This is a genomic window from Specibacter sp. AOP5-B1-6 (assembly GCF_052376555.1).
Classification (GTDB): Bacteria; Actinomycetota; Actinomycetes; order Actinomycetales; family Micrococcaceae; genus Specibacter.
This window is the reverse complement of record NZ_JBQSVT010000003.1, coordinates 115,343-158,610: the sequence shown is the minus strand read 5'-3', so window position 1 is coordinate 158,610 and position 43,268 is coordinate 115,343. Positions and strand designations below refer to the sequence as shown.

The 43,268-nt window shown below is 63.6% G+C and carries 42 protein-coding genes (1 of these 42 cut by a window edge); 14 read left to right on the top strand and 28 right to left on the bottom strand.

Annotated features, from left to right (window positions below):
• Both ACT3TS_RS02750 and trmB read right to left on the bottom strand, forming a co-directional pair.
• On the bottom strand, positions 1-3,127 hold a 3,127-nt coding region (locus tag ACT3TS_RS02750; protein WP_444529953.1), incomplete at its 3' end, for a nitrate reductase subunit alpha.
• 157 nt (positions 3,128-3,284) lie between these two features.
• Complete coding sequence (gene trmB / locus ACT3TS_RS02745; protein WP_444529952.1) at positions 3,285-4,229, bottom strand: tRNA (guanosine(46)-N7)-methyltransferase TrmB; 945 nt, start codon at positions 4,227-4,229, stop codon at positions 3,285-3,287.
• Between the two features lie 462 nt (positions 4,230-4,691).
• Between trmB and ACT3TS_RS02740 the strand changes: the two genes are divergently transcribed.
• Positions 4,692-6,404 (top strand): DEAD/DEAH box helicase, encoded by a 1,713-nt coding sequence (locus ACT3TS_RS02740; RefSeq protein WP_444529951.1) that lies wholly within the window; start codon positions 4,692-4,694, stop codon positions 6,402-6,404.
• Positions 6,405-6,717: 313 nt separating this feature from the next.
• Here the strand turns inward: ACT3TS_RS02740 and ACT3TS_RS02735 are convergent, their stop codons facing one another.
• From ACT3TS_RS02735 to ACT3TS_RS02725, 3 genes are read right to left on the bottom strand one after another with little or no spacing between them, the layout of a single operon-like run.
• The gene (locus ACT3TS_RS02735) at positions 6,718-7,548 is read right to left on the bottom strand and encodes a PhzF family phenazine biosynthesis protein (RefSeq protein ID WP_444529957.1); all 831 of its coding nucleotides are present in this window, start codon (positions 7,546-7,548) and stop codon (positions 6,718-6,720) included.
• A 12-nt stretch (positions 7,549-7,560) separates the two neighbouring features.
• Positions 7,561-8,151, bottom strand: coding sequence for a HutD/Ves family protein (locus tag ACT3TS_RS02730; RefSeq protein ID WP_444529950.1), 591 nt, complete (start codon positions 8,149-8,151; stop codon positions 7,561-7,563).
• Positions 8,151-8,384 (bottom strand): hypothetical protein, encoded by a 234-nt coding sequence (locus ACT3TS_RS02725; protein ID WP_444529949.1) that lies wholly within the window; start codon positions 8,382-8,384, stop codon positions 8,151-8,153. Before ACT3TS_RS02725 ends, ACT3TS_RS02730 begins: the two co-directional genes overlap by 1 nt.
• A gap of 118 nt (positions 8,385-8,502) precedes the next feature.
• Here ACT3TS_RS02725 and ACT3TS_RS02720 point away from each other — a divergent pair, with 118 nt between their 5' ends.
• Entirely contained in the window at positions 8,503-8,991 is a 489-nt protein-coding gene (locus ACT3TS_RS02720) for a hypothetical protein (protein ID WP_444529948.1), read from the top strand.
• Between the two features lie 48 nt (positions 8,992-9,039).
• Here the strand turns inward: ACT3TS_RS02720 and ACT3TS_RS02715 are convergent, their stop codons facing one another.
• Complete coding sequence (locus ACT3TS_RS02715; RefSeq protein ID WP_444529947.1) at positions 9,040-9,441, bottom strand: YccF domain-containing protein; 402 nt, start codon at positions 9,439-9,441, stop codon at positions 9,040-9,042.
• 165 nt (positions 9,442-9,606) lie between these two features.
• Between ACT3TS_RS02715 and ACT3TS_RS02710 the strand changes: the two genes are divergently transcribed.
• Both ACT3TS_RS02710 and ACT3TS_RS02705 read left to right on the top strand, forming a co-directional pair.
• On the top strand, positions 9,607-10,182 hold the full coding sequence (locus tag ACT3TS_RS02710) for a hypothetical protein (protein WP_444529946.1): 576 nt from the start codon (positions 9,607-9,609) through the stop codon (positions 10,180-10,182).
• A gap of 9 nt (positions 10,183-10,191) precedes the next feature.
• Positions 10,192-10,677: a hypothetical protein gene (locus ACT3TS_RS02705; protein WP_444529945.1), complete on the top strand. Its 486-nt coding sequence runs from the start codon at positions 10,192-10,194 to the stop codon at positions 10,675-10,677.
• Positions 10,678-10,723: 46 nt separating this feature from the next.
• On the opposite strand, the gene ACT3TS_RS02700 is transcribed toward ACT3TS_RS02705, so the two are convergent.
• Genes ACT3TS_RS02700 through ACT3TS_RS02685 form a run of 4 tightly spaced genes read right to left on the bottom strand, consistent with a single transcriptional unit; the run spans position 10,724 to position 14,666 of the window.
• The gene (locus ACT3TS_RS02700) at positions 10,724-12,367 is read right to left on the bottom strand and encodes a sialidase family protein (protein WP_444529944.1); all 1,644 of its coding nucleotides are present in this window, start codon (positions 12,365-12,367) and stop codon (positions 10,724-10,726) included.
• A gap of 36 nt (positions 12,368-12,403) precedes the next feature.
• A complete protein-coding gene (locus ACT3TS_RS02695) occupies positions 12,404-12,799 on the bottom strand; it encodes a hypothetical protein (protein ID WP_444529943.1) in 396 nt (131 codons plus the stop codon).
• A 23-nt stretch (positions 12,800-12,822) separates the two neighbouring features.
• Positions 12,823-13,449 carry a response regulator transcription factor gene (locus ACT3TS_RS02690; RefSeq protein ID WP_444529942.1) on the bottom strand — a complete coding sequence of 209 codons (627 nt, stop codon included), beginning with the start codon at positions 13,447-13,449 and terminating at the stop codon, positions 12,823-12,825.
• Positions 13,446-14,666 carry a sensor histidine kinase gene (locus tag ACT3TS_RS02685; protein WP_444529941.1) on the bottom strand — a complete coding sequence of 407 codons (1,221 nt, stop codon included), beginning with the start codon at positions 14,664-14,666 and terminating at the stop codon, positions 13,446-13,448. Before ACT3TS_RS02685 ends, ACT3TS_RS02690 begins: the two co-directional genes overlap by 4 nt.
• 144 nt (positions 14,667-14,810) lie before the next feature.
• On the opposite strand from ACT3TS_RS02685, the gene ACT3TS_RS02680 reads away from it, so the two are divergent.
• Positions 14,811-15,284 carry a hypothetical protein gene (locus ACT3TS_RS02680; protein ID WP_444529940.1) on the top strand — a complete coding sequence of 158 codons (474 nt, stop codon included), beginning with the start codon at positions 14,811-14,813 and terminating at the stop codon, positions 15,282-15,284.
• Here ACT3TS_RS02680 and ACT3TS_RS02675 read toward each other — a convergent pair.
• The 5 genes from ACT3TS_RS02675 to ACT3TS_RS02655 form a co-directional block, all read right to left on the bottom strand.
• Positions 15,281-15,940 carry a pentapeptide repeat-containing protein gene (locus ACT3TS_RS02675; RefSeq protein ID WP_444529939.1) on the bottom strand — a complete coding sequence of 220 codons (660 nt, stop codon included), beginning with the start codon at positions 15,938-15,940 and terminating at the stop codon, positions 15,281-15,283. The genes ACT3TS_RS02680 and ACT3TS_RS02675 overlap by 4 nt on opposite strands.
• Before the next feature lie 88 nt (positions 15,941-16,028).
• On the bottom strand, positions 16,029-16,325 hold the full coding sequence (locus ACT3TS_RS02670; RefSeq protein WP_444529938.1) for a hypothetical protein: 297 nt from the start codon (positions 16,323-16,325) through the stop codon (positions 16,029-16,031).
• A 4-nt stretch (positions 16,326-16,329) separates the two neighbouring features.
• Positions 16,330-16,788 carry an ASCH domain-containing protein gene (locus ACT3TS_RS02665; RefSeq protein ID WP_444529937.1) on the bottom strand — a complete coding sequence of 153 codons (459 nt, stop codon included), beginning with the start codon at positions 16,786-16,788 and terminating at the stop codon, positions 16,330-16,332.
• 136 nt (positions 16,789-16,924) lie between these two features.
• Complete coding sequence (locus ACT3TS_RS02660) at positions 16,925-17,923, bottom strand: NADPH:quinone reductase (RefSeq protein WP_444529936.1); 999 nt, start codon at positions 17,921-17,923, stop codon at positions 16,925-16,927.
• A 38-nt stretch (positions 17,924-17,961) separates the two neighbouring features.
• The gene (locus tag ACT3TS_RS02655; RefSeq protein ID WP_444529935.1) at positions 17,962-18,450 is read right to left on the bottom strand and encodes a pyridoxamine 5'-phosphate oxidase family protein; all 489 of its coding nucleotides are present in this window, start codon (positions 18,448-18,450) and stop codon (positions 17,962-17,964) included.
• Positions 18,451-19,018: 568 nt separating this feature from the next.
• Between ACT3TS_RS02655 and ACT3TS_RS02650 the strand changes: the two genes are divergently transcribed.
• From ACT3TS_RS02650 to ACT3TS_RS02640, 3 genes are all read left to right on the top strand, one after another.
• The gene (locus tag ACT3TS_RS02650; RefSeq protein ID WP_444529934.1) at positions 19,019-19,558 is read left to right on the top strand and encodes a hypothetical protein; all 540 of its coding nucleotides are present in this window, start codon (positions 19,019-19,021) and stop codon (positions 19,556-19,558) included.
• A gap of 42 nt (positions 19,559-19,600) precedes the next feature.
• A complete protein-coding gene (locus ACT3TS_RS02645; RefSeq protein WP_444529933.1) occupies positions 19,601-20,143 on the top strand; it encodes a hypothetical protein in 543 nt (180 codons plus the stop codon).
• Between the two features lie 514 nt (positions 20,144-20,657).
• The gene (locus ACT3TS_RS02640) at positions 20,658-21,686 is read left to right on the top strand and encodes a S66 family peptidase (protein WP_444529932.1); all 1,029 of its coding nucleotides are present in this window, start codon (positions 20,658-20,660) and stop codon (positions 21,684-21,686) included.
• A gap of 34 nt (positions 21,687-21,720) precedes the next feature.
• Here the strand turns inward: ACT3TS_RS02640 and ACT3TS_RS02635 are convergent, their stop codons facing one another.
• Positions 21,721-22,593 (bottom strand): DUF4031 domain-containing protein, encoded by an 873-nt coding sequence (locus ACT3TS_RS02635; protein WP_444529931.1) that lies wholly within the window; start codon positions 22,591-22,593, stop codon positions 21,721-21,723.
• 127 nt (positions 22,594-22,720) lie between these two features.
• Here ACT3TS_RS02635 and ACT3TS_RS02630 point away from each other — a divergent pair, with 127 nt between their 5' ends.
• On the top strand, positions 22,721-23,410 hold the full coding sequence (locus tag ACT3TS_RS02630; protein WP_444529930.1) for a ubiquinone/menaquinone biosynthesis methyltransferase: 690 nt from the start codon (positions 22,721-22,723) through the stop codon (positions 23,408-23,410).
• Between the two features lie 37 nt (positions 23,411-23,447).
• On the opposite strand, the gene ACT3TS_RS02625 is transcribed toward ACT3TS_RS02630, so the two are convergent.
• The 3 genes from ACT3TS_RS02625 to ACT3TS_RS02615 all read right to left on the bottom strand — a co-directional run bounded on the left by ACT3TS_RS02625 (position 23,448) and on the right by ACT3TS_RS02615 (position 24,940).
• Positions 23,448-23,651 carry a helix-turn-helix transcriptional regulator gene (locus ACT3TS_RS02625; protein WP_444529929.1) on the bottom strand — a complete coding sequence of 68 codons (204 nt, stop codon included), beginning with the start codon at positions 23,649-23,651 and terminating at the stop codon, positions 23,448-23,450.
• The gene (locus ACT3TS_RS02620; RefSeq protein ID WP_444529928.1) at positions 23,648-24,058 is read right to left on the bottom strand and encodes a hypothetical protein; all 411 of its coding nucleotides are present in this window, start codon (positions 24,056-24,058) and stop codon (positions 23,648-23,650) included. The genes ACT3TS_RS02625 and ACT3TS_RS02620 overlap by 4 nt, the downstream gene beginning before the upstream one ends.
• Before the next feature lie 102 nt (positions 24,059-24,160).
• Entirely contained in the window at positions 24,161-24,940 is a 780-nt protein-coding gene (locus ACT3TS_RS02615) for a MerR family transcriptional regulator (protein ID WP_444529927.1), read from the bottom strand.
• 253 nt (positions 24,941-25,193) lie between these two features.
• Between ACT3TS_RS02615 and ACT3TS_RS02610 the strand changes: the two genes are divergently transcribed.
• Together ACT3TS_RS02610 and clpB are read left to right on the top strand one after the other, a co-directional pair.
• A complete protein-coding gene (locus ACT3TS_RS02610; RefSeq protein ID WP_444529926.1) occupies positions 25,194-26,255 on the top strand; it encodes a 2,3-butanediol dehydrogenase in 1,062 nt (353 codons plus the stop codon).
• Between the two features lie 201 nt (positions 26,256-26,456).
• Entirely contained in the window at positions 26,457-29,072 is a 2,616-nt protein-coding gene (clpB, locus tag ACT3TS_RS02605) for an ATP-dependent chaperone ClpB (protein WP_444529925.1), read from the top strand.
• Positions 29,073-29,166: 94 nt separating this feature from the next.
• On the opposite strand, the gene ACT3TS_RS02600 is transcribed toward clpB, so the two are convergent.
• Positions 29,167-31,389 (bottom strand): hypothetical protein, encoded by a 2,223-nt coding sequence (locus ACT3TS_RS02600; protein ID WP_444529924.1) that lies wholly within the window; start codon positions 31,387-31,389, stop codon positions 29,167-29,169.
• Between the two features lie 325 nt (positions 31,390-31,714).
• Between ACT3TS_RS02600 and ACT3TS_RS02595 the strand changes: the two genes are divergently transcribed.
• A complete protein-coding gene (locus ACT3TS_RS02595) occupies positions 31,715-31,945 on the top strand; it encodes a DUF3073 domain-containing protein (protein ID WP_444529923.1) in 231 nt (76 codons plus the stop codon).
• Between the two features lie 212 nt (positions 31,946-32,157).
• Here the strand turns inward: ACT3TS_RS02595 and purM are convergent, their stop codons facing one another.
• The 7 genes from purM to ACT3TS_RS02560 all read right to left on the bottom strand — a co-directional run bounded on the left by purM (position 32,158) and on the right by ACT3TS_RS02560 (position 39,620).
• The gene (gene purM / locus ACT3TS_RS02590) at positions 32,158-33,306 is read right to left on the bottom strand and encodes a phosphoribosylformylglycinamidine cyclo-ligase (RefSeq protein WP_444529922.1); all 1,149 of its coding nucleotides are present in this window, start codon (positions 33,304-33,306) and stop codon (positions 32,158-32,160) included.
• A gap of 24 nt (positions 33,307-33,330) precedes the next feature.
• A complete protein-coding gene (purF, locus tag ACT3TS_RS02585) occupies positions 33,331-34,896 on the bottom strand; it encodes an amidophosphoribosyltransferase (protein WP_444529921.1) in 1,566 nt (521 codons plus the stop codon).
• A gap of 78 nt (positions 34,897-34,974) precedes the next feature.
• A complete protein-coding gene (locus ACT3TS_RS02580; protein ID WP_444529920.1) occupies positions 34,975-35,298 on the bottom strand; it encodes a hypothetical protein in 324 nt (107 codons plus the stop codon).
• Positions 35,299-35,363: 65 nt separating this feature from the next.
• Positions 35,364-35,717: a sterol carrier family protein gene (locus ACT3TS_RS02575; protein WP_444529919.1), complete on the bottom strand. Its 354-nt coding sequence runs from the start codon at positions 35,715-35,717 to the stop codon at positions 35,364-35,366.
• A 55-nt stretch (positions 35,718-35,772) separates the two neighbouring features.
• Positions 35,773-36,777 (bottom strand): asparaginase, encoded by a 1,005-nt coding sequence (locus tag ACT3TS_RS02570; protein WP_444529918.1) that lies wholly within the window; start codon positions 36,775-36,777, stop codon positions 35,773-35,775.
• Positions 36,778-36,811: 34 nt separating this feature from the next.
• Positions 36,812-37,339, bottom strand: a complete 528-nt coding sequence (locus ACT3TS_RS02565) for a hypothetical protein (protein WP_444529917.1) — start codon at positions 37,337-37,339, stop codon at positions 36,812-36,814.
• Between the two features lie 124 nt (positions 37,340-37,463).
• Entirely contained in the window at positions 37,464-39,620 is a 2,157-nt protein-coding gene (locus tag ACT3TS_RS02560; protein ID WP_444529916.1) for a trypsin-like serine protease, read from the bottom strand.
• A 336-nt stretch (positions 39,621-39,956) separates the two neighbouring features.
• Here ACT3TS_RS02560 and purD point away from each other — a divergent pair, with 336 nt between their 5' ends.
• Together purD and ACT3TS_RS02550 are read left to right on the top strand one after the other, a co-directional pair.
• Positions 39,957-41,249 carry a phosphoribosylamine--glycine ligase gene (gene purD / locus ACT3TS_RS02555; RefSeq protein WP_444529915.1) on the top strand — a complete coding sequence of 431 codons (1,293 nt, stop codon included), beginning with the start codon at positions 39,957-39,959 and terminating at the stop codon, positions 41,247-41,249.
• 15 nt (positions 41,250-41,264) lie between these two features.
• Positions 41,265-42,221 (top strand): phosphoribosylaminoimidazolesuccinocarboxamide synthase, encoded by a 957-nt coding sequence (locus ACT3TS_RS02550; RefSeq protein ID WP_444529914.1) that lies wholly within the window; start codon positions 41,265-41,267, stop codon positions 42,219-42,221.
• Positions 42,222-42,249: 28 nt separating this feature from the next.
• On the opposite strand, the gene ACT3TS_RS02545 is transcribed toward ACT3TS_RS02550, so the two are convergent.
• Positions 42,250-43,268: the 3' portion of a helix-turn-helix domain-containing protein gene (locus tag ACT3TS_RS02545; RefSeq protein WP_444529913.1), read on the bottom strand. It continues 223 nt past the right edge of the window; only the last 1,019 of its 1,242 coding nucleotides appear in the window; its start codon lies beyond the right edge, outside the window — the gene reads right to left on this strand; the stop codon is at positions 42,250-42,252.

Here is a 43,268-nt window from a genome sequence, read left to right as displayed (position 1 = left end):
TCAGCGTGTGGAAGGGCTTGAGCCGCTCGATGTTCTGTGTGAACGGGGCGTAGCGCCGCCCGCCCGTCTCCGAGCCCGACCATTCCGGCGAGCTGATGACGGGAACCGGCCCGGCCTGGGTCATGGCGAAGGAGATGTGCTTTTCTTCGCTGCCCTCGGCCAGGTCCACCAGCCTCATGCCGGTCTTGCGTTCCATTTCCTTGAAGCCGTGCACGGCCAGCTGGCCGTTGGTGGTGCCCGAGAACGTCAGGATGGCCTCCGCCAGCTTTGCGTCCGTGTCGATGGCGGGCCGGCCGTGGGCGGCGCCGCCCATCATGACGCCGTTGACCTTGCCCAGATGCTCCAGTGCCTTGTCCAGTTTGTAGGTGATGTCCTTGACGGTGAAGCCGAGTTTCTCCGCCAGAGGTCCGACGGCGGTGAGCTTGTTGGCGATGGCCGTGTAGTCCCGCTCCACAACGGTGAAGTTCGGCATGTTTTGGCCGGGGACGCCGTCGATTCCCTCCTTGCGCCAGTCGCGGACCACACCGCCGGGCTGGGCGATTTGGCCCACGGTGTCGTGAATGAGCGGGACGCTGACAAGGTCCTTGCGCGTGCCCAGGTGTTTCACCGACTGGCGGGAGAGTTCCTGCGCGAGCAGGTGGAACAGCTCAAAGTCGGTCTTGGTCTCCCACGGCGGGTCGATGGCGGGGGTGAAGGCGTGCACAAAGGGGTGCATGTCGGTGGAGGAGAGATCGTGCTTCTCGTACCAGGTGGCCGCCGGAAATACGACGTCGGAGAGCAGGGTGGTGCTTGTCATGCGGAAGTCGGCGGACATCAGGAAGTCCAGTTTCCCTTCCGGGCCTTCCTCATGCCATTTCAAATCCCGTGGCTTCAGCGATTCGTGGCTGTCCCGGCCCATCACGTTGTTGTGGGTGCCGAGGAGGTTCCGCAGGAAGTACTCATTGCCCTTCGCGGAGGAACCAAACAAGTTGGAACGCCACAAAATCAAGGTGCGTGGCCAGTTTTCCGGGGCGTCGATGTCCTCGATGGCCGGATTGATGCTCCTGTTCATGAGCGAGCGTGCCACCCACGTCTTCTCATCGGGCGCCTCGCCGGCGGCCACCGCGGCGATGGCCTTGTCGGCCAGATCGAGGGGGTTGGAATCGAACTGCGGGTAGAACGGCATCCAGCCGAGACGGACAGACTGGGCCAGGGCATCGGCGGTGTGCATCCCGTCAAGGTTGCCCGTGGACAGCGGCGACTTCAGCGCATCCGCCGAATAGCCGTCCTGCCGCCACTGGTCGGTGTGCATGTACCAGTAGCCGGTGCCGATCATGGTGCGCGGCGGGCGCGACCAGTCAAGGCCGTTGGCCAGCGACACCCAGCCGGTGATGGGGCGGCACTTTTCCTGCCCCACATAGTGTGCCCAGCCGCCGCCGTTGCGGCCCATGCAGCCGGTCAGCATGACAAGGGCCAGAATGGCCCGGTACGTGGTGTCGCCGTGGAACCACTGGCAGATGCCGGCGCCCATGATGATCATGGAACGGCCCTTGGACTGCTCCGCGTTGCGGGCAAATTCGCGGGCCACCCGGATGCAGGCCACGGCCGGGACCGAGGTGATCTCTTCCTGCCAGGCCGGGGTGTAGGGGATGGAAACGTCGTTGTAGTCCTTGGCCCAGTCGCCCGGCAGCCCGTCGCGGCCCACGCCGTACTGGGCCAGCATCAGGTCGTACACGGTGGTGACAAGGTGGCCGTCAACGATTTTTGCGGGCACGCCGCGGCGCATGATGGTGCCTGCGCCCTCGGGGTCTTCAAAACAGGGCAGCAGGATTTCCACCGACTCGCCGGTGACTTCGTCCAGGCTCAGCGCCGGGTCGATCCCTTCGAGGTCGAGGTTCCATTTGCCCTCGCCCGTCTTGGAATACCTGTGCCCCATGGTGCCGTTGGGGACGATGGCCCGGCCGGTGACCTTATCAAGGAGCATGGTCTTGAATGCGGCATCTTCCTGGGTCTCCTGGCCGGGGACGAACGCGGCGGTGAGGAATTTCCCGGGACAGTACGTGCCGTCGTCGTTCTTCTCGAGGCGGACCAGGAAGGGGAGATCGGTGAACTGGCGGACGTAGCCCTGGAAGAACGGCACCTTCCGGTCGACAAAGAATTCCTTCAGCGTCACGTGGCCCATGCCCATGGCGAGTGCGGCGTCGGTGCCGGCCTGGGCGGGGAGCCATTCGTCGGCGAACTTCGTGTTGTCTGCGTAGTCCGGGCTGACGGCGATGACCTTCGTGCCGCGGTACCGGACCTCCGTCATCCAGTGGGCGTCGGGGGTGCGGGTGACGGGGACGTTGGAGCCCCACATCATGAGGTAGGTGGCGTCCCACCAGTCGCCGGATTCGGGGACGTCCGTCTGGTCGCCAAAAACTTGCGGGCTGGCGACGGGAAGGTCGGCGTACCAGTCATAGAAGGAGGTCATGACGCCGCCAATGAGCTGCACAAAGCGGGTTCCGATGGCGTGGCTGACCATGGACATCGCCGGGATCGGGGAGAAGCCCGAACAGCGGTCGGGGCCGTAGCTCTTGATGGTGTTCACGTGCGCGGCGGCGGCAATTTCCAGTGCTTCGGCCCAGGACGTGCGGACCAGGCCGCCCTTGCCGCGGGCGTTTTGGTACCTCTTGCGTTTCTCGGGGTCGCCGGCCACTTCGGCGAACGCCAGGACAGGGTCCTTCAGGCGCTGTTTCGCTTCGCGGTACATTTCCACGAGCACGCCGCGGGCGTAGGGAAACCTGACCCGGGTGGGGGAGTAGGTGTACCAGGAGAAGGCCGCGCCGCGGGGGCATCCGCGGGGTTCGTATTCGGGGCTGTCCGGACCCACGCTGGGGTAGTCGGTTTGCTGGGACTCCCACGTGATGATGCCGTCCTTGACGTACACCTTCCACGAACACGAGCCCGTGCAGTTGACCCCGTGGGTGGAGCGGACCACCTTGTCGTGGCTCCACCTGTCGCGGTAAAAGATGTCACCGGCCCGGCCGCCCTCCCGGAACACGGCGCGGGAGTCTGCGCTCTCATCCCACTTGGTGAAGAAGCGGCCCAACTTTAACATCGCGTCCGACGCCGGACCATCAAGCCCGGCGACAAAGCTTTCAGCTGTCATGGCCTCACCCTAGGTGGCGCTTCGGCTGAATTCTAGAGCGTGGGCATTAGTCAACACATAGTTGATCTATTTCTTGCCCAAACCATGCGAGTTTGATGTTGGTGGCAGCTTTCCGGAACTGACTCCGCGGTGACTTCGCAGTTGTGTGGGGCGGGGATTAGTTGCGGCGGAAGGCCAGATCGAAGATGAGGCGCCCTGCCTTGTGCGCCTTGTTCTCAAAACTGGTCAGAATGCGCCCGTCAAAGCGGGGCGCCCAGCCACCAATCTCGTCCGGCTCGTCGCTTTGTTCGCAGTCCACGCCGCTGAGCCGCGCTTGGCTGAGCGGGCTTTCGGAACCGGTGCGCTCGCCGTCGTGCACGTTGGTGAAGTCCGCCGCCGCGCTGCCAACTTCGAGCATTTGCTCGGCGTAGGCGGACCAGTCGGTGGCCAGACGCCAGGTGCCGCCGGGGGCGAGCACGCGGGCAACGAGCGGGGCGAAGTTGTCGTTCACCATGCGCCGCTTGTTGTGCTTGGTCTTGTGCCAGGGATCGGGGAAGAATACCCAGACTTCGCTCACCGAACCGGCCGACAGCATCGACCTGAGGACCTCGGGTGCGTTCGCCTGGACCACACGGACGTTGCTGATCTTGTTGGCGACGAGCTTTTGGATGGTCTGGGCCAGGCCGGGTGTGTAGACCTCCACGGCCAGGAAGTCCTTGTCCGGGTTTTCCAGGGCGGCGTGGATGACGGCGTCGCCCAGGCCGGAGCCGATTTCGACGACGAGCGGGGCTGTGCGGCCGAACTCCTCCACGGCGTCAAAGACGTACTCCGGGTGGACGGACGTGTCGGCGATGTGGCGGGGAATGTCCACGGCCAGGTAGGCGGAGTGTTCGTCCCAGGCCTTTTGGCGCTTGCCCTGCAGGCGGGTGCCGCGGCGCACAAATGACACTGTCTGCCTGCGGTATGTGCCCTCGGCGGCCTGGGTGCCCGGCGTGACGGGGCGGGCGGTGCCGTCGTCCGTGCGGGGTGCACGCTGCGCGTCTTGTGCGGCAACGTCTGCAAGTTCGGATGCGTCGGCGGGCGCGGCGGGGGATTCGGGGCTTGAAGCTGGGGTTTCACTCATCGGGGTTAAGGATACCGGGCTTCTTGCGGCTCCCGGGAACCGTCCCGGGGCGCTCCATCGGCCCGGAGCCGGCCCGGCGGCCGGGACCTCTCACGCAAGAGCGTCCAAGCCGCGAACCAGCTGTTGCCCAACAGCTGGTTCGCGGCTTAGGCGCTGGCACGTGGCTTGGGCGGGTGCCGACACGCGGCTTGGGCGCTGAAACGTGGTCTGGGCGGGTGCGGCGACCACGGCGGAAGGTGAGATGCGGCACTAAGGTGAGTGTCCGGCGTCGTACCGCTGCTAGAATGGGAATACTTAATGCGCATCTAGCGCATTCTGCGTCGATGAACGCATGCAACTTGTCCCGCACGGTTTTGCTTCAAAGCAACTCGCGGTTGACACGCTCTGGCATTGAATCGGCGAACCCGCGGTCAAAACTGCTCGCGGGACGTTGAACCGCCTTACGAAAGATTCCCTCTTTACATGACGACTTTTGCTGCCCTTGGTGCGCCCAAGGAAATTGTTGCTTCACTCTCTGCCCAGGGCATTGACGAAGCATTCCCCATTCAGGTCAAGACCCTTCCCGACACACTCGCAGGACGCGACGTGTTGGGCCGCGGCCGCACCGGCTCCGGCAAGACCATTGCCTTCGCCATCCCCCTCGTGGCCCGTCTGGCCGAGCGCGAAGCCCCGTACTTCCGCAAGCCCGGCCGCCCCATGGGCCTGGTGCTGGCACCGACCCGTGAGCTGGCCACCCAGCTGAACAACACCATCGAGCCGCTCGCCAAGTCCATGGGCTTGAACACCACAGTCATTTACGGCGGCGTGTCACAGGCCCGCCAGGAAAAGGCCCTGCGCGCCGGCGTTGACATTGTCATTGCCTGCCCGGGCCGCCTCGAAGACCTCATGAAGCAGCGCATTGTGTCGCTGGAAAACGTTGAGATCACCGTGCTTGACGAGGCCGACCACATGGCCGACCTCGGCTTCCTGCCTGTCGTCAAGCGCCTGCTGGACACCACCCCCACGCAGGGCCAGCGCATGTTGTTCTCCGCAACGCTGGACAATGGCGTGGACAAGATTGTCCAGCGCTACCTCTCCAACCAGCTCACCCACTCGGTGGACGAGGCCAAGGCCGCCGTTTCCACCATGGAGCACCACGTGCTTGTCGTTGGTGACCAGACGGTGAAGAAGCAGGTCATTGTTGAGCTGGCATCCGGTGAAGGCCGCCGCATCCTGTTCATGCGCACCAAGCACCACGCCCGCAAACTGGCCAAGACCTTGACCGACGCCGGCATCCCCGCCGTCGACCTGCACGGCAACCTTTCGCAGAACGCCCGCGACCGGAACCTGGCCGAGTTCTCCACCGGTGGCGTGCGCGTCCTGGTCGCCACCGATGTTGCCGCCCGCGGCGTGCACGTTGATGACATCGAACTGGTCATCCACGTTGACCCGCCCACAGAGCACAAGGCATACCTGCACCGTTCAGGCCGTACCGCCCGTGCAGGGTCAGACGGCGTGGTTGTCACCTTGACGCTCCCGGAGCAGCAGAGCGACGTCAAGAAGCTCATGCGCGCAGCAGGCGTCGACGTGAACTTTGAGCGCGTCACCACCAGCTCACCGGTCATCGCCTCGTTGGTGGGCGATGTGGCCGACAAGATCGACCCGCGCACCCGCGCCGCGCTGCTCGCAGCCAAGCAGCCGGCCCAGGGCGGCGGCACCTCCAACGGTGCCAACGCCCAGCGCAAGCGTTCCGTCCGTTCCGGCGCAGCCCCCACAGCCGGTGGCCGTGGCGGCCGCGGCGGACGTGGCCGCGTTGCCTCCGAAGGCGGCTCGCGTGAAGGCTCGCGTGAAGGCTCGGCGGGCAACCGTCCAGAGCGTCGCGACGGCCAGGGTGCACGCCAGGGCGGCTCCGGCCGTCCGGCACGTTCAGGCGAGGGCCGTCCGGCCCGTTCAGGCGAGGGCCGTCCGGCCCGCGACAACGACGTGGCCCGCGGCAAGCGCGCCCCCCACGCCGGTGGTTCACGCGAAGGTGCCCGCGAGGGTGCCGGCGCGCGCAGCAGCTCCAACGTTGCCTGGTCCTCGAACACCGGCGGCACCTCCGGCGGCAGCTACAACGCCAATGGCGGCGGCTCGACCCGCTCCGGCGGACCCCGCCGCGCGTCGGCACCGGCCTCCAACCAACGCCGGGGCCGCTAGTCCCCAGCTCCTCCCAACCTCCAGCCGCCGGCGCGTCTGAAGGTTGGGCCCCTCGGAGCTGTGGGCCCACCCACTCGCTCCCCGCAGGGTGCCGCTGACGCGTACCCCTATGGGGCCCCTGGCGAGCGTGGGCCCATTTCCTGAACTGAGCTGACCCGCAACAAACGGCCACAATGTGCCGTTGCTGCGGGTCATTTCCGTTTAACCCCGGCAAGCACGACGGCGGGGAGTCGGCTGGGTTTTTTCGTCCGCCGCGATGCGCGGAGACCCGGGCAGTGCAAGATGCGTACGGTAGCGGGGCAACGGGACCGGGCTAAAGCAGGACGTGTCCCTCGACGCAGAGAGTGACGTGACCGCCAACCCAGATCGCTTCACCTTCAACGCTGATGTGCACGCGGCCCTCCCTGCCCAGGACGGTTCCCTGGGAGGCCACATATTCCGGCGGTGCGATGCCTGTGTCGGCCATCCAACGGGCAAGGCCGGCGTTGAGGCTGCCGGTCACGGGGTCCTCCCACACTGCATCCCCGCCAAAGAACGCACGCACCTCGAAGTCGGTTCCGGCCTCAGGTCTGCAGGGGCCCACCACGCCAATTTCAAGGTCACCCAAATTTCCGGGATCCGGGCGCAGCGCTAAAACTTGTTCCGCCGACTCCAGCCGGACGCCGATCCACCTGGGCCCGTTGACCAGCCAGGAAGCGTCCAGGAGATGGTCCCGGTGAATTTCCAAAACATGGGCGATGCGCTGCAGGTCCGCTTCGGCGACCGGCTCGTAACGGGTCAGGGGCGGTGCCTCAAACGCCAAGTGGCCGTCGGCAAAGCGGACCGAAACAAGCCCGGCCCCGCATTCCTGCATGATCACGCCTTCCGGCCCGACCGTCCCGCCGGCTTCCAGCCAGGCCTTGGCCGATCCCAGCGTGGGATGGCCGGCAAAGGGCAGTTCTTCGCTCGCGGTGAAGATCCTGACCCGGTAGTCAGCCTCGGGGTTGGTGGGGGCCAGCAGAAACGTTGTTTCAGCAAGATTGGTCCAGTTGGCGAACTGCTGCATTTCTGCGCCGCTCAAATCGTCGGCGCCGTGGACCACGGCCAGCGCATTGCCGCGGTAGGCGGTTTCGGCGAAGACGTCGACTTCGCTGTACCGGTGCATTTTCACGGCGGCTCAGGCCGCCGGGTCGATGCTCAGCACGGCGAGGAAACCACGGCCGGAAATCTCGGGGGCATCCTCGGAGCCAACCACGGTGTCAAACTTTCCCAACGCCTCGGCGAGGGGCGCGGGGGAGGAGGCGCCGCCGTCGTCCGCTGGAACGGGTGCGGGGGAAACGGTGGCAGAGCCCTGCAACAGGACAGCGAACTGGTCGGCAAAAACGGGGTGCGGACGCTTTTTGGACAGCTCGATGATGGTGGCGTAGCCCTTGAACTTGCCGCGCCGGGTCATCAAGTTCAGGTCCTTGAGGGCACCGGTGGGCAGGGCCGCCGACGTGTCGGAATCACCGGAAAAGCGGAACGGGCGGTACTTCTCAAGGGCCTGCTCGACGCCGTCGACCGTCAGGGCAATGAGGTCGCCGTCGACGATGGTGATGATCCTGTCGATGCCGGGCAGGGGCGAGAAGGGCCCGGCCTTGGCCACCTCGGCCAGACTCAGGCGCCAGTCCCAGTTCTTGGAGTCCGGGCCTGCGGCAATTTGCCGGGTGACCCCGCCGCCGTTGGTCCAGGGCGCAGCCTTGAGCGAGGAATTGCGGATGATCTGCATTATTTTTCGTCCTCATTCTTCACGCTGTAAACATGCAGTCGTTTGGGGTCTGAGGGGCGACGGCGGAGCTTGCGTTTGTAGTAAGACCAGCCTCCCGTAATGGCCAGGGACACGGCAAAGGCCAGCACGATCTTCAGGGGCAGGTTGATCCGGGCAAAGGTGAGCACCAGGATCATGGCGGCGAAGCTGGCGAAGTTGACAATGATGTCCAGCCAGTCGGTCTTATTGCGCATGGCACAAGCTTACGCGGCATTGCCCGGTGCGCGTTTCGGGACTCCGTCATGCCTCCGCGGCCGGGGATGGGCAGAGTTCCCCATTCCGGCCGCCCGCCCGGGCGGGTACGGTCGACTCATGTCGAACTCGTCCCGCAGCCGTTTCATCCTCGCCGCAGTGCTGGCCCTGGCCGCGGTTGCCACTGCTTCATGCGCGCCACCGGCCCTGCTCAGTTCGGCCGATGCACAGCCCCGCTACGAAAAGCTGGCAGAGGAGCTCGCCCAAACGTTGGAGCTGCAATACCTGAACGATCCGTGGGTCTTCACGGGCGACGGTGATTCCGAGGTGCAAGCTGTTGACCACGGAACCAAGTGCACGTTTTATGTGGCGAGCCGCGGCTCAGGCGACGACGTGGCTTCCCTGGCAGGAGGCTGGGATGCCGTGATGGAGACCATCAATCCAGTGCTCGCCGAACACGGCTTCAGCGAGATCGCCGAGGAGGATTCCATCGCCGGCGGCTACACCGGCATCAGCTCAAAGGACGACCACGGTGCGAGGGTGAGGATTGTTTCAAAGGGCTCAACCGAACTTTCCCTCAGCGCGGATGTCACTGACAAGGACTGCTAGCCGGGGCGCCACGGTGTGGCCGGCCCGGCGCTCAGCAACTCCGCAGAATTATTTGTAGCTCCCCACAAAAGGCCGGTTGGTGGGCACGATCTCCTTGCCGAGAGGCATGAGGGAGATGGGGATCATCTTCAGGTTGGCAATGGCCAGGGGGATGCCGATGATGGTGACAGCCATGGCGACCGCAGTGGCCACATGGCTGATCACAATCCAGATTCCCGCCACCAGGATCCAGATGACGTTGCCAAGGGTGCTGGCAATGCCCGTGCCGCCGGGCTTGTCCACAACCGTCCTGCCAAAGGGCCACAGCGCATAGCCGGCAATCCGGAATGAGGCGATGCCCCACGGTATGGTGACGACCAGGATGCAGCACACAATTCCGGCCAAAAAGTAGCTCAGCGCCAGCCAAAAGCCGCCAAACACCAGCCAAATGACATTCAAGATAGTCTTCATCACCCCATTCTGCCCTGCCGGACCTGCAACGGACTCCGGGATGCCCCTGAAATAACCCTGAACTGCACTGAAAGCGGCTTCCGCACCCAGATTCCTTTCACCTCCCGGTGCTACGCTGAGCTCCAACGACTCCACTTTCAAGACGGCAAGGAAACCCGCGATTCCATGGACTTCGGCACAGTCTTTTTGATTCTCATGCTGGTGATCATTGCCATTGTTCTGGGCGTCGCCATCACCGTTGGCGTGCTGGTTTCCCGGGGCGTGCTGGGGCTGGTGAAGATTTCCAAGCCCAAGATCGACTCCGCCAAGCGCAGTGCCCTGAAGGTCCGGGCCGAGTCCACCACAGGCCCGGTCGCGGAAATTCTCAAGCAGCGCGTGGCCCTGTCCGAATCCCTCGAAGCCACCCGGCGGTCCCTCGGCGTGGCCCAGTCCACCGGGCAGTACACCGGCAATCTTGAGTCCATTTTCAACACGCTGCAGCAGACCGGAACCGTCATGGAGCACCAGCTGGTGGTGGCCCAGCATGAGCCCGACCCCGCCGTCCAAGCCCTCTATGCGAAGACCCTCGGCGTGCAGATTGAACAAATCACCCAGACCGCCAAGGGTGTCCGCAACGCCTTGGCCAGCGCCGCCGCACCCAGGGGTGATGTCGAGCTGAAGGACCTCACCCGCACGCTTGAAATCGAGGCCACCATGCTCAAGAACTGGTCTAAAACGTACACGGACCTCGGCACGGACTAGGCGGGGCCGATGAAGATCTTTGCGTTCTTTCGTCCCAAAACTTCGCGAGGGAAGCGCGACGCCGAGGCCTCCTCCCGGAGCCAGCTCACCGTTGCTGAGGCGCAGCTGAAGCAGCAGTCCGCTGTGCAAAAGATGCGCCGCGGGGTCGCCGATGTCTCGGTGAGCCGACAGCGGCTGGACCTGCAGGCGGCCGATCTCCAGCACGCCATGGACGCTTTGTCACGGCAGGCGGATAAGTCACAGGATGCCGGGGATGCGGCGGCCGCCCAAACCGCGTTGGGCAGGCACTTGATCATGGGCGGGCAGTTGGCGGACCTGGTGTCCCAGCGTGATGCCCTCGCCGAACAAGAGGCCATGCTCATCGCCGCGCTGACGCAGCTGCAGGCCCGGGTCAGCGGCTTCAATGTCACAGCGGAAACCCTCAAGGCAGCCCATGCGGCGGCAGGCGCCGACCACGCCATCGCCAAGGCGCTTGAGGACTTCAACGACCACTAGAACCTCCAATACCGGGCGGGCTGCGAGACGGCAATCACCCGCTGCATCAGTGCTCCGTGATGTCGCCGGAAACCATGTCAACGCTGAAGCCGTGCCGCGCTCCGGAGGAGACCATGCCCGCGTCAACGCCCATATTGAACTCCACCGTCACGGTGCCGGCGGCGACATCCGCCTCCGTCACCGTGTAGGTGGTGTTGAAGGCACGGACTTCGCCTGCGCCCAGCGGTTCCGGAGCCAGAATGGCTTCCCCTGCCGAAACCCCGCCGCAAAACACTGCAACAACTGGCGCCGTGGTTTCGCCGGAGTTCGCCACCCGCCCGGCGAAGGCCAGCACGTCACCGGCTTTGCAGCCCGGCACCACCGCGCCGTAATTCAAATCCTGCGACTGCCGGTTGGACAGCACCTGCGGGGCGTCCTCGGAATAGCCCTGCCCCACTTCCTTCCAGGCGGACGGATCCCAGTCGCCGTCGGTTTGGGCCAGCACAAAACTCCCGCCAACACTTTGCCAGTCAGCGGGCCGGCCGGGCGTGATGGAACGCAGCACCACGCTCAGGCCAACGCCGCCCGTAAAGGAGGTGCCGGCGTCGTGCGTCAGGGAAGCGGCCGGGGAGGCCAGCAACTCCTGCGGATCCACGGCGGCAAACACGATTTCCTGGTAGCCCTGGCGCTCGTAGAGGACACCGATCCGGCCGTCGGGCAGGCGCGCGGCGGTGGAATACTGTGAACTTCCACCGCAAAGCACGACGGCGAATGGCCAGGTAGCGCCGTTGTCCTGCGAGAGCTTGAGGAGGGTGTTGCGGCGCAGGAGGTGATCGTGGTTGTGGGTGGCGATGAGCCAGTTGCCGGTCTCCGGGGACGCAAGCCCGGTGACATTGGGCAGACCGTCGAAACGGGCCACGGAGCCGTTGTCGCTGGGGTCGGGCAGCGCCGGGTGCGGGCTGGCGGGGGAGTAGCTTTGGCCGCCGTCGGTGGAGATGGCTGTAAGTCGGTGCGGGGTGGCACGGGAGTGCAGCAGCAGGGTGCCGTCGGCCAGGCACACCACCTTGTTTTCATTGGCACCCGCAATGAATTCGCCCAGGGACCAGGTCTCGCCGTGGTCGTCGCTGTACGCGCTGGCGGCCTTGATTTCGCCCTGGTGCAGGAGCACAAATTGCTGGACGAGGCGGCCCGTGAACGGGCCGGTGTGGATCTGGATGCCTGCACCGGCCGCCGCAAAGAGACCCGTGACGCCGTCAGCCTTGAGCATCGGGGTGAGGCGGCGGTGCTGCCACGTGAGTCCGTCGTCGTCAGAAAAGCTGAGGTCCGCGTGCTGGATGGCGTCCTGATCGTCCAGGCCTTCGGCGGCCTCGAAGAACCCGGCGTGCGTGCCGGCGGCGTGGAACATGAAAATGCGCTGCGTATCGGCGTCGATGAGCAGGCTGGGGTCGCCGTAGCCGTCGAGTCCGGTGCCGGTGCGCACGGTTTGCTGCGGTCCCCACGTGGCACCGTTGTCCGTGCTGCGGCGGAGCAGCAGGTCGATCGGGTTGGGGAGGTCATCCAGGTTGGGCCTGCCGTCGTAGGCGGCAAGGATGGTGCCGCGCCTGGACACGGCAAGCGCCGGGATGCGGTATTGGCGGTGCCCGGCCACGCCCCGGCGGGCCAGAACGTGCTCACGGGCAGGAATGGCTTCAGAGGAGGTAGGACGTGTCATCACATGATGAGTTTAGCGACTTTTGGGCGACGGGTCCTAGCGGCTGTTTCGGGCCCGGCCTATCTGGGTTTGCAGAAAATGAACCCTGTTGAAGACGTCGGCGCGCTGCAGCTCATTGCTGACAGGCACCTGCTCCGTGTAGGAGTAGTTGCCGGCCTGAATGTGAACAGCGATGAAACCGCCCATGCGGGAATCCTTGGCCAACAGGAAAAGCAGGCTGAGAAGGAAGAACCAAATGAAGATGACAACCATCGCAATGGCCCAACCGGGCGTGTGCGTGCTGACCCTGGTTTGATCCGAGGTGGTGACGTTGACTTCGGCCAGCGGCCATGTCCCGGCGGGGGTCATGACGTGGTGCTCGGTGACCTGGATATGTCCGATCGAGAGCAGCAGGGGAGAGTTGGCTGGCTGAGCTGCGTTGTCGATTGTCATGTACAGAACTTACCAGCGTCCGCTCAGATCCAACCCTGCTGCCAAGCCTTCTCGGCGGCGTCATGTCGCGAAACAGCGTCAAGTTTCATCATGGCCGAAGAAAGATAGTTGCGGACCGTGCCCTGGGCAAGATGCAATTGTTGGGCAATTTCCGCCACACTGTTGGTTGACCGGCTGATGCGCAGCGCGTCCAGCTCCCTGTCGGTGAGCGGACAGCGTTCGGCCGTCAACGCCGTTGCCGCAATTTCGGGGTCGATGTACCGCTTTCCGGCCGCCACGTCACGGATGACGTCGGCCAGGTCCTGTGCCGGCGTGGACTTTGGAACGAACCCTGAAACCTTCGTTGCCAGCGCCCGACGCAGAACACCGGGGCGGGCATGCCGGGTGACGATGATGACGCGGGTGTTAACGGTGGCGAGGATGCGCGACGCCGCCTCGAGTCCGTCAGCCCGCGGCATTTCAAGATCAAGCAGGCAGATGTCGGGCTGCACCTCCAGTGCCAATTCGGCAGCCGTGACGCCGTTGTCGGCGCTGGCCACCACGTCAATGTCGGGCTCCAGCCCCAGGAGCGCCTCCAAGGCACCCCGGATGAGGTGCTCGTCGTCGGCTATCAGCAGCCGTATCCGCGGGGGATTCGTTGAGGCATTCACGGCTGCGCCACCTTCGTTGGTACCAGGGCCTGCAGCTCAAAGCGATCTGCAGTCAAAGTAGTTTCCAGTGTGCCGCCCACGGCTTCGACCCGTGCACGCAGGCCGGACAGTCCCGTGCCGGCAGTTGTGGCGGCTGTGGGATGGCTGGTTGCACCGTTGTTGCAGATGGTCAGCGTGCAGGCATCGCTGGAAGTGGCCAGCGTAATGGATGCCCGGGTGGCCTCACTGTGCCGCAGGATGTTGGTTGTTGCCTCGCGAACCGTCATGGCCAGAGCCTTGTGGACCGCCTGGCTGCCGGGCAGCGGGTCAAGGCTGAGTTCGCAGTGCGCTCCGGCGGCCGAGAGCACTTCACGGGCATTTTCGAGCTCATTTTCAAGCACCGTCTCGCGGTACCCGGACACCAGGGACCGGGTCTCTTCAAGGGCCTGCTTGGCGATGAGCCGCGTTTCGTGGATGTGCCCGCGGGCCGCCTCGGCATCGGTGATGATCAACCGTTCGGCGAGTTCCGACTTCAGCGCGATGACCTGCAGATGGTGGCCCTGAATGTCGTGCAGGTCTGCGGCAAAACGCAGCCTTTCCTGCGCAACCGCGAGTTCCCCCGCCAGGAGCCGGTGCCTGTCGAGTTCCACCACTACCCGCCACCACCACAGGCTGCTCATGAGGATCACGGGCATTCCTGCGGCATAGAAAAACAGCATGCGCAGGCTGGCATCCGCAGCAACTGCCTCGTGTTGCCCCCGCAGCACGGACTGCGCCGCAGGATGCACAAGGGCCGCAGCCAGCCCGGCGCCGAGCACCGCAAGCCGTTGTTTCCACGTGGGCAGCAGGCACGCCAGCAGGCAGACCGCCAGCCACAGCGGAAGGACCGACATCAGCGCATTGGCAGGGGAGAACAAACCCAGCACCCAGACGGCAACTGAGGGAATGAGCAGTGCCAGCGTCCATACGGTGCCGGGCACCCCACCGCCCAAACCTGCCCGCAGGAACCAACAGTAGCGGACTTGGGCGGCCACAGCGATGACCAGGGAGACAAGGAGAAGCCGGGAAACGGCGTCGTTCCTGTCCGTAAATGCCTGCAACGCCAAGCCCACAAGCAAGGTGTCGAGAACGACAAGGATGAACACGATGGAGCCGAGGGTGTAGGTCCAGGTTGTCTTTACGCTGCGGCTCGGATTGGAGGGTGGCTGGGGAATTTCCGGCGTTGAGGCTGCGGGCATGACGTTCAGTCTAGGGCAATGACATTTGTCATGGATTCGCGTGCGAAAGCGCCCGGGAAGCCGTGACAGCAAGGCACTGTGCCGGCCGCGCCGGAAGACGCAGGATTGAATTATCAACGTTCCGCACCCATGAAAGCAGCCACCATGATTGAATCACTGCAGTCCTTCACCGCGTCCCTCCCGCCCATGCTCCAGTGGCTTGGTGTGCTGCTGGTGGCGGCCATACCGTTCGTGGAGTCATACTTCGGCGCGGTGGTCGGGGTGGTTGGCGGCCTGAACCCGGTGGTTGCCATTGCCGCGGCCGTGGTCGGAAACATCGCGTCAATGCTGATTTTTGTGTTCAGTGCGCACAGCGTTCGGTCCAAGGTTGCCGCCGGCAGGGAGCCCAAGGAGATCACCCCGCGCCGCGCCAAACTGCGCTCCGCGTTCGACAAATATGGTGTCGCTGGTGTCAGCCTGTTGGGCCAGACCATCCTGCCCAGTCAAATCACGTCGGCCGCCATGGTCTCCTTTGGGGCCTCCAGGAACGCCGTCATCCTGTGGCAGGTCATCTCGATCATCCTCTGGGGCACCGCGTTCGGCGTGCTGGCCACACTGGGCGTCTCACTGGCCCGTTAGGCGAGCGTGATGCCCAGGTGCGCGGCCAGGATGGGTGCCAACAGGCCCAGCTGGTAGTCGTCAATCACGACGCCGGACATGGAACCGACGCCGTTGAGCGTGCGGAAATCAGTGGTGCGCAGGTCCAGGTCCTTGAGCCTGGCCTGCTGGAGGTCCAGTGTGCCGATCCGGCAGTTTTTCAGGGACATGCGGGTGACGGTTGCGCCGCCAAGGTCGAGTTCGCCGATGATGCAGTCGCTGATCTGAAGATCGGTGATCTTGGCTGCGCGCAGGTTCAGGAAGTCGATTTTCCCGCCGTCGATCCGCACGGACTGCCAGGTGCTGTCATACACTTCGGCCGATCCCCAGCGGGGCGAGGTGATCTCGGTGTCGCGCCAGCTCGTGCGGGCGCCCTTCATGACCGGGGCAAAGCTGTCGTTCAGCACTGTGCCGCGGAAGCGCACCCCGCGCAGCTCGGTGTCGTTGAGTGTTGGTCCGTTGAGTTCGCACTCCAGGAAGTCCGTCGACGTCAGGTCGGCCTCGTCAAAGGACGTTCGGTCAAACCGCTGTCCGTCATACGTTTCACCCGGGCTGAAGAACTGGTCATCATTTTCCACCAGGTCGTGCAGATCAAGCGGGGTGAGCCGGGGAGCGCGGGGTTCATTCTTCGAAGCCATGCAACCAGAGTATCTGCCGGCGGTGACAACGGAATTCTGATAGCCGGCAGCGGCTGATCCCCAGTCGCTGGCTGCCAGCGGCTGCGCATCAGCTGTCGAAGCGGATGGTCAGCTTCGATGAGTACGCGTGGCCCGCGTTCGGGGTGGACGCGTCCATGTGCGGTTGGGAGCCGGCCGGCCAGGCACGCGTTGCGCGGAAGTTGTATCCATCCTGGTCGGCTGTCTCCCACTCAAACACCACTGTCTGCCCGGCCTCGAACGAACGGTGGCCCGGAACGGCCAGGTCTGCGAAATGGGCCCAGCAACCACCCGGCGTCTGGTCCGAATCAATGACGCCCCAGCCCTCTTCATCATGCCAAAAGCGGACCGTTCCTGTGGTTTGCATGGCTTCAGCGTAATGGCAGCCGGGCGGTGACCTTGAAGCGTTGGAGCACCAGCATCGTGGTGTCATCCACCGTGAATTCCGGGTCTTTCATGGCCGCTCTCATGTCGGGGGAATGCCAAAAATCCTCGTGGCCGGCCCGCCACTGGGCCACGGTGGTGAATCCTTCGCCCTCGTCAATGGCATGCTGCAGGTCTACATCGGCCAGCCGGGCCATGCGAACCTCGGTCATTTCGATGACGGCTACGCCGCAGCCATCGGAGTCCACCACTACTTCCCGCACACCTACGCGGGGCAATTCCTCCTGCTCCACCTCGAATTCAATGAGTGTGGCGGTGGTGGAGGTTTTTGACCCATCCAGAATCGCCGCAACGAGCTGGTCACGCAGCGGTCCCGGGAATGCGAATTCGCAGATGGGAAGCCCGGCGAATTCCGGTGTCGTGTTGGTGCGGTCGTTGTTGGTCATGCGGAAAGCCTACTGCCCGACCAAAGTGAACAATTTAGCACATGCGTGCCATATGTTGGTGGGCATTGCCGAACGCCTGAACCAGCCCATCCGGCGGCGGATGACGCAGGCCGCTCTTCGATGTAGGTGGCCACCCTCATGGTTTCAGGATTAGCCGACCGGAGACGCCGCCATTTTCGAGGCGGTGGTGTGCCTCGGCAGCCTGGGCAAGGGTCATCGTGTCGGCGATCCGGGCGGTCAGGGCCCCGCGGGCAAGACTCCAGTTGAGCACGGCCGCGGCGGCGGCCAGATCGGTGACTGTGGCGTTGCTGATCGCGAACCCGATCAAGGTCACATCGTGGGTATAGGTGGCGCTGACCGGTAGCGGGACGCGCGTCTGTGGTCCGGCCGCAGTGAGGAGGATCCGGCCGCCGCGGGCCATCAACCCGACCGCGGCGTCGAGGTCGTGATGGCCGGAGGTGTCCCAGTGCACGTCCAATCCGCCGGGTGCTGCGCTGCGAACCTGCTCAACCATGTCGGGGTCCCGGTAGTCGACCACTATGGCTGCCCCCGCACTCTGCGCACGCTCCAGCCCGGCGCCGGAGGCGGAGGCGATCACCTGGGCGCCGGCCGCAGCGGCCAAGCGCACCGCGGCATCACCGACGTTGCCGGCCCCGCCGCCGATGTACACAGTGTCCCCCAAGCCCAGCCGGGCATGCCGAAACAAGCCCAACCATGCTGTCGCTGCCATGTGCGCGACCCCGACCATCTGGACAGGATCCACCCCGTCGGGCACGTGATACAGCCGGTCTGCCGGCACAGCCGCGTATTGCGCGAACGAGCCCTGGCGGCCATCATGGCCCAAGCTGTTGCACCACACCAGGTCCCCGACGGCGAAACCGACCACACCCGCCCCGGACGCGGCGACAGTGCCGACCAGATCACGGCCGATCACGAACGGGAACGGGGTCGGCGTCGGATATGCCCCCGAACGAACGAACGTGTCCACGGGATTGGCCGTGACCGCCTCAACGGCCACCAGCACGTCAGTCGGACCGAGCTGCGGGACCGGCAACCGTTCATAATTGATTGAGTCGGCCGGCCCGAGCGCATCCACGCAGGCCGCATGCATCGTCTGTGGAATCTCAGGCATCATCCATCACTTCTTCCGGTCGCCAGGCTATGCCGCGCCAGTCACGGCTGGGCCTCCTCGACCCCGTAGGCCTTCGCCCACGACGCCTGCAGCTCGGACTCCTTGGCGTGACCGAACTGGTACGCCGGCGAGTCGACCGGCAGCGCGCGGTCGACGGTGACCAGGATCGCCTCGATCGCCGGATATCCCGGGCCCTGCGTGGCAAGCAGCCAGTCGTGGATCCAGTCGAATACCCGGCTGCCCGGGGCGTGAAACTCGCCGGTTCCCTTGAATCGGTACCCGCGGCGTTTGAGGAAGTCGACCACGTTGATCTCCAGCCGCGGATCCCGCCGCAGGTTGGCAACCGTGCCAGGGGACGCTTGGTTCAAGAACACCAGATGATCGTCGTCGTACACCCGCAGTGTGCCCTTGGGGGAAAGGTTCGGAGACCCGTCCGCGCAGATCGTGGCCACGAACCCGAGCTTGGCGCTGTCCACGATCGAGCGCATGTCTGCATCGATGACACCCATGACGTGCGACCTCCTGCCCAAGAGACTCTTCTTCAGAGTGTATACCTGCGCCTGCAACGATCACCCGGCCGCATCGGTCAGCATCTCGGGGCCGACGGCCGGCTGGACCCTGCCGGCAGCGGGCGATCAAGAGCGGGAGGTTTTGGGTCTTGTTACGGCTGGAAGTTTTAACGGGCGGCGTGACCCTATCGTTGAAACGTTAAATTTTCCATTCCTATTAAAAAGACTATCCAAAGGGATCAATTGTAAATGTCCAAAAGGACCAAATATGCGCCATAAATTGACGGGAGGGCACAGCCCCGGCAGTCTGGTTAGAGCGACAGGAACAGTTGTTCCGTCTGCAAAAACCTCTATGCAGTACTGAGCGGTGGCGTGAGTTGGAAACGAACGGTCTGATCAGGCAACCGATCGGTGCTCCAAGGTGGCGGGGCGTGTCTCTCCCAAGGAGGCGGCACGCCCCGCCACCACGTCTAGGTGTTCACGTGACCGTCAGTGCACGACACCACCAAGCTGGCCGGCGCATTCTCAGGGAAGAAGGATATTTGTCTATCAATTATACATATCGTGATTTGCGACTCGAGATTAGCGGATGAAAAAAAGGAAAGCCCTTTCCGCGATTTCATTAGTGGCGGCATTGACCCTCGCTGGTTGCAGTGCTCCTTCCCAAGAACCTTCGGGTGAGGCGGCACCTAGCTCGTCCAGTTCGCTTACGACATCAGCACCCGCAACGGGCAGGGATTCTGCCTTTTCGCCACTAACGAGCGTCGTCGACTTTTGGAAGAAATATCCCGAGATTGCAGATGCTCGCTCCAAAACGGGGATGCTGCTAATCAACGAGAAGGGAACTCGGACGGAAAAGTTCGTGCTTTCGGATGCTGAGGCGAAGGAATCCGTGATGGTGGTGTTAATCTGCGATAGTGAATCCAACTACAAGGTCACACTCGGGAATGGCGCGAACCCGAAGCTTGCGGAAACCTCTGGAGGTTCGTGCGGAGGGCCCATGATAAACACCTACACAACTGCTCCACATGATTCTTCAAAGTCGAATACGGTTCCAGACTTTATCCAGGTCGAAGTCCCGTCAGGAGTCAATTTCTACGTGACCGCGTTTGGCGTCGACGGTACCTAATCGATTTATCTAAATAAAGCGTCCAATAATGGAGGAAATTCAATGAAATTGATGTCGATTGCACTGACTTCGATGGGGGCTGCTGCCGCCTTAGTGGCCGCAACTGTAGTTCCTGCAAATGCTTCATCGGCAACGGATGCTGCGAACGAGAGCCAAGGCGCTCCAGCATCGGCTCTTTCGTGCCAAGCGGGTTACGTTTTTGACACGACTCAAAAAGATGTTTACCTGCCGAACCCAGGCAAAAGAGTCTACGCCACCAATGGTGGAACCTTGTCGTTCACTTCCGCAGATGCCAGTACAGTTTCAGGTTCACTTTCGGTTACCGCATCTGCTGACGCTGGATTAATTTTTACAAAAGTTGGTTTGTCAGTAGGAGTAACGGTATCTCATACGGCCACGGCCACGACCACAGTAGGATATTCTTGGGAAGTTTCCGCCGGTCAGGATGGCTGGATCGAAATGGGGGCTCATGGATACCAAATCAACTACACAAAGTCCCATTACAACTCTCCTTGCACCGAGGTGATCGATCAAACGGACACTATTGTTGGAGCGACCGAAAATGCCTGGTTCACTCACAGCTAGGGTGAGATAGGCAATTCATATACCTGACTACGCTAGACGCCCGGATTAGCAAAAATTGCTAGGCCGGGAGTCGACACGGGTCAAGCCCCTGAGATCTGGTCATAGCTGACGTTTCGGCCTGGTCGAACATGTTTTTGCCTCCATTTCGCCGAGCCGCTTCGACCCGGTCCGGCAGGTTTCGTGACCCCGCAGCATGATCTCGTCGGCTGTGGCTGTGGCTGTGGCTGTGGCTGTGGCTGTGGCAGGGGCTTCAGGGCTCCGGACCTGGTGAGATAATTGGTGAGAGTTTGAAGTAGCTCAAAGCGTCATTTTGTCCAATGACTACTGCGGAAGTCCGGACTTTTCGATTCGCTCTGCAACCTGCAACCTTGCATCTATTTGCCCACGATAATTTAGATCCACGGACTCTTCTGTCAGTGAGTTGGCTGAGTAGTGGAGCTACCCATGTCGGAGCGCATTCCGTGGGAAGTGAACGTCGATGAATTGGCGCGGGCCCACATGCGAATATGGGTAGATGGAGATTCGATACCCCCAGCCGTTGAGATCTGGCGACATTATTGGAGTGACGGCGCCGTCGAGCGGAATAGGTGAAAACCTGCTGGACCGCCTCAACTTTGCGGTAGAGCAATTGCGCGACCGCGGTTTCGTGGTGCAGCTCGGCGAGTGCCTCGACGGCACCACCCACGTCAGTGCTCCGGTTGAGCGGCGGGCGGAAGAGTTGATGCGCATGCTTTTGGATCCCACGGTCAAAGCCGTTGTTCCCCCGTGGGGAGGCCAGACGGCCATTGACCTTATTCCTCATCTTGATTTCGACGCACTCGCCCACGCCGCACCAACCTGGTTCGTGGGTTACTCCGACATTTCAACGCTGCTGACTCCGGTGACGCTCCGGGCCGGCATGGCAACCCTCCATGGGACCAACCTCATGGACACTCCGTATCGTGTCCCCGAGTCGCTCATGTCGTGGATAGAGATTGCCTCGCTTCCTGCGGGAGCGACATTCCGGCAGGCCTCGCCGGGCGTTCATCGAGTCAACGACTGGGATGACTGGGAAAACATGCCAGAGGTATCGGAACACACCTGGAACGGCAACGGCGCGTGGGAGCGGCTCGACGGGGGTGAAGAGGATGTGAGTGTTACAGGGCGCCTGATCGGTGGATGCATTGAGACCATTGCCAATCTCGCAGGAAGTCCCTACCTGGACACCAGGGCATTGCGTGGGGGCGCGTGCGATTCACTGATCGTTTATGTGGAAGCTTCTGGCGTTGACGCGACCACGATTTGCCGTCATCTCCATGGCATGCGCCTGGCCGGATTTTTCGACGGCGCCACAGCCATCCTTGTGGGGCGAACCGGCGCCCCTGACTCGCCGAGCCTCACCCAATCTGAGGCGGTCGTGGATGCCCTGGGTATGCTCGGCATACCCATCATCGGAAACGTGGAATGCGGCCACGTCCCGCCACAGCTCCCAATCGTCAACGGAGCTCAAGGCCACCTGTTGTTCAGCGAAAAAGTCCAGTACCTGGAGCAGACGCTGGCATGAGCTGGCCCGCCGCCAAATTGTTGGCTCGCCCGATTTACGGGGTAACGATGGCCGCCAATTCGCGGCTGAGGTTTTCCTGCGCCCGGGCAGCCCATAGTTCTTTGCCCCTGGCCGTGTGAAACAGCGGCTCCAGCGCCAGTAATTGACGTACGACGGAGGTCCTCCCCTTGGCGAAGTCATCCTCCGAAACGTGTGCATAGTCTTGCCTGACGCCTGCAACGTAGCGGGAGTAGGTGTCCGGTTCACCGCCGAGGATGGCGAGGTCGGCGTCGCACAGGAGATGCCCCGATTCGTCTCCGGGTGCAGGGGCATGGGTGGCCGTCAGGCGGACCAGGCGGCAAACCTCGGCTGTTTCTTCCGGGGCCAGGAGGGTGTTTAAGCACTCTTGTGCCAAAACCGCGGAGTCCTCTTCATCGGTGGATGTGCCGTTGTAGACGGCGTCGTGGAACCATGCGGCCAGCGCCACCGGGCGCGGCACATTGCGGGCGGTGAGAAGATCCAGCGCCTCCAAGACGGCCAGCAAATGGGTGGCTGAATGGTAGTTCCGGTGCGGCTCGTTCCATCTTCCCAACAACTCCGCACCCAGTTCTCGACACCCGGGCATGAGGGTGTTCCAGCGTAGCTCCAGAACCGAACCAACGGATTTGACCCGGTACTTTGCCTTAATCCGCAGGCCCGAGGCCACCAGGGTGCGCGCCAGTTCCTTGCCGGAGAGCGGCGCTGCCCCCGCGGACACAAGGTCTCGGTAGAGCCGCGCGGGAACGTCGTAATGGTCAAGGTCGAAGGCCCGCTCGGTGACTCCGTTGGTGGCGGCAAAGGCGTGCAATTCGGAGATCGACGTGTCAGAGATCAGGTGCGAGAACACTGTCCCGTGCGCCGGCCAGTAGGGTGGATCGATGAAGATCATGGCCCCAGTTTAGGCTGCGGCGGCAGGGCCCGCAGCCTCAGCGAATATGACCGGGGTGGTGTGCCGCATAGACTCTTTGCAGTCCAGCAACTCAGCAGTCCAGCAACTCAAGTGAAGGCCAGTGGCAATGCGAAACGAAGACTCATCAGTCCAGGCAACTTTCAACGGCATTGCACGCCGCTATGACGTCATGAACCGCCTGATGACGCTGGGTTCCCACCAGCGCTGGTGCCGGGAAATCGCCACGCTGGCCACCAGCCGACCCGGGCACCACTACCTGGACTTGGCCACCGGAACCGGCGTCATCGCCAGGGCCATCCGCGAACAACGCCCCTCCGGTGCCGTCATCGGCGCAGACTTTTCCGAGTCCATGCTGGACGTGGCCCGCCAGCTCGACGGCAACGCAGGCATCGACTGGCAGTTTGCCGATGCCCATGAGCTGCCCTTCGAAGACAACAAGTTCGACGGCGTCACGCATGGCTACCTGCTCCGGAACGTCAGCGACTTGGACCTCGTCCTGAACGAACAATTCCGTGTCCTGAAGCCGGGTGGTGTGGTTGCCGCCCTTGAGTCGTCGCCTCCCAGCGGCATTTTTTCCCCTGTCATCTGCCTCGGCATGCGCGTGGTCATTCCCACGCTCGGGACAATTATTGGCCGTGACCGCCCGGCCTACCAGTACCTGGTCGATTCGACGCTTGGATTCCTGACCCCCGAAGCGCTGCGCCGCAGATTCGAGCTGGCCGGCTTCGAGGACGTCCGGGTGAAATCAAGGTTCTTGGGCACGAACATGATCTGGACGGCGCGCAAGCCGGGCTGACGGCGAAAATTCAGCAAGCACAGCCGGCCCGGTGCGCCTACCGTTCGGGCTCTTCGAAGATGAACAGCTCCTCGATGCTGGTGCCGAACACCCTGGCCAGCTTAAATGCCAATGGCAGGCTGGGATTATATTTTCCGCGCTCCAGGGCGATCACTGTTTGCCGGGAGACTCCCAGTGTTGCGGCAAGCTCCTCCTGCGACCAGCCGGCAGCCTTTCTTGACTCTGAGATGTGGTTCCTCAAGACTGCGCTTCCGCAAGAAAGTTGCGCTTGGCCCGGTGGTAGCGGAACCAGAATGCAGTGATGGCCAAAATGACGGCGACCAGCATGGCCAGTGCCGCGAATGCAGAATCCGCAAAGATCGCCACCGCGGCAAGGGTGGCCACCAGGATCACCAGCGTGTCGATGTAGGCGGCAGACTGGGCTTGTGTGGACATTTCCTTTTCAAAACTACCCTCGGCCTGCTCCAGTGTTTGTGTCTGGTGGCGCTTCTTGAAGAACATGACGGTCATGCCTGTCGCAAAGACAACGCCGGCTGAGAGGATGCGCGGCAGCACATCATTGGGCGGTTCGGCGGCGACCGCCCAGGCCGTCAGGATGGCCAACACTGCAAGTGCGATGGTGACGACACTGATGAATTGTTTTTTCATGCCCAGCTCCGATACTTCGAGGATAAATGTAAAGCAACCTTGACATGGCATGCATGCCCATGTCAAGGTCGCTTTACTTTTCTGGAATCTGGCTGCGAGGCTCTACAGTTCCTGCTCCGCGTGGACGGTCAGGGCGTCCCGGACAAACTGGGCACCAACGATTCCGCCATAGTTGGCTGCAAAGCGCTCATCCGCAACGTACATGTCAGCCAGGCCCAGTACGTATCCGCGCACGTCCCCTCCGGGCAGGGCAGCAGGCGTGCCCGGGATCGACGAAAGCCACTCAACGTGGCGCCGCGCCAGCTCCTGCGCGGCGGATGAGGAAGGTGCGGCCCCGCTGGATGACAGGGAAGTCCAGTCGTTGTTCAGCGCCGCCACTTGGGCTTTCCAGGTGGCTTGCCCTGAGGGATCCTTCCCGCGCCACCAGGAGTCGCTTTGCGCGTATGCCTCCTTGCCCCAGCGCTGCTCCACCTCCTCCTTGTGTTGGGTGTGGTCGAATCCGTCCAACATGTCCTTTGCCATGATTTCCTTTCCCGCAGCTTCCGCTGCAATGGTCTTTTCAACTGACGCGATGAGCCGCGACAGTCGTTCCTGTTCGCCCCGCAGCCACGCAACGTGGGTCCGCAGTGCAGAAGTGGCTGAGTGCTCCTGCGCCAACACGGACGCAATGGCCGGCAGTCCGAGCCCCAATTCGCGCAGCAGTAAAATCCGCTGCAACCGCACGAGTGCGGACTGGTCGTAGTGGCGGTAGCCGTTGCTCGCAATCCGGCTCGGCGTCAGCAGTCCAAGGGTGTCGTAGTGCCGCAGTGTCCTGCTGGTGGTTCCCGCCAAGGCTGCGATTTGCTGGATCGACCAGTCCGCGGGGGCTTCTTCGATGCTCATGCAAGCAACTCTAAATGTTGACGCAGCGTCAATGTCAAGGCGAGTTTCGGCCACGGCGGATTGCCGAACCAATGGCCGCACGGGGATGGCAGGTTCACCCGATGCGGTGCGAAACCATTGCGACATGCGTGACGTTCGCCGATTTTTGCGAGAGCATGGGGAATGTCAACTTTGGGAGACTTGGTGGTTCTGCACAGCACGCCGCCGTGTGGTTTGACCGAGTCTTCACTACCGAAAATCTTGAGGAGCCATCATGAAGGCAGCACGTTACTACGATCGCAACGATATTCGCATCGAGGACATTGCCGAGCCGGAACTGAAGCCGGGAACCGTGGCCATCGACGTTGCCTGGTGCGGGATTTGCGGCACCGACCTGCATGAGTTCCTGGAAGGCCCGATCTTCGTCCCGCCCGCGGGCCACCCGCACCCGATATCCGGAGAATCGGCTCCCGTCACTTTGGGCCATGAATTCTCCGGAACGATCACGGCGCTGGGTGAGGGTGTCACTGATCTGACGGTCGGCGAGAATGTGGTGGTGGAGCCCTACATCATCGGCGAAGATGTCGACACCGGCGAAGGTGCGCCCTACCAGCTGTCTCAGGATATGAATTTCATCGGCTTGGGTGGCCGCGGTGGCGGCCTGTCCGAGAAGATCGTGGTGGAACGCCGCTGGGTCCACCCCATTGGTGACATTCCATTGGACGAGGCTGCGCTCATTGAACCGCTGTCCGTGGCGCATCACGCCTATGTGCGTTCCGGGGCCAAGGCCGGCCAGGTCGCCATTGTTGGCGGGGCAGGACCCATCGGCCTGCTGACCGCGGCCGTGCTGAAGGCCAAGGGATTGACGGTCTACGTTTCCGAACTTTCCGAGGCGCGCAAGGCGAAGGCTCTGGAAACCGGTGTTGCTGATGCGGTGTTTGACCCCCGTGAGGGCGATGTGGCCAGCCGGGTCCGTGAGCTGACAAATGGCCAGGGTGCGGACCTTGGCTTCGAATGCTCCTCGGTGCCCGTCGTCCTGGACATGCTCCTGGATGCTGTTCGCCCAGGCGCAGTCATCGTCAATGTCTCCATCTGGGGCCACAAGCCTGCTGTGGACATGCCGAAGCTGGTGCTGAAGGAAGTGGACCTGCGCGGCACTATTGGGTATGCCAATGACCACCCGGACACCATTGCGCTGGTTCAAAGCGGCAAATTGAACCTTGCCAAGTTCATCACCGGGCGGATCGGACTGGACGGGCTGGTCACCGAGGGCTTTGAGCAGTTGATCAACAACAATGAAGAGCACGTGAAAATCATCGTGAACCCCCGCGGTTAGGCATCGTGAAGCCCCGTCAGGCGGGACGAGGCGCCCGGATGCCGACCACCAGCTTCCGGGTGCCCCTTCGTGTTTCGGGCAACGCATGGCCCGGGTCTTGACCGCGGACAAGTCCGTGGAATAACATCCACCGAAGCAAAGTTGAGCGTAGTAGACTCAACTTTACGATGAGTGAGTCTCCACCCAACGAAAGGATCTCTCTTGGACGCCAAATTCACCACAAAGAGCCAGGAGGCTCTTTCCGCCGCCGCCATGAACGCCTCCACCGCCGGCAATCCCACGGTCGAGCCCGCCCACCTGCTCAAGGCACTCATGGACCAGCGCCAGGGTGTTGCCGTCGCCTTGCTGAAGGCAGCCGGGGTCGACCCGGATGAGGTCAGTGTCGGTGCCAGTGCGGCCATTCGCAACCTCCCGTCGTCGTCCGGCACATCCGTGGCCCAGGCGCAGCTCAGCCGCAACACGCTGCTCGTGGTGCAGTCCGCCCAGCAGGCCGCCGAGCGCATGGGCGACAGGTACGTCTCCACCGAGCACCTGCTTTTGGGGCTGGCGGACGACGCCGGAGCAACGGGAGGTGCCCTCCGCCAGGCCGGTGCCACCCGGGCGGCGCTCGACGCTGCGCTGCCGTCGGTGCGCGGGGACGGCAAGGTCACCACGCCCGATCCCGAGAACACCTTCGAAGCCCTGGAAAAGTTCGGCGTGGACATGACAGCCATTGCCCGCACCGGCAAGCTTGATCCGGTGATCGGCCGTGACTCCGAGATCCGCCGCGTCATCCAGGTGCTCAGCCGGCGCACCAAGAACAATCCCGTGCTCATCGGGGAGCCCGGCGTGGGCAAGACCGCCGTCGTCGAGGGCCTGGCCCAGCGCATGGTGGCAGGCGACGTGCCCGAATCGCTGCGCGGCAAGACCCTCATCAGCCTTGACCTCTCCGCCATGGTGGCCGGTGCCAAGTACCGCGGTGAATTTGAGGAGCGCCTCAAGGCCGTGCTGGAGGAAATCAAGGCCTCCGACGGGCAGATCGTCACCTTCATCGATGAGATTCACACGGTGGTGGGGGCCGGCGCATCCGAAGGTTCCATGGATGCCGGCAACATGCTCAAGCCCATGCTGGCCCGTGGCGAACTGCGCCTCATCGGGGCCACCACGCTGGATGAGTACCGCGAAAACATTGAAAAGGACCCGGCCCTGGAGCGGCGTTTCCAGCAGGTTTTTGTGGGTGAGCCCAGTGTCGATGACACGATCGGCATTCTGCGCGGCCTGAAGGAACGCTACGAGGCCCACCACAAGGTCGCCATTGCGGACTCCGCCCTGGTTGCCGCCGCCACGCTCTCCAACCGCTACATCAGCGGCCGCCAGCTGCCGGACAAGGCCATCGACCTGATGGATGAGGCTGCATCGCGCCTGCGCATGGAGATCGATTCCGCACCGGAAGAGATCGACCAGCTGCGCCGCGCCGTCGACCGGTTGACCATGGAGGAGCTGGCGCTGTCCGGTGAAAGCGACCCTGCCTCGGTGGAGCGCTTGGAAGCCCTGCGCGCCGACATGGCGGACAAGAAGGAGGAGCTTGCCGGTTTGAATGCGCGGTGGGAGGCGGAAAAGGCCGGGCTGAACCGTGTGGGTGATTTGAAGGCCAAGCTCGATGAGCTGCGTTCGGTGGCGGACAAGGCCCAGCGCGACGGCGACCTGGAGCAAGCGTCGCGGGTGCTGTACGGGGAGATTCCGGCGCTGCAGCGCGAGCTGGAGGCTGCCGCCGCCGAGGAGGAGTCCATCGACAAGCCCGAGCTGATGGTGGCCGAGGAAGTCACTGCGGACGACATTGCCGAGGTCATTTCCGCCTGGACCGGCATTCCCGCCGGCCGCATGCTGCAGGGCGAGAGCCAGAAGCTGCTGCAGATGGAGCAGGTCCTGGGCTCGCGGCTGATTGGCCAGTCGGCCGCCGTGACCGCCGTGTCCGATGCCGTCCGCCGCGCCCGGGCAGGCATCAGCGACCCGGACCGCCCCACCGGTTCGTTCCTGTTCCTGGGCCCGACAGGTGTGGGCAAGACCGAGCTGGCCAAGGCGCTTGCCGACTTCCTCTTTGACGATGAGCGCGCCATGATCCGCATCGACATGAGCGAGTACTCCGAGAAGCACTCGGTCTCCCGCCTCGTCGGGGCCCCTCCGGGCTACGTGGGCTACGACGAGGGCGGGCAGCTCACTGAAGCTGTGCGCCGTCGGCCGTATTCGGTGGTGCTGCTGGATGAGGTGGAGAAGGCGCACCCGGAAGTCTTCGACATCCTCCTGCAGGTGTTCGACGACGGCCGGCTCACCGACGGGCAGGGGCGCACAGTTGATTTCCGCAACGTGATCATCGTGCTGACGTCCAACCTAGGCTCCCAGTTCCTTGTTGACCAGAACTTGGCCGAGGATGAAAAACACAAGGCCGTCATGGCCATTGTGGAGGCCTCGTTCAAGCCGGAGTTCCTGAACCGCCTTGACGAGATCGTCATGTTTGATGCGCTGAATGTGGAAGAGCTTTCGCGCATTGTTGACCTGCAGGTGCAGTCGCTGGGTGCCCGACTGTACGAGCGGCGCCTGACCCTCGAAGTGACCGACGCTGCCAAGGCGTGGCTGGCGTTGACCGGCTACGACCCGGCCTATGGAGCCCGGCCGCTGCGCCGGCTGGTGCAGCGCCAGATCGGGGACCGGCTGGCCAAGGAGATCCTGGCCGGCGCCATCACCGACGGAGACACCGTCCTGGTGGACACGTCCGCCGACTTTGACGAGCTCGACATGGACTCGGCGGCAGGCTCCGGCCTGACCGTCAGCCGCAAGTAGCCTCCGCGGCCCCAAACAGCAGCGACCCGTGAGATAAGGCGGCTTGGATTTCCCCAAGCCGCCTTATCTCACGGGTCGCTGCTTTTTGGCTGTGTTACTTCGTGAGTGAGATTTTCAAGTTGTTGCCGTCCCTGGTGTCATGGATGAGGCAATCTACGCGACGGTCACCTGATTTGTCCCAGGAGGTTTCTGTTGGGTAGGCCGACATCGGCTTCAGAGTCTTGATTTTGGCGGCCTCGGAAGTCATCTGGACATCTGCGCAGACCTCAGCGGCCTTGGCCTTGAGAGCATCGCCACCGGGGAAATCTTCATCGTCGGCGTAGTAGAAAGCACCCACCAGCTGAGCCGAGTGTGGGCTGCTGCAAAGCACAACGTCAGCTGACTTGGAAATGCTGGTGAAATTTCGCAAGCAATCGCCTTCAAGCCAGTCCAATGGTGCAGCCATCGGGACTATGACACCGGCGTCGGGGTCCACGGTTTCGTCGGTGGGTGTTGCCTTGCCGGTGGGGGAGGCATCCTTCGTTGGCGTGGTGTCGCTGCTCGGCTCCGCCTTCGGGCTCTGCTGCTCCTGGGACTGCGTCACGGGGACCGGGCTGGGGCTTGCACTGTTGATGTTCCCCATGATGAAACCAATGAGCAGCCACACGAAGAAAACAATCAGGCCCAAACCGACGACAGCAACGCCGAGGATGATGAAAAGTTTTTTCTTGCCGTTGCCGTTCCCCTCCGAGCCACCGGGGCCGCCATTGCCGCCGGGACCCTGCGGTCCCTGCGGCCCGCCCGGATAAGCTGGGCCTTGGGGCCCGCCCTGGAATCCGCCGGGGCCCTGCGGGGCGCCAGGATAACCGGGGTTTTGGGGTCCTCCCGGGGTTCCCTGGGCCGGTGGAACGCCGGCGGCGCCGGAGTACTGTGGTCCACCCTGAGGCGGCATTCCCTGCTGTGGCGCAGCGGCTCCGTATGGAGGCTGCCCGCCTGCGGCATTCTGCTGGCCAAACGGGGTCGGCGCACCGTAAGGCGGCTGGCTGCTGGGCTGGCCAAACGGGGCTGGTGCTCCGTATGGCGGCTGGTTTGGCTGTTGTCCATAGGGAAGAGTTGCGCCGGAAAGATCTGTTGCAACGTTGGCATCCCCGTTGGCGGCAGGAAGGTCGCTGTTTGGAGTGCCATCCGTGGGCTCCGCCTGAGGCAGGCCGGAGTTATCGGCACCCTGTGTGGCGGCGAGGGCGGCAGCGGCGGCAGCAGCGTCTGCTTCGCCACGCGCCATCTGGGCTGGGGACTGCCATGCTCCAGCTTTGGGCTTCCAAGGAGTGGCCGACTGCGTCCACTGGGTCTCCGGGCGGCGCCAGCCATGGCCGTCCGCTACGCCGGGGCCAAAGTGCGGCGCTGCTTCAGCAGGTGCGGCTTCCTCCGGCGCTGCTTCATCCTGCGCGGCGTCAAGCGGTGCCGCTTCGGGTGATGGCACGTCTTCGCCCGCACCGGGAGCCAGGGTCGCGGCAGTTTCGTCGTCGTGCAGGTCTTGGGCCGGAACCTCAGGCTGGTGACCAATCTCTTGAGTCGGCTGCTCGTCCTGCTCCGGCGCTTCGAACGTGGGGCCCGGCGGGGCAGGCGGCATGGCCGGGGCCTGCGGCTGGGGCGCAACCGGCTCGGCGGGCACGCCGGAATCGGTCGGCAAAGGTTCGGCCGGCGCCTGGTGCGAAGACTCGGCCGGTTCGGCCGGCGCTCCGGGATCGGTTGGCAGTTCGGGCTGGCCGGGTGACACGCGCGGTGCGTCGTCCGGCAGGTTCGGGAGCGCTGTGGAGCCGTCTACGGACGAAGCGGGCTCGACACCAGCGGGCTCGGCGGCCACGTCGGACTCCGCAGAACCAGCGGGCTCGGCAGCCTCCTGTTGGGTCCAGGGATTGTTGGCGACTGGGGGCTTGGAGAAGTCGGTGCGCAGGACAGTGGTGGAGGTGTCCCAATCGACCGGCTCTTCGGGAGCGTCGAACGTTGGCGCGGGGAGGTCGTTGGTGAGGGGTGAAGAGACGTTCTTGGCAACCAGCTCGGCTTCGTGCTCCACCCGGGCGGCCTCTGCCGCAGCGGCTTGCAGGTCAACGCTTTCGGCGACGTCTTCACTGATTTCCGCGGCACCCAGCTGCGGCTCGGCAAATTCGTAGTCCGAGCCCGAAATGACAGGTTCCGGATTGATTGTCGTCTCCTCCGGCGACCCCTCGGCTGCCGGCGCCTGCTCCGCGGGTTCGGGCTGCTGCTCCGGCTGCTCAGCGGGCTCCGGCGGAGGGCTCTGCTGCGCGCCCTGATCGTTGGCGTTGCTGCTCTCGTTCATGGGGACTGACCTTCCGTGCTGCGCCTTGCTCTGCGCAGAAAATTGTGCGTGTGGTGAGGGGGGAAGTGTTTGCGGACACTCCGCGGATGCTTTGGCACGCCGCCCTCAAGGAATAAACACCCTGCTTATACGTGACTCTACCGAATAAAGCGTTCCGGGCGCTCCAACCGGATCGTTTGGCTATGGGCAGAACAACCCATGGTGGGATCCTGCCGCGGCAGAACTAATGTAATCTAGGAGTACGACAAATTGACCGAATATTCCGGAGCCTCGCTCTTAGCCCGAGCGACCACCTCCGGTCCAAGTGTAAAAAGGGGGTCACGCCATGGGGCGCGGCCGTCAAAAGGCGAAGGCAACCAAGCAGGCTCGGGACATTAAGTACTACTCCCCGAACACTGATTATTCTGCTCTGCAAAAAGAGCTCGGTGCGACTACTCGGCGAGCCCCGAGCCATCACAGTGAGATCCCTGCAGAGCCGGATTATTCGGCATATGAAGACAAGTATGCGGATCAGTTTGAGGACGACGACGACGTGGACTCCCGCCGCATTGGCTAGGAACGCTTAGACACCAAACGCAACAGACCCTGCACGACGCACAGCGAAACAGCTGAGGCGACGTGTGGGGATTTTGTTGTTCCGTTTCCACGAAAAAGGGACGACGCACGTGCTTGTCGCCGACCCAGCAAGAATGCCGCCGTTACCGCATTTTGCCGCAGGTGCACCTGCGGCAAAATGCGGTAACGGCGGCATTTTTCGTAAAAGAGGAACTACACCGCGTAGTTGCCGACCAGGCGGACAGCGCCGCCGTCAACACCCTTGGCGCCCTGGGTGTAGTCGGAACCGGTCTTGTCCGAGTCGGCGGACTCGGCAGTAACCGTTCCCATGACCCAGGACGGCAGCCCGCGTGAGTTCAGACGCTCAACGGCCGCGTCGGCGGCATCGGCGGAAACCACCGCCACCATGCCCACACCAAGGTTCAACGTGCGCTCCAGGTCGGCCAACGGGACATTGCCCAACTGCGACACCAGGTTGAAGATGGCCGGCAGGCTCCACGTGGAGCGGTCAACTGTGCCAATCAAGCCCTGCGGCAGCACGCGTGCCAGGTTGGCGGCCAAACCGCCGCCGGTGATGTGGCTGAAGCCATGCACGGCCTTTTCCTGCGTGACGGGCAGGAAGCGCGTGAGGTCCAGGCAGTCGGCGGCGTACACGCGGGTGGGCTCCAGGAGTTCCTCGCCCAGGGTGCGGCCCAGTTCGGAAACCTGGCGGTCCAGGGCCCAGCCGGCGTGGTTGATGACACGGCGGACCAGTGAGTAGCCGTTGGAGTGCAGGCCTGAGGAGGCCATGCCGATGATGACATCACCCGCACGCACCCGTTCCGGACCCAGCAGCAAATCAGCCTCGACGACGCCCGTGCAAGCACCTGCGACGTCGTACTCATCAGGAGCCAGCAGGCCGGGGTGCTCGGCGGTTTCGCCACCCACCAAGGCAGTTCCGGCAACCTTGCAGGCGCCGGCGATGCCGCGGACAATGTCAGCCACGCGCTGCGGGACAACCTTGCCGGTGGCGATGTAGTCCGTCATGAACAGCGGCTCGGCGCCAACCACCACGATGTCATCGACAACCATGCCAACCAGGTCGTAACCGATGGTGTCGTGGATGTCCATGGCCTGGGCGATGGCGACCTTGGTGCCCACGCCATCGGTGGAGGTGGCCAGCAGCGGCTTCTTGAACGTCAGCAGCTTGGAGGCGTCGTACAGGCCGGCGAACCCGCCAAAGCCGCCAACCACGGACGGGCCGTGCGTTGCCTTGACGGCTTCCTTCATCAGCTCAACGGCAAGGTCGCCCGCTTCGGTGTCGACACCTGCGCTGGCGTAGGTGATTGCCGCGGCGGCCGAATCATGGGAGGCGTTGGTCATGGCGTCTCTTTTCTGCGAATGCTCTTAGGAACCGTTGGATGCGGTGCGGTCTTGTTCGGTCAGGAGGGATTCCATTTCCGAGTCAGGTCCCGGGTCGCAACCGGTGGAGGGTGAGGCGTTGCCGGCCGCTGTGCGCTCGAGCAGGTTTTTGCCCAAACGGTCGCTGCTGGGAAGTTCAATGGGGTACGTGCCGGTGAAGCAGGCCGTGCACAGGCGTTCGCGCGGCTGTTCGGTGGCGTTGATCATGCCGTCCTCGGAGATGTACTCCAGGGAGTTGGCGCCAATTGACTTGGCGATCTCGTCAATGGCTGCACCGTTGGCGATCAGCTCGGCGCGGGAGGCGAAGTCGATGCCGTAGAAGCATGGCCAGCGCACCGGCGGTGAGGAGATCTTCACGTGAACCTCGGCGGCGCCGGCTTCCTTGAGCATCCGGACCACGGCGCGCTGGGTGTTGCCGCGGACGATTGAATCATCCACCACCACGATGCGCTTGCCGCGGATCACTGATTCCAGCGCGCTGAGCTTGAGTTTGATGCCGAGCTTGCGCAGGGTGTCGCTGGGCTGGATGAAGGTGCGGCCCACGTAGGCGTTCTTGACGAAGCCGTGGGCAAAGGGGATGCCCGACTCTTCGGCGTAGCCAATGGCTGCCGGGGTGCCGGATTCCGGCACCGGAATGACAAGGTCGGCGTCGGCGTGGTTTTCGCGGGCCAGCTGGCGGCCCATCTCGACACGGGACTCGTACACGGACCGGCCGGCAATGGTGGCATCCGGACGGGCAAGGTAGACGTACTCGAAGACGCAGCCGGCAGGGGTGGCGGGGGCAAAGCGCTGGGTGCGCACACCGTCTTCATCGATGGCGATGAACTCGCCGGGCTCAATTTCGCGGATCAAGCTGGCGCCGATGGTGTTCAGGGCGGCACCTTCGGAGGCCACAACCCAGCCGTTTTCAAGGCGGCCCAGCACCAGCGGACGGACACCGTGCGGGTCACGGGCTGCGTACAGGGTGTGCTCGTCCATGAAGACAAAGCTGAACGCGCCGTGGATCTTGGGCAGCAGCTCCATGGCTGTTTCTTCCAGCGAGCTGCCTTCCTCGCCGCGCAGCAAGGTGGTGACGAGGGCCGTGTCGGTGGTGTTGCCCTGCGCCATTTCCCCTGACGTGGGGGCGCCGTATTTGGCAATGACCATTTCGTGCAGTTCAGCAGAGTTGGTCAGGTTGCCGTTGTGCGCCAGCGCGACAGTGCCGGCGTCAGTTGCGCCCAGGGTGGGCTGGGCGTTGGCCCAGTTGGCGGAACCGGTGGTGGAATACCGGCAATGGCCAACAGCCATGTGTCCGGTCAGCGTGTTCAGTGTGGGTTCGTCAAAGACCTGGGATACGAGCCCCATGTCCTTGTACACACTGATCCGCTTGCCATCGCTTGTTGCGATGCCAGCCGATTCCTGTCCACGGTGCTGCAATGAATACAGCCCGTAATAGGTTAGTTTTGCAACCTCTTCACCGGGTGCCCAGATGCCCAGCACGCCACAAGCGTCCTGAGGTCCCTTTTCGCCGGGTAAAAGATCATGGGATAGTTTTCCGTCTCCGCGTGCCACCTGAAAATTATCTCATGTAATGAGGCTGGCCGTAACCGTTGTGACGGGCCCGGCCCGCGAGATGGTGGGGAGCGGCCGTCAGGCCGTTTCCGCGTGGGCGTTGCTGTTGTCGTCCGGCAGCGGCTCCACGATCAAGGTTTTTGCCCGGCGCCGGCCCTGCAGGTCAAGGACCAGGGCGACGATGGCCCCAAGTCCTGCACCCGGAAGCACCAGCAGGACGGCAAACAAGCCAAACACGCTGGAGGCTTCAAAGTCCTCGCTCGGCGGGAGCGTAAAAGTAAGAATTGCCGCCGCTGCAATGCCCACCAGGGCGCCTGCGATCAGGAACGGGACATACTTCGGGGCGGTGCGCACCTTGAGTTTGCGGGGCTCTCCGGAAGTGGTTTCAGGCTGGGAAGTCATGCTTCTAGGGTACCCGTCCCGGCTGGGAGCTCAGCCGGGTGCCGGGCCGGGGCTGACGCGGTCCGCTACAAGGGCAGTTCGGCCGAGAGGTCCGCGCGCAATCCCGAGGCTGCGACAAGGCCGCGTTCGACGGCGTCACCCCAGTCGGTGCCGCCGGTCACCAGCGCAAGCCAGGTCCCGGCGTCGCACTCCACCACGTTGGGAGGGGTGCCGCGGGTGTGCCGGGGCCCGGCGATGCACTGGGTGACGCCGAAGGGCGGCACACGCACCTCGACCGAGTTGCCCGGGGCGCGGGCGGCCAGCTCCTCGAGGGTGTAGCGGACGGCCATGGCAGTGACGGGGCGGGCGGCCTCCCCGTTGCGCCACGCGGCCAGGGCGGCCCGGCCCTCGGCAATGTCGATGCGGCGTCGGGCAACCATGCGCGCTCCTCCGGAATAGTGTGTGGGTTGCTGGTGCTGCTCAGTCCAGAACTGCTCAGTCCAGGAGTGCGACGACGGCCTGGCCCAGGCGCAGGCTCCCGGCCGGGGCGTGGCCGCCCATGACAGCCGGCACAACCCTTGCGAGCACGTTGGCCGCGGCGGGTATGTCGATGGCGCCCGCGGCCGCCAGCAGCGTCAGGCCAACGAGGGTCGCGGCCCGGCCGTTGCCGTCGAGGATCTTCACGGCAACACTCGCGCCGGTGGGGGCCGCCATGGCCAGCACGCCCTCGGCGCCCATCTTGGCCAGGATGCCCAATTCCTCCATGACCACGGTGTTTGGCTTGCCGTGGCCTTCAACCGCCCAGGGGTAGTCGAGCATGGAGGTCGCAATCGTGGCGGCCCGGGCATTGGCGTTCTTGTCCGACGGCGCTTTCGCCAGGGTGGTGAAGGCGCGGGCCAGGCCGGTAAGCGTAACTGCCATTACTGGCGCCCCGCAGCCGTCAACGCCGGTGTGCAGCACCGATTCACCGGTGTATTCCTCCAGCACGGTGCGCACGGCCCGCTGCATGGGGTGGTTGGGTTCCAAATAGCCGGACAGGTCCCAGCCGTTTTCAACACAGGCCCACAAAAAGGCTGCGTGCTTGCCCGAGCAGCTCATGGCCAGTTTGGACTTGTTGCGCTCGGTGCGGACCAGCCAGGCGCGGGCCGTGGCGTCGGAGGGCCAGGCTGCGGGGCAGCCCAGATGGGTTTCGTTCAGTCCGGCGGCCTTGAGCATCCCGGACACCGCGTCCATGTGGTCAAGGGAGCCCGTGTGGCTGCCGGCCGCGATGGCGACCTGGACTCCGCGCAACGGCACCCCTGCCTGCATGGCGGCAAGGGCCTGGAACGGCTTGGTGGCAGAGCGTGGATAGATGGCGGCGTCGGGATCGCCCAATGATGTGACAACTGAACCGTCCCCGGCCACGACCACGGCGGACCCGACATGCACGGACTCAACGAATCCGCTGCGTTCCAGGACGGCGAGCTCAACGGCGTCGTGCGCCCTGAAAGTATGGATCATGCTGCCATCTTATCGAGTGCAACAGCGCAAACTGCTACAGCGCTGTGGCAAGGCCGGTGGATTCCTTGATGACCAGGGGAACGTCGCCGGCAGGCTTGTCGGTCTCGGCGGCCTTGGCGACGGCGTCGAGCTTGTCGGACGCAACATAGATGGTCAGGGTTCCCCTGCGTCCGTCGGGGACGATCTTGTGGATCGCGGCACCCTGCCCGTCGGGGAGGTTCGCTTGCCATTTCGATACTGCCTGCACGGCGGTTTCCAGCTGTGCAGCGTCAATGGTGACAAGTGTTGCGACGGCGCCGGCCTCAGCCACGATGGCCGCAGCGGCGTCAGTGGTGACAGCTACATGCAGCTGGTTGTCTTCGATCCAGGAATCGGAGTAGGCGTCACCAAGCTTGTTGCGCAGGGAATCGTTGAGAGTCAGCAGCGCGCTGGAATCGTTGGCGCTGGTGGACTGGGCGGACGGTGTTGTTTCGGGACCGTCCTGCGGGGCGCATGCGCTCATGCCGAGGGCTCCTGTCATGGTGGCTGCGAGTACGACTGCTGCCATTTTCCTGCTGGTCATTGTGCCTCCCGTGCTTGCTGAGATGGTGGGGCCTGCATAAAGCAGTGGGTCCCATTCGCATTGAACGGGACCCACTCCTTTATGTTGTTACTGCTCTGGTGTCAGAGCTTATCGCTTTCAGCTGTTAGTTCACTGAGTTGCGGCGGCGGAAGAGCAGGAACGCAATTCCACCGATCAAGAGCACGCCACCTGCTGCGCCGAGCAGCATGGCCGAGCTGGACGCGCCGGTGTTGGCCAGTTCGTCGTCAGACGGTGCCGGAGTTGCTGCCGGTGCCGGTTCGGTGGTGGGTGCCGGTGCGGGCTCCGTGGTCGGAGCAGGCGCCGGTGCCGTGGTGGGGGCCGGTGCCGGGGCAGCCAACACCTTGAATGCGGAGGTGCCTGCCGAGGACTCGATGCCGTTGACAGTCTGCACTGCCGTGACTTCGTATTCGCCGGTCGCCAGCTTGGCGCCGAGTGAAACGCTCCACGTGCCGCCAGCAACTACTGCTTCAAGCTTGGTGCCATTGACATCCAGAGCAACGGTTGCGCCGTCAATGTTGGTGCCGGAGATGGCATCGGGGCCCTGGTCGGAGGCGAATTCCTGGCCATCGGTGGGTGAAGTGATTGCAGGAGCTGCTGGAACCACGGTGAACTTGTTTGTGGCCGTCTTGGAGTCGTTCCAGTCGGTCAACGTCTGCTTGGCCGTGACGGTGTACGCGCCAATTTCCAGTCCGGGTGACACCTTGAAGGACCAGGTGCTGTCCGGGCCAACAACGACTGTGCCTTCAACATCGCCTGTCAGCTCAATGGTTGCCCCGGCCTTGCCGGAACCCGTGATGACGGTGACGGGAGCTTCTGCTGTGCCGTCCTGGGCGGGTGAAGCGAATTCAGGGGTGCCCAAGGTCTGCTTGATGATCTTGATGGAACCCTTTGAGGTTGCTGACTTGTTGAAGCCGCTTGTGGCCTGGGCGGTGACCTCGAAGGTGCCGAACTTGTTCGGTGCCTTCACGGTCCAGTTGCCGTCCGCGTCAACTGTGGTTTTGGTGGTCTTGCCGTCGATCGTGACAGCAACAGTGGTGCCGGCGGGTGCGCCTGCAACCGTGCCGGTGACATCGGTGGAGCGGAATATCGGTTCGGTGGTGGTCACCTTGGGAGCGTTCAGCGCGATCTTCACCGTGTAGCCCTTGGCGTGCTTCAAGGCGTCGGTGAGGGACACGCCGTAAACATGTCCTGAACCGCCGGCGCTGATCATGCCAACTGCCTTTGTGCCAGAGATGATGGCTCCGCCGGAGTCACCCGGTGCGGACTCGAGGTCCGCGGAGGAGAATCCGCGGACCGCGCGCACGTCGTCCGGGTCTTCTTCGATGTTGTGGCCGCCAACGAGGAAGATTGTATTGGCTTCGTCGACAGTTCCACAGGTCCAGCCAGTGGTGCGGCCCGACTTGCAAATCTTGGCGCCGGCGACGGCATTGGAGACGCCTGTTACCTTCGGGCCCGAGGCCTTGGGGTCAGCGGGAGTGGTCCAATCAGTGACCTTGGCCAGCTGGTTCAGCTCGGGGTTGATGCCGTCAATGACAGCAACGTCTGTGCCGACATTTCCCGGATTGGTGTCCGGGTTTGTTGCGGGGGAGTTGTTGGCGCCGCCAAACTGCGAGAAGCCAAAGGTGCCCAGATCTTCGGTGAGGACGCCTCCCGCGCCTCCCTCAGCTGGTTCCGTGGTCGGATCGGTCAGCACGGTCTTCTTTGCGTTGCCGTCGGCGGCGCAGTGGCCGGCGGTGATGACGGCCGCCTTGCCTGCTGCGTTAAAGCCGTTCCAGCCGATTGAACATGCGGACGCGTCTTCGCCGGCAAACGCGGCATAACCCTGACCGTTGACAACGTCGCTGGCAAGGGGCTTTGCTGGGCCGGTGGTGCCTTCGGTGCCTTCGATCGTGACGTTGCCGAACGTGTCAGCGAACTCTTTAACCGAAGGCTTGGCGGGGGCCGCAGAGCGGGACATCGCACTGGCAGTTTCGGGGGTAGTGGTCGCCGGCTCTCCCGTGCGGATGGTGAAGTTGCCAGCGGCGTCAACCGCGACCGCCTCAAGCTTCTGGACGCCAAATTCTTTCACGTAGGCGGTGAACAACGATTCAACGTCGGTTGCCGGCTGAAGCTGAACCTCTGCTGTGATCGAGGCGGGTGCCTGTGCGGTCGAAGGTGCTGCCTGGGCTGCGCCGGCAGTCATGGTGCTGCCAATCAGAACAGCAGCTGCGGCGCAGGCCGCACCTCCGCGCGTTAAGAAGGCGCGTTTGGTTGCTTGCATGTAGTTAATCCCCCTGAAGGATGAAAGGTGTTCCGTGATGGATTCGAGGCGTCGCGCCTGATGTGGGCGGAAACGTGCCCGGATCGGGTTCGGGCGTGAAAATAACTTATCCGACAGTAAAGCTATCAAGTGGAATAAGTTGTGGCAAGAAATATTTGAAAGCTGCGTCACGTTCGCCCCTGCATCCCCTCTAGTCCGCGGAAGTCGCAACTACCCATTGACGTTTGACGTTTTTTGTGCTGTTCGAGCTGACCCAGGAACCATGCCAAGAGCAGCAGGCGCCCGCACCGGACGTCATTTTGCGGCCGTGGCGCTGAAGCCAAGTACCCTAAGAACGTGAAGGTTTTAGTCATTGGCCCCGGAGGCCGCGAACATGCCCTTGTCCGCTCGTTGCTCAGCGACCCCAACGTCAGCGAGGTCCACGCAGCCCCAGGCAATGCCGGGATCGCCGCCATTGTGCCAACCCACCAGATCAACGCCAGCGACCCCGCCGCCGTTGCCGCCCTGGCCCTGAAGCTGGAGTCCGACCTGGTGGTTGTTGGGCCCGAGGCCCCGCTCGCCGCAGGGGTGGCCGACGCAGTGCGTGCCGCCGGCATTCCGGTGTTTGGCCCCAGCAAGGACGCCGCGCAGCTTGAAGCGTCGAAGGCGTTTGCGAAGGCCGTGATGGCTGAGGCGCAGGTTCCCACGGCCATGGCCAAGGTGGCCGTCAACGGCGCCGAAGCCGCCGACGCGCTCGACACCTTTGGTGCCCCTTACGTAGTCAAGGACGACGGCCTGGCAGCAGGCAAGGGCGTCGTTGTCACCAACGACCGCGCCGAGGCACTCGCCCACGCCCAGTCCTGCTTCGATGTGGGCGGCACGGTCGTTATTGAGGAATTCCTCGACGGCCCAGAAGTTTCCCTCTTCGTTCTTGCCGACGGCCGGACAGTCGTCCCACTGGCTCCCGCCCAGGATTTCAAACGCATTTTCGACGGCGACGAGGGCCCCAACACCGGCGGCATGGGTGCATACTCGCCCCTTGAATGGGCGCCCGCCGGCCTGGTCCAGGAAGTCATCGACCGCGTGGCCCAGCCAACCATTGACGCCATGGCGCACCGCGGCACCCCGTTTACCGGCGTCCTGTATTGCGGCCTGGCGCTGACCAGCCGCGGCACCCGCGTCATCGAATTCAACGCCCGCTTCGGCGACCCCGAAACCCAAGCCGTCCTGGCCCGCCTCAAGACCCCGCTCGGCGGAGTCCTCATGGCGGCAGCCAAGGGCCAACTTGACGACATCGATGAGCTGCGCTGGGCACCCGAGACAGCTGTCGCCGTCGTGCTTGCCAGCGAAAATTACCCCGAGGCACCGCGCACCGGCGACAAGATCCGCGGGCTGAAGAAGGCCGGCAGGCTCGACGGCGTTCAGGTCCTGCATGCGGGAACGGGCACCGACGCCGACGGGAACACTGTCAGCGCCGGCGGACGGGTGCTCGCCGTCGTCGGGCTGGGCGTTGATCTTGAGGATGCACGCGAGCGGGCCTACGCCGGCATTGAACAAATCTCCCTCGAAGGCGGCCAGTTCCGCAAAGACATTGCGGCGAAGGCTGCCCGCGGCGAAATCACCGTGGCGGACACCGCCGCACAGGCATAAGGACAAGGCCGCACCATGAATTCAGCAATCCCCGCAGCTCCGCTACTGGCCGGTTGGACGCATGTCTACTCCGGCAAGGTCCGCGACCTCTACATCCCCAGCCCCGCCGGCTCCGGGGCTTCCGAAGCTGGCGAGCCCGCCCCGGACGGCCCGTTCGCGGGCCGAGACGATGTGGTGCTGGTTGTCGCCAGCGACCGCATCAGCGCCTTCGACCACATCCTAGCCACGGAGATCCCCGACAAGGGACGCATCCTGACAGGGTTGAGCCTGTGGTGGTTTGAACAGCTCAACGTGCCAAACCACCTGGTGGCAACCACCGTGGAGGACGGTGTGCCTGCCGAGGTGGCAGGACGTGCCATGGTGTGCAAAAAGCTTGAAATGTTCCCCATTGAGTGCATTTCCCGCGGTTACCTCACCGGTTCCGGGCTCATTGAATACCGTGCCTCACAAACGGTGTGCGGGCTCCCGCTGCCTGACGGTTTGAGTGACGGCTCCCGGTTGGCGGAAGCCATCTTCACGCCGTCGGCCAAGGCCGAGGTGGGCGAGCACGACGAAAACATCACCTTCGAAGCCATGGTGGACACTGTTGGGGCGGCCCCGGCCGAATCATTGCGCAAGCTGACCTTGGAGATTTACTCCCGCGCCGAGGAAATCGCCCGTGGGCGCGGCATCATCCTGGCCGACACGAAGGTGGAGTTCGGCACGGATCCGGCCACGGGCATCATCACCCTTGGCGACGAGGTGCTGACCCCTGATTCTTCGCGCTTCTGGGACGCGGAGCTGTGGGCCCCGGGGAAGGCGCAGCCCAGCTTTGACAAGCAGTATGTGCGCGATTGGCTGGCCAGCCCGGAGTCGGGCTGGGACAAGGCCTCCGACACGCCGCCGCCTGCACTTCCGGCGGACGTCGTGGAGCGCACCCGGGCCCGCTATGTTGAGGCATTTGAGCGGCTGACAGGCGCCACATTCGTCTAAAGGCCCTCGCGTTTAATTATTGGGTGGTTCAGCTGCCGTCCGCGTTGATGCCGGCCATGTGCTCCCCGGCAACGGCGGCGCGGTCCAGGGCGCCGGCCTGCACGTATCGTTCCTGTGCCTGCCGGTACGCGTCAAATGCCTCTTTCAGGCGGTCCGAGGCCTGCAGCGCGCTGCCCAGCAGCAACGCCGTGTCCCCGGCAATGTGTGGCGGGAGTTCAGCCTTCTGCGCCTCAATGTTTCCCAGCAACTCCAGCGCGACCGGCAGGTCCCCGTTGAGGTAGTTCCAACGGGCACGCAACAACGACACTTCCAGGGTTTCAGCCGTCGTGGCGCCGACCACGGAGTGTGCCAGCTCGCTGCGTTCAATGGCCTGCAGGGTGGCGGGTTCCACCACTCCCGCCATGAGCCGCACCCAGGCCGTGGCCTTGTTGAACTGCGCCCAGCGCGACAGGTCCTCTGAGGGGGAGAGCAGCCGGCCGGCCTTGGCATGGTGTTCAAGCCCCGTGCGAATGTCCTGGCGAATAAACGCGACATTGCCAATGACCCAGTGAATTTCCCCAGCCATCTGGGCAGGCGTTTCGTCGGTGACGGCCTCGGCCAGGACCTGCGTGTGCGTCCATGCTTCGTCCAGGCGTCCGGCCTCGGTCAGGGCGCCAACAAGGGTCTGCAGGGCCATCAGGTAGGCGCCAAACTCTTCGTCGCTGTCGCCGGAACCAATTTCAACGGCCTGGGTTGCATGGTCGATGGCGTCCTGCAGTGAGCCCTGGGCGAGCATTGCGGCCGACATGACCTGATGGGCCCGCAGCGACAAGGCGTCGCTTTCGGTGGTGAGGGGGTGTTCCAGCAGCAACTGCAGATCGTCGGAGGCGGCCTTGTTGTCGCCGTGTCGCAACAGCGAATTGGCTGCCAGGAACGTCATGTTCCACCACGTCACCAGGTCTTTGTTGGCGCGGGCAAGATCTGCGGCAGATTGGGCGTTGGTGGCTGCCCCGGCATAGTCGCGCGTGTCCCAACTCTGGCGTGCACAGAGGGAAAGCCGCAGATATT

What these genes read in the sequence shown, in the direction of transcription:
- trmB (WP_444529952.1), bottom strand. Translation starts at nt 4,229, where the DNA reads ATGAGTGAAACCCCAGCTTCAAGCCCCGAATCCCCCGCCGCGCCCGCC.
- ACT3TS_RS02740 (WP_444529951.1), top strand. Translation starts at nt 4,692, where the DNA reads ATGACGACTTTTGCTGCCCTTGGTGCGCCCAAGGAAATTGTTGCTTCA.
- ACT3TS_RS02735 (WP_444529957.1), bottom strand. Translation starts at nt 7,548, where the DNA reads ATGCACCGGTACAGCGAAGTCGACGTCTTCGCCGAAACCGCCTACCGC.
- ACT3TS_RS02730 (WP_444529950.1), bottom strand. Translation starts at nt 8,151, where the DNA reads ATGCAGATCATCCGCAATTCCTCGCTCAAGGCTGCGCCCTGGACCAAC.
- ACT3TS_RS02725 (WP_444529949.1), bottom strand. Translation starts at nt 8,384, where the DNA reads ATGCGCAATAAGACCGACTGGCTGGACATCATTGTCAACTTCGCCAGC.
- ACT3TS_RS02720 (WP_444529948.1), top strand. Translation starts at nt 8,503, where the DNA reads ATGTCGAACTCGTCCCGCAGCCGTTTCATCCTCGCCGCAGTGCTGGCC.
- ACT3TS_RS02715 (WP_444529947.1), bottom strand. Translation starts at nt 9,441, where the DNA reads ATGAAGACTATCTTGAATGTCATTTGGCTGGTGTTTGGCGGCTTTTGG.
- ACT3TS_RS02710 (WP_444529946.1), top strand. Translation starts at nt 9,607, where the DNA reads ATGGACTTCGGCACAGTCTTTTTGATTCTCATGCTGGTGATCATTGCC.
- ACT3TS_RS02705 (WP_444529945.1), top strand. Translation starts at nt 10,192, where the DNA reads ATGAAGATCTTTGCGTTCTTTCGTCCCAAAACTTCGCGAGGGAAGCGC.
- ACT3TS_RS02700 (WP_444529944.1), bottom strand. Translation starts at nt 12,367, where the DNA reads ATGACACGTCCTACCTCCTCTGAAGCCATTCCTGCCCGTGAGCACGTT.
- ACT3TS_RS02695 (WP_444529943.1), bottom strand. Translation starts at nt 12,799, where the DNA reads ATGACAATCGACAACGCAGCTCAGCCAGCCAACTCTCCCCTGCTGCTC.
- ACT3TS_RS02685 (WP_444529941.1), bottom strand. Translation starts at nt 14,666, where the DNA reads ATGCCCGCAGCCTCAACGCCGGAAATTCCCCAGCCACCCTCCAATCCG.
- ACT3TS_RS02680 (WP_444529940.1), top strand. Translation starts at nt 14,811, where the DNA reads ATGATTGAATCACTGCAGTCCTTCACCGCGTCCCTCCCGCCCATGCTC.
- ACT3TS_RS02675 (WP_444529939.1), bottom strand. Translation starts at nt 15,940, where the DNA reads ATGGCTTCGAAGAATGAACCCCGCGCTCCCCGGCTCACCCCGCTTGAT.
- ACT3TS_RS02670 (WP_444529938.1), bottom strand. Translation starts at nt 16,325, where the DNA reads ATGCAAACCACAGGAACGGTCCGCTTTTGGCATGATGAAGAGGGCTGG.
- ACT3TS_RS02665 (WP_444529937.1), bottom strand. Translation starts at nt 16,788, where the DNA reads ATGACCAACAACGACCGCACCAACACGACACCGGAATTCGCCGGGCTT.
- ACT3TS_RS02660 (WP_444529936.1), bottom strand. Translation starts at nt 17,923, where the DNA reads ATGATGCCTGAGATTCCACAGACGATGCATGCGGCCTGCGTGGATGCG.
- ACT3TS_RS02650 (WP_444529934.1), top strand. Translation starts at nt 19,019, where the DNA reads ATGAAAAAAAGGAAAGCCCTTTCCGCGATTTCATTAGTGGCGGCATTG.
- ACT3TS_RS02645 (WP_444529933.1), top strand. Translation starts at nt 19,601, where the DNA reads ATGAAATTGATGTCGATTGCACTGACTTCGATGGGGGCTGCTGCCGCC.
- ACT3TS_RS02640 (WP_444529932.1), top strand. Translation starts at nt 20,658, where the DNA reads ATGGAGATTCGATACCCCCAGCCGTTGAGATCTGGCGACATTATTGGA.
- ACT3TS_RS02635 (WP_444529931.1), bottom strand. Translation starts at nt 22,593, where the DNA reads ATGATCTTCATCGATCCACCCTACTGGCCGGCGCACGGGACAGTGTTC.
- ACT3TS_RS02630 (WP_444529930.1), top strand. Translation starts at nt 22,721, where the DNA reads ATGCGAAACGAAGACTCATCAGTCCAGGCAACTTTCAACGGCATTGCA.
- ACT3TS_RS02620 (WP_444529928.1), bottom strand. Translation starts at nt 24,058, where the DNA reads ATGAAAAAACAATTCATCAGTGTCGTCACCATCGCACTTGCAGTGTTG.
- ACT3TS_RS02615 (WP_444529927.1), bottom strand. Translation starts at nt 24,940, where the DNA reads ATGAGCATCGAAGAAGCCCCCGCGGACTGGTCGATCCAGCAAATCGCA.
- ACT3TS_RS02610 (WP_444529926.1), top strand. Translation starts at nt 25,194, where the DNA reads ATGAAGGCAGCACGTTACTACGATCGCAACGATATTCGCATCGAGGAC.
- ACT3TS_RS02600 (WP_444529924.1), bottom strand. Translation starts at nt 31,389, where the DNA reads ATGAACGAGAGCAGCAACGCCAACGATCAGGGCGCGCAGCAGAGCCCT.
- ACT3TS_RS02595 (WP_444529923.1), top strand. Translation starts at nt 31,715, where the DNA reads ATGGGGCGCGGCCGTCAAAAGGCGAAGGCAACCAAGCAGGCTCGGGAC.
- purM (WP_444529922.1), bottom strand. Translation starts at nt 33,306, where the DNA reads ATGACCAACGCCTCCCATGATTCGGCCGCCGCGGCAATCACCTACGCC.
- ACT3TS_RS02580 (WP_444529920.1), bottom strand. Translation starts at nt 35,298, where the DNA reads ATGACTTCCCAGCCTGAAACCACTTCCGGAGAGCCCCGCAAACTCAAG.
- ACT3TS_RS02575 (WP_444529919.1), bottom strand. Translation starts at nt 35,717, where the DNA reads ATGGTTGCCCGACGCCGCATCGACATTGCCGAGGGCCGGGCCGCCCTG.
- ACT3TS_RS02570 (WP_444529918.1), bottom strand. Translation starts at nt 36,777, where the DNA reads ATGATCCATACTTTCAGGGCGCACGACGCCGTTGAGCTCGCCGTCCTG.
- ACT3TS_RS02565 (WP_444529917.1), bottom strand. Translation starts at nt 37,339, where the DNA reads ATGACCAGCAGGAAAATGGCAGCAGTCGTACTCGCAGCCACCATGACA.
- ACT3TS_RS02560 (WP_444529916.1), bottom strand. Translation starts at nt 39,620, where the DNA reads ATGCAAGCAACCAAACGCGCCTTCTTAACGCGCGGAGGTGCGGCCTGC.
- ACT3TS_RS02550 (WP_444529914.1), top strand. Translation starts at nt 41,265, where the DNA reads ATGAATTCAGCAATCCCCGCAGCTCCGCTACTGGCCGGTTGGACGCAT.